Annotated in this window: 53 protein-coding genes and 1 riboswitch (2 of these 54 cut by a window edge); of the genes, 47 read left to right on the top strand and 6 right to left on the bottom strand. The window is 72.6% G+C overall.

Features of this window, described 5'->3' with window-relative positions; translation table 11 throughout:
* Window positions 1–467 carry the 3' portion of a 30S ribosomal protein S4 gene (gene rpsD / locus AB0E62_RS13665; protein ID WP_344350542.1) on the top strand. 148 nt of this gene lie to the left of the window's left edge, so the window shows 467 of its 615 coding nt (coding positions 149–615); the start codon falls outside the window, past its left edge; its stop codon occupies window positions 465–467.
* 19 nt (window positions 468–486) lie between these two features.
* Here rpsD and AB0E62_RS13660 read toward each other — a convergent pair whose 3' ends face one another.
* Entirely contained in the window at window positions 487–2,661 is a 2,175-nt protein-coding gene (locus tag AB0E62_RS13660) for a regulator (RefSeq protein ID WP_362191973.1), read from the bottom strand.
* A gap of 161 nt (window positions 2,662–2,822) precedes the next feature.
* On the opposite strand from AB0E62_RS13660, the gene AB0E62_RS13655 reads away from it, so the two are divergent.
* The 13 genes from AB0E62_RS13655 to nusB all read left to right on the top strand — a co-directional run bounded on the left by AB0E62_RS13655 (window position 2,823) and on the right by nusB (window position 15,731).
* A complete protein-coding gene (locus tag AB0E62_RS13655; protein WP_362191971.1) occupies window positions 2,823–3,251 on the top strand; it encodes a DUF948 domain-containing protein in 429 nt (142 codons plus the stop codon).
* Window positions 3,252–3,267: 16 nt separating this feature from the next.
* Entirely contained in the window at window positions 3,268–3,627 is a 360-nt protein-coding gene (locus AB0E62_RS13650) for a hypothetical protein (protein ID WP_362191969.1), read from the top strand.
* On the top strand, window positions 3,627–6,299 hold the full coding sequence (gene alaS, locus AB0E62_RS13645) for an alanine--tRNA ligase (protein WP_362191967.1): 2,673 nt from the start codon (window positions 3,627–3,629) through the stop codon (window positions 6,297–6,299). Before AB0E62_RS13650 ends, alaS begins: the two co-directional genes overlap by 1 nt.
* Window positions 6,300–6,314: 15 nt before the next feature.
* On the top strand, window positions 6,315–6,779 hold the full coding sequence (ruvX, locus tag AB0E62_RS13640; protein ID WP_362191965.1) for a Holliday junction resolvase RuvX: 465 nt from the start codon (window positions 6,315–6,317) through the stop codon (window positions 6,777–6,779).
* 122 nt (window positions 6,780–6,901) lie between these two features.
* A complete protein-coding gene (gene mltG / locus AB0E62_RS13635; RefSeq protein WP_362191963.1) occupies window positions 6,902–8,545 on the top strand; it encodes an endolytic transglycosylase MltG in 1,644 nt (547 codons plus the stop codon).
* Window positions 8,526–9,365 (top strand): shikimate dehydrogenase, encoded by an 840-nt coding sequence (locus AB0E62_RS13630; protein WP_362191961.1) that lies wholly within the window; start codon window positions 8,526–8,528, stop codon window positions 9,363–9,365. Before mltG ends, AB0E62_RS13630 begins: the two co-directional genes overlap by 20 nt.
* Window positions 9,366–9,523: 158 nt before the next feature.
* Entirely contained in the window at window positions 9,524–10,708 is a 1,185-nt protein-coding gene (gene aroC / locus AB0E62_RS13625) for a chorismate synthase (RefSeq protein ID WP_362191959.1), read from the top strand.
* The gene (locus AB0E62_RS13620) at window positions 10,705–11,223 is read left to right on the top strand and encodes a shikimate kinase (protein ID WP_362191957.1); all 519 of its coding nucleotides are present in this window, start codon (window positions 10,705–10,707) and stop codon (window positions 11,221–11,223) included. Before aroC ends, AB0E62_RS13620 begins: the two co-directional genes overlap by 4 nt.
* A complete protein-coding gene (gene aroB, locus AB0E62_RS13615) occupies window positions 11,220–12,311 on the top strand; it encodes a 3-dehydroquinate synthase (RefSeq protein ID WP_362191955.1) in 1,092 nt (363 codons plus the stop codon). Before AB0E62_RS13620 ends, aroB begins: the two co-directional genes overlap by 4 nt.
* Window positions 12,312–12,477: 166 nt before the next feature.
* Window positions 12,478–13,506 carry an AAA family ATPase gene (locus AB0E62_RS13610; RefSeq protein ID WP_362191953.1) on the top strand — a complete coding sequence of 343 codons (1,029 nt, stop codon included), beginning with the start codon at window positions 12,478–12,480 and terminating at the stop codon, window positions 13,504–13,506.
* A 70-nt stretch (window positions 13,507–13,576) separates the two neighbouring features.
* A complete protein-coding gene (locus tag AB0E62_RS13605) occupies window positions 13,577–14,683 on the top strand; it encodes an aminopeptidase P family protein (protein ID WP_362191952.1) in 1,107 nt (368 codons plus the stop codon).
* 44 nt (window positions 14,684–14,727) lie between these two features.
* Window positions 14,728–15,294, top strand: coding sequence for an elongation factor P (gene efp / locus AB0E62_RS13600; RefSeq protein ID WP_362191950.1), 567 nt, complete (start codon window positions 14,728–14,730; stop codon window positions 15,292–15,294).
* Between the two features lie 2 nt (window positions 15,295–15,296).
* Complete coding sequence (nusB, locus tag AB0E62_RS13595; RefSeq protein ID WP_362191948.1) at window positions 15,297–15,731, top strand: transcription antitermination factor NusB; 435 nt, start codon at window positions 15,297–15,299, stop codon at window positions 15,729–15,731.
* Between the two features lie 174 nt (window positions 15,732–15,905).
* Here nusB and bldD read toward each other — a convergent pair whose 3' ends face one another.
* Window positions 15,906–16,409, bottom strand: a complete 504-nt coding sequence (gene bldD, locus AB0E62_RS13590) for a transcriptional regulator BldD (protein WP_014671524.1) — start codon at window positions 16,407–16,409, stop codon at window positions 15,906–15,908.
* A gap of 253 nt (window positions 16,410–16,662) precedes the next feature.
* On the opposite strand from bldD, the gene pyrR reads away from it, so the two are divergent.
* The 14 genes from pyrR to AB0E62_RS13520 all read left to right on the top strand — a co-directional run bounded on the left by pyrR (window position 16,663) and on the right by AB0E62_RS13520 (window position 33,275).
* Complete coding sequence (gene pyrR, locus AB0E62_RS13585) at window positions 16,663–17,244, top strand: bifunctional pyr operon transcriptional regulator/uracil phosphoribosyltransferase PyrR (protein ID WP_362191946.1); 582 nt, start codon at window positions 16,663–16,665, stop codon at window positions 17,242–17,244.
* 90 nt (window positions 17,245–17,334) lie between these two features.
* Window positions 17,335–18,312, top strand: coding sequence for an aspartate carbamoyltransferase catalytic subunit (locus tag AB0E62_RS13580; RefSeq protein WP_362191944.1), 978 nt, complete (start codon window positions 17,335–17,337; stop codon window positions 18,310–18,312).
* A 4-nt stretch (window positions 18,313–18,316) separates the two neighbouring features.
* The gene (locus tag AB0E62_RS13575) at window positions 18,317–19,603 is read left to right on the top strand and encodes a dihydroorotase (protein ID WP_362191942.1); all 1,287 of its coding nucleotides are present in this window, start codon (window positions 18,317–18,319) and stop codon (window positions 19,601–19,603) included.
* On the top strand, window positions 19,600–20,160 hold the full coding sequence (locus AB0E62_RS13570) for a hypothetical protein (protein WP_362191940.1): 561 nt from the start codon (window positions 19,600–19,602) through the stop codon (window positions 20,158–20,160). The genes AB0E62_RS13575 and AB0E62_RS13570 overlap by 4 nt, the downstream gene beginning before the upstream one ends.
* Window positions 20,157–21,299: a glutamine-hydrolyzing carbamoyl-phosphate synthase small subunit gene (gene carA / locus AB0E62_RS13565; RefSeq protein WP_362191938.1), complete on the top strand. Its 1,143-nt coding sequence runs from the start codon at window positions 20,157–20,159 to the stop codon at window positions 21,297–21,299. The genes AB0E62_RS13570 and carA overlap by 4 nt, the downstream gene beginning before the upstream one ends.
* Complete coding sequence (gene carB / locus AB0E62_RS13560) at window positions 21,292–24,600, top strand: carbamoyl-phosphate synthase large subunit (protein WP_362191936.1); 3,309 nt, start codon at window positions 21,292–21,294, stop codon at window positions 24,598–24,600. Before carA ends, carB begins: the two co-directional genes overlap by 8 nt.
* 51 nt (window positions 24,601–24,651) lie before the next feature.
* Window positions 24,652–25,758, top strand: coding sequence for a quinone-dependent dihydroorotate dehydrogenase (locus AB0E62_RS13555; protein WP_362191934.1), 1,107 nt, complete (start codon window positions 24,652–24,654; stop codon window positions 25,756–25,758).
* Window positions 25,755–26,657: an orotidine-5'-phosphate decarboxylase gene (gene pyrF, locus AB0E62_RS13550; protein ID WP_362191932.1), complete on the top strand. Its 903-nt coding sequence runs from the start codon at window positions 25,755–25,757 to the stop codon at window positions 26,655–26,657. The genes AB0E62_RS13555 and pyrF overlap by 4 nt, the downstream gene beginning before the upstream one ends.
* Window positions 26,658–26,958: 301 nt before the next feature.
* Entirely contained in the window at window positions 26,959–27,282 is a 324-nt protein-coding gene (locus AB0E62_RS13545) for an integration host factor (RefSeq protein ID WP_003977346.1), read from the top strand.
* A 61-nt stretch (window positions 27,283–27,343) separates the two neighbouring features.
* Window positions 27,344–27,901 carry a guanylate kinase gene (gmk, locus tag AB0E62_RS13540; RefSeq protein WP_362191930.1) on the top strand — a complete coding sequence of 186 codons (558 nt, stop codon included), beginning with the start codon at window positions 27,344–27,346 and terminating at the stop codon, window positions 27,899–27,901.
* A 53-nt stretch (window positions 27,902–27,954) separates the two neighbouring features.
* Window positions 27,955–28,227, top strand: a complete 273-nt coding sequence (gene rpoZ, locus AB0E62_RS13535) for a DNA-directed RNA polymerase subunit omega (RefSeq protein WP_030620214.1) — start codon at window positions 27,955–27,957, stop codon at window positions 28,225–28,227.
* 99 nt (window positions 28,228–28,326) lie between these two features.
* Window positions 28,327–29,532, top strand: coding sequence for a bifunctional phosphopantothenoylcysteine decarboxylase/phosphopantothenate--cysteine ligase CoaBC (coaBC, locus tag AB0E62_RS13530; RefSeq protein ID WP_362191928.1), 1,206 nt, complete (start codon window positions 28,327–28,329; stop codon window positions 29,530–29,532).
* Window positions 29,533–29,780: 248 nt separating this feature from the next.
* Window positions 29,781–30,989: a methionine adenosyltransferase gene (metK, locus tag AB0E62_RS13525; protein WP_362191926.1), complete on the top strand. Its 1,209-nt coding sequence runs from the start codon at window positions 29,781–29,783 to the stop codon at window positions 30,987–30,989.
* A 126-nt stretch (window positions 30,990–31,115) separates the two neighbouring features.
* On the top strand, window positions 31,116–33,275 hold the full coding sequence (locus AB0E62_RS13520) for a primosomal protein N' (RefSeq protein ID WP_362191924.1): 2,160 nt from the start codon (window positions 31,116–31,118) through the stop codon (window positions 33,273–33,275).
* 86 nt (window positions 33,276–33,361) lie between these two features.
* On the opposite strand, the gene AB0E62_RS13515 is transcribed toward AB0E62_RS13520, so the two are convergent.
* A complete protein-coding gene (locus AB0E62_RS13515; protein ID WP_362191922.1) occupies window positions 33,362–33,904 on the bottom strand; it encodes a hypothetical protein in 543 nt (180 codons plus the stop codon).
* Window positions 33,905–34,118: 214 nt separating this feature from the next.
* Between AB0E62_RS13515 and fmt the strand changes: the two genes are divergently transcribed.
* The 11 genes from fmt to AB0E62_RS13460 all read left to right on the top strand — a co-directional run bounded on the left by fmt (window position 34,119) and on the right by AB0E62_RS13460 (window position 46,818).
* Window positions 34,119–35,051, top strand: coding sequence for a methionyl-tRNA formyltransferase (gene fmt / locus AB0E62_RS13510; protein WP_362191920.1), 933 nt, complete (start codon window positions 34,119–34,121; stop codon window positions 35,049–35,051).
* A 130-nt stretch (window positions 35,052–35,181) separates the two neighbouring features.
* Complete coding sequence (locus AB0E62_RS13505) at window positions 35,182–36,600, top strand: transcription antitermination factor NusB (protein WP_362191918.1); 1,419 nt, start codon at window positions 35,182–35,184, stop codon at window positions 36,598–36,600.
* Window positions 36,601–36,656: 56 nt separating this feature from the next.
* Complete coding sequence (rpe, locus tag AB0E62_RS13500) at window positions 36,657–37,343, top strand: ribulose-phosphate 3-epimerase (protein ID WP_362191916.1); 687 nt, start codon at window positions 36,657–36,659, stop codon at window positions 37,341–37,343.
* Between the two features lie 90 nt (window positions 37,344–37,433).
* The gene (locus AB0E62_RS13495; RefSeq protein WP_362191914.1) at window positions 37,434–38,477 is read left to right on the top strand and encodes a sugar-binding domain-containing protein; all 1,044 of its coding nucleotides are present in this window, start codon (window positions 37,434–37,436) and stop codon (window positions 38,475–38,477) included.
* 836 nt (window positions 38,478–39,313) lie between these two features.
* Window positions 39,314–39,727, top strand: coding sequence for a ribonuclease domain-containing protein (locus tag AB0E62_RS13490; protein ID WP_362191912.1), 414 nt, complete (start codon window positions 39,314–39,316; stop codon window positions 39,725–39,727).
* Window positions 39,724–40,053 carry a barstar family protein gene (locus tag AB0E62_RS13485; protein WP_362191910.1) on the top strand — a complete coding sequence of 110 codons (330 nt, stop codon included), beginning with the start codon at window positions 39,724–39,726 and terminating at the stop codon, window positions 40,051–40,053. Before AB0E62_RS13490 ends, AB0E62_RS13485 begins: the two co-directional genes overlap by 4 nt.
* Window positions 40,054–40,185: 132 nt before the next feature.
* Window positions 40,186–41,628: a GuaB1 family IMP dehydrogenase-related protein gene (locus AB0E62_RS13480; RefSeq protein ID WP_362191908.1), complete on the top strand. Its 1,443-nt coding sequence runs from the start codon at window positions 40,186–40,188 to the stop codon at window positions 41,626–41,628.
* Between the two features lie 362 nt (window positions 41,629–41,990).
* Window positions 41,991–43,478: an amino acid permease gene (locus AB0E62_RS13475; protein WP_362191906.1), complete on the top strand. Its 1,488-nt coding sequence runs from the start codon at window positions 41,991–41,993 to the stop codon at window positions 43,476–43,478.
* Between the two features lie 27 nt (window positions 43,479–43,505).
* A complete protein-coding gene (locus AB0E62_RS13470) occupies window positions 43,506–43,958 on the top strand; it encodes an Lrp/AsnC family transcriptional regulator (RefSeq protein WP_030620185.1) in 453 nt (150 codons plus the stop codon).
* A gap of 290 nt (window positions 43,959–44,248) precedes the next feature.
* Entirely contained in the window at window positions 44,249–45,037 is a 789-nt protein-coding gene (locus AB0E62_RS13465; RefSeq protein WP_362191904.1) for a carbon-nitrogen hydrolase family protein, read from the top strand.
* An 83-nt stretch (window positions 45,038–45,120) separates the two neighbouring features.
* Entirely contained in the window at window positions 45,121–46,818 is a 1,698-nt protein-coding gene (locus AB0E62_RS13460) for an NAD(P)/FAD-dependent oxidoreductase (RefSeq protein ID WP_362191902.1), read from the top strand.
* Between the two features lie 89 nt (window positions 46,819–46,907).
* Here the strand turns inward: AB0E62_RS13460 and AB0E62_RS13455 are convergent, their stop codons facing one another.
* From AB0E62_RS13455 to AB0E62_RS13445, 3 genes are all read right to left on the bottom strand, one after another.
* Window positions 46,908–47,606, bottom strand: coding sequence for a DUF5995 family protein (locus AB0E62_RS13455; protein ID WP_362191900.1), 699 nt, complete (start codon window positions 47,604–47,606; stop codon window positions 46,908–46,910).
* Window positions 47,607–47,689: 83 nt separating this feature from the next.
* On the bottom strand, window positions 47,690–49,105 hold the full coding sequence (locus AB0E62_RS13450; RefSeq protein ID WP_362191898.1) for a solute carrier family 23 protein: 1,416 nt from the start codon (window positions 49,103–49,105) through the stop codon (window positions 47,690–47,692).
* Window positions 49,106–49,219: 114 nt separating this feature from the next.
* Window positions 49,220–50,434 carry an MFS transporter gene (locus AB0E62_RS13445; protein WP_362191896.1) on the bottom strand — a complete coding sequence of 405 codons (1,215 nt, stop codon included), beginning with the start codon at window positions 50,432–50,434 and terminating at the stop codon, window positions 49,220–49,222.
* Window positions 50,435–50,566: 132 nt separating this feature from the next.
* Here AB0E62_RS13445 and AB0E62_RS13440 point away from each other — a divergent pair, with 132 nt between their 5' ends.
* The 8 genes from AB0E62_RS13440 to AB0E62_RS13405 all read left to right on the top strand — a co-directional run.
* Window positions 50,567–51,790: an ROK family transcriptional regulator gene (locus AB0E62_RS13440; RefSeq protein WP_362191894.1), complete on the top strand. Its 1,224-nt coding sequence runs from the start codon at window positions 50,567–50,569 to the stop codon at window positions 51,788–51,790.
* Between the two features lie 260 nt (window positions 51,791–52,050).
* Window positions 52,051–52,181: riboswitch (FMN riboswitch) on the top strand.
* A gap of 160 nt (window positions 52,182–52,341) precedes the next feature.
* The gene (locus tag AB0E62_RS13435) at window positions 52,342–52,947 is read left to right on the top strand and encodes a riboflavin synthase (protein WP_362191892.1); all 606 of its coding nucleotides are present in this window, start codon (window positions 52,342–52,344) and stop codon (window positions 52,945–52,947) included.
* Window positions 52,944–53,585: a nicotinamide mononucleotide transporter family protein gene (locus AB0E62_RS13430; protein WP_362191890.1), complete on the top strand. Its 642-nt coding sequence runs from the start codon at window positions 52,944–52,946 to the stop codon at window positions 53,583–53,585. Before AB0E62_RS13435 ends, AB0E62_RS13430 begins: the two co-directional genes overlap by 4 nt.
* A complete protein-coding gene (locus tag AB0E62_RS13425) occupies window positions 53,582–54,871 on the top strand; it encodes a bifunctional 3,4-dihydroxy-2-butanone-4-phosphate synthase/GTP cyclohydrolase II (protein WP_362191889.1) in 1,290 nt (429 codons plus the stop codon). The genes AB0E62_RS13430 and AB0E62_RS13425 overlap by 4 nt, the downstream gene beginning before the upstream one ends.
* Before the next feature lie 23 nt (window positions 54,872–54,894).
* Window positions 54,895–55,380 (top strand): 6,7-dimethyl-8-ribityllumazine synthase, encoded by a 486-nt coding sequence (gene ribH, locus AB0E62_RS13420; protein WP_362191888.1) that lies wholly within the window; start codon window positions 54,895–54,897, stop codon window positions 55,378–55,380.
* Window positions 55,381–55,414: 34 nt separating this feature from the next.
* Window positions 55,415–55,687, top strand: coding sequence for a phosphoribosyl-ATP diphosphatase (locus AB0E62_RS13415; protein WP_023552153.1), 273 nt, complete (start codon window positions 55,415–55,417; stop codon window positions 55,685–55,687).
* Window positions 55,688–55,737: 50 nt separating this feature from the next.
* Window positions 55,738–56,586 (top strand): ATP phosphoribosyltransferase, encoded by an 849-nt coding sequence (hisG, locus tag AB0E62_RS13410; RefSeq protein ID WP_362191887.1) that lies wholly within the window; start codon window positions 55,738–55,740, stop codon window positions 56,584–56,586.
* A gap of 11 nt (window positions 56,587–56,597) precedes the next feature.
* Window positions 56,598–56,696, top strand: partial view of a PH domain-containing protein gene (locus tag AB0E62_RS13405; RefSeq protein ID WP_362191885.1) — the 5' portion only. It continues 363 nt past the right edge of the window; 99 of the gene's 462 nt are visible here — the first part of the coding sequence; its start codon is at window positions 56,598–56,600; the stop codon falls past the right edge of the window.

Genomic DNA, 56,696 nt, shown 5'->3' with positions numbered 1-56,696 from the left:
GTCTGCTGGAGAAGCAGCGCCTGCGCGCTCAGTACGACATCTCCGAGCGCCAGCTGGTGCGCGCCTACGAGCGTGCCTCCAAGGTCCAGGGCAAGACCGGTGAGGCCCTGATCGTGGAGCTGGAGCGCCGCCTCGACGCGCTGGTCCTGCGTTCGGGCATCGCCCGCACGATCTACCAGGCCCGCCAGATGGTCGTCCACGGCCACATCCAGGTCAACGGCCAGAAGGTCGACAAGCCGTCCTTCCGTGTCCGTCCGGACGACGTCGTGCAGGTCCGCGACCGCTCCAAGGACAAGACGCTGTTCCAGATCGCCCGTGAGGGTGGCTTCGCCCCCGACGGCGAGACCCCGCGCTACCTCCAGGTGAACCTCCGGGCCCTGGCGTTCCGCCTGGACCGCGAGCCGAACCGCAAGGAGATCCCGGTGATCTGCGACGAGCAGCTCGTCGTCGAGTACTACGCCCGCTGACCCAGGTCACGGCACAGGCTCAGCCCGCCGTCTCCCCGCCCCTCCGGGTGGGCGAGGCGGCGGGTTCGCGCTGTCCGGGGCCGGTGTCCGGGACCGGGCCGCGCGGCGCCGGCAGGGCGTCCAGCGTTCCCGGCTCCCGGCGGCGCAGCGCACGGGCCACCGCCGCCTCCCGGTCCAGCCCGGCCCCCGCCCGCACGCACTCGGCGTACCGCGCGTCCCCGAGCGCCCGCCGCGCCGCGGCCTCGCACCGCTCGTGCGGCCCGTTGTAGTACGCCGAACCGAACAGCGGCAGCCCGACCGAGGGCCACAGCCGCCCGGCGGCGCCCTGGAGCACCGCCGCCTCCACCGGATCGCCCTGCGCCACCGTCACCAGCGCCAGCAGCTCGACGACGAGCACCGAGCCCAGCAGATCTCGGAAGGCGTGCGCGTCGGCCAGCGCGTCCGCCAGCAGCGCCCGCGCGCCCCCCGGGTCCCCGGCGGCCCAGGCCGCGTACGCCAGCACGTACAGCGCGTACGAGCGCGCCCACCGCTCCCCGCGCTCCTCGCACACCCGGCGCACCTCCTCGCACAGCCGCACCGCGCCCGGCAGGTCCCCCTGGAACGCCCGGGCCATCGCCAGCTCCACCCGCCCCATCAGGACGTTGCTGTTCAGCTCGCCCATCGCCCGGTAACGCTCCAGAGCCGAACGCAGCAGCGCCTCCGCACCGGCCATGTCGTCGGTGACCAGGGCCAGACAGCCCATGCGGTGCTCGGCGTAGGCCACCGCCACCGGATCGGCCGCCCGCTCCGCCCGCTCACGGCACGCGCGCAGCGTCCGCAGCGCCGGCCCGGTGTCGCCCTGGAGGACCGCCACGTAGCCGAGCACCCACAGCGCCTTCAGCCGGGCCCGCTCGTACCCGGACTCCGGCTCCAGGCTGCGCTCCAGCCAGCGCCGGCCCTCCGACAGCCGTCCGCAGCCCACCCAGCAGAACCACAGCGACCCCGCCAGCTGCTGGCCGAGGTGCGCCTCGTCCGGCCCGGTCAGGCAGCACTCCAGGGCGGCCCGCAGATTCGGCAGCTCCACGTCCACGCGCGCGGCCACCTCCCGCTGCCGGGGCGAGCACCACTCCAGCTCGCACCAGGCCGCAAGGCCCAGGTACCAGTCCCGGTGCCGCCTGCGCAGCCGGTCCGCGTCCCCGGCCGCCGCCAGCCACTGGGCGCCGTAGGCCCGTACGGTGTCCAGCATCCGGTAGCGCGGTCCGGCCGGGCTCTCCTCGCGGGCGACCACCGACTGGGCCAGCAGTTCCGACAGCACGTCCAGCACGTCCTCCGCGGGCAGCCCCGCCCCGCCGCACACGTACTCGGCCGCCTCCAGGTCGAAGGTGCCCGCGAACACCGACAGCCGTGCCCACAGCAGCCGTTCGGCCGGGGTGCACAGCTCGTGGCTCCAGCCGATCGCGGTGCGCAGCGTCCGGTGCCGGGGCAGGGTGTCCCGGGCGCCGCCGGTCAGCAGCCGGAACCGGTCGTCGAGGCGGTCGAGCAACTGCCCCGGGGACAACACCCGCAGCCGCCCGGCCGCCAGCTCCAGCGCCAGCGGGATCCCCTCCAGCCGGCGGCACAGCTCCCGCACCTCCGGGCCGTCGGCCACCGGCACGCCGTGCGCCCGGGCCCGGTCGGCGAACAGCTCCACCGCCTCCTCGGGGCCGAGCGGCGCCAGCGGGAACAGCACCTCGCCCGCGAGGCCCAGCGGACGCCGGCCCACCGCCAGCACCCGCAGCTCCGGCAGCCCGCGCAGCAGCCGGGCCACCAGTCCGGCACAGGCCCCCGCCAGATGCTCGAACCCGTCCAGCACCAGCAGCATCCGCCGTCCCGCGAGCTGCTCCAGCAGCGTCTCGCGGGGCAGCCGGGTGGTGTGGTCGGTCAGCCCCAGCGCCTCCACGACCGCGTACTCGACGAACTGCGGATCGCGCACCTCGGCCAGCTCCACCCGGCCCCAGTCCGCGCCGTCCGCCGGACCGCCGCGCGCCCACCGCGCCGCCGCGCGCACGGCCAGCCGGGACTTGCCGACCCCGCCGGCCCCGGTCACGGTCACCAGCCGGGCCCGGCCGAGGGCCGCCGCCAGGCCGGCCAGCTCCGCCGAGCGCCCGATGAAAGCGGTCAGTTCGAGGGGCGGGGCACCGCCCGTCCCGGAACCGGGATCGTGAGGATCTCGCATGGGACACGGAGCGTACTGAACCGTGTTCACTGCGTACAATCACCCGGCGCGAGTGCGCCCCTCCCGCCGGGGAATCCGGTACGGAGCCGCGGCCCCGGCGCGATAGGCTCGGGGCACGACTTTTCCGATGCTCAGGCACGTTTCAGGGAGCGGGTGCGCACGTGTCCGGTACAGAGGTGGCCGGGATCCTGGTGGCCGTCTTCTGGGCGATCCTGGTCTCCTTCCTCGCGGTCGCGCTGGCGAGGCTGGCCCAGACGCTCAAGGCGACCACCAAGCTCGTCGCGGACGTGACCGACCAGGCCGTCCCGCTGCTCGCCGACGCCTCCCAGGCGGTGCGCTCCGCGCAGACCCAGATCGACCGGGTCGACGCGATCGCCTCCGACGTCCAGGAGGTCACCTCCAACGCCTCCGCGCTGTCGACCACGGTCGCCTCCACCTTCGGCGGCCCGCTGGTCAAGGTCGCGGCCTTCGGCTACGGCGTCCGCCGCGCGCTCGGCGGCCGCAAGGGGGAGGACGTGCCCGGCAAGTCGGCCCGGCGTACCGTGATCGTGGGCCGGACGGTCCCCGCCGCACGACGCAAGCGGAAGTAAGGACTGAGACCGAGCGATGTTCCGCCGTACGTTCTGGTTCTCCACCGGTGTCGCCGCCGGTGTGTGGGCCACCACCAAGGTCAACCGCAAGATCAGGCAGCTGACCCCGGAGAGCCTGGCCGCCACCGCGGCGAACAAGGCCCTGGAGACCGGCCAGCGCCTGAAGGACCGTGCGGTCGGCTTCGCGTCCGACGTCCGCGACAACATGGCCCGGCGGGAGGCCGAGCTGGAGGACGCCCTCGGCATCCACGAGGACCCCGAGCTCCCCGCGCCCCGGCGGTACACCGCCATCGAGAACCACCACAGCGACAACCGCAGCACACCGAAGTACATCGAAGCCCCGATGTACTCGTACAACCGGAATGAGGACCACTGATGGAGTCGGCCGAGATTCGCCGCCGCTGGCTGAGCTTCTTCGAGGAGCGCGGGCACACCGTCGTCCCTTCGGCGTCGCTCATCGCGGACGACCCGACTCTGCTCCTCGTCCCCGCCGGCATGGTGCCCTTCAAGCCCTACTTCCTGGGTGAGGTCAAGCCGCCGTTCCCGCGCGCCACCAGCGTGCAGAAGTGCGTGCGCACGCCCGACATCGAAGAGGTCGGCAAGACCACGCGGCACGGCACGTTCTTCCAGATGTGCGGCAACTTCTCCTTCGGCGACTACTTCAAGGAAGGCGCCATCAAGCTCGCCTGGGAGCTGCTCACCACGCCCCAGGACAAGGGCGGTTACGGTCTCGACCCCGAGCGCCTGTGGATCACCGTCTACAAGGACGACGACGAGGCGGAGCGGATCTGGCACGAGGTCGTCGGCGTGCCGAAGGAGCGCATCCAGCGCCTGGGCATGAAGGACAACTACTGGTCCATGGGCGTGCCCGGCCCGTGCGGCCCCTGCTCCGAGATCAACTACGACCGCGGCCCCGAGTTCGGCGCCGAGGGCGGCCCCGCCGTCAACGACGAGCGGTACGTGGAGATCTGGAACCTCGTCTTCATGCAGTACGAGCGGGGCGAGGGCATCGGCAAGGACAACTTCGAGATCCTCGGGGACCTGCCGAGCAAGAACATCGACACGGGCCTCGGCCTGGAGCGGCTCGCCATGATTCTGCAGGGCGTGCAGAACATGTACGAGATCGACACCTCCATGGCCGTCATCGAGAAGGCCACCGAGCTGACCGGCGTGCGCTACGGCGACGCCCACGACTCGGACGTGTCCCTGCGCGTGGTCACCGACCACATGCGCACCGCCACCATGCTCATCGGCGACGGTGTCACCCCGGGCAACGAGGGCCGCGGGTACGTCCTGCGCCGCATCATGCGCCGCGCCATCCGCAACATGCGGCTGCTCGGCGCCGCCGGTCCGGTCGTCAAGGACCTGATCGACACCGTGATCGGCATGATGGGGCAGCAGTACCCGGAGCTGATCACCGACCGCGAGCGCATCGAGAAGGTCGCCCTCGCCGAGGAGAACGCCTTCCTCAAGACGCTGAAGGCCGGCACCAACATCCTGGACACCGCCGTCACCGAGACCAAGGCCTCCGGCGGCACCGTCCTCTCCGGCGACAAGGCGTTCCTGCTCCACGACACCTGGGGCTTCCCGATCGACCTCACCCTGGAGATGGCCGCCGAGCAGGGCCTGTCCGTGGACGAGGACGGCTTCCGCCGCCTGATGAAGGAGCAGCGGGAGCGCGCCAAGGCCGACGCCCAGGCCAAGAAGACCGGCCACGCCGACCTGGGCGCCTACCGCGAGATCGCCGACAGCGCCGGCGCCACCGACTTCATCGGCTACACCGACACCGAGACCGAGTCCACGATCGTCGGCATCCTGGTCGACGGCGCCTCCTCCCCGGCCGCCACCGAGGGCGACGAGGTCGAGGTCGTCCTGGACCGCACCCCGTTCTACGCCGAGGGCGGCGGCCAGATCGGCGACACCGGCCGCATCAAGGTGGACTCCGGCGCCGTCATCGAGGTCCGCGACTGCCAGAAGCCGGTCCCGGGCGTGTACGTCCACAAGGGCGTCGTCCAGGTCGGCGAGGTGACCGTCGGCGCCAAGGCCCACGCCTCGATCGACGCCCGCCGCCGCAAGGCCATCGCCCGCGCCCACTCGGCCACCCACCTGACCCACCAGGCCCTGCGCGACGCCCTCGGCCCCACGGCCGCCCAGGCCGGTTCGGAGAACCAGCCCGGCCGCTTCCGCTTCGACTTCGGCTCCCCGTCCGCCGTCCCGACGGCCGTGATGACCGACGTCGAGCAGAAGATCAACGAGGTGCTCGCCCGCGACCTGGACGTGCACGCCGAGGTCATGGGCATCGACGAGGCCAAGAAGCAGGGCGCCATCGCCGAGTTCGGCGAGAAGTACGGCGAGCGGGTGCGCGTCGTGACCATCGGCGACTTCTCCAAGGAGCTGTGCGGCGGCACGCACGTGCACAACACCGCCCAGCTGGGCCTGGTGAAGCTGCTCGGCGAGTCCTCCATCGGCTCCGGTGTGCGCCGTATCGAGGCCCTGGTCGGCGTGGACGCCTACAACTTCCTGGCCCGGGAGCACACGGTCGTCAACCAGCTGACCGAGCTGCTCAAGGGGCGCCCGGACGAGCTGCCCGAGAAGGTCTCCGCCATGCTCGGCAAGCTGAAGGACGCCGAGAAGGAGATCGAGCGGTTCCGCGCCGAGAAGGTCCTCCAGGCCGCGGCCGGCCTCGCCGAGTCCGCCAAGGACGTCCGCGGCGTCGCCGTCGTCACCGGGCAGGTCCCGGACGGCACCACGCCCGACGACCTGCGCAAGCTGGTCCTGGACGTGCGCGGCCGGATCCAGGGCGGCCGGGCCGCCGTGGTGGCGCTGTTCACCGTCAACAACGGCAAGCCGCTGACGGTCATCGCCACCAACGACGCCGCCCGCGACCGCGGCCTCAAGGCCGGTGACCTGGTCCGCACGGCCGCCAAGACCCTCGGCGGCGGCGGTGGCGGCAAGCCGGACGTGGCCCAGGGCGGCGGTCAGAACCCGGCCGCCGTCGGCGAGGCCGTCGAGGCCGTCGAGCGGCTCGTCGCCGAGACCGCCAAGTAGGAACGGCTCAAGCAGATGCGCAGAGGACGTCGGCTCGCGATCGACGTCGGGGACGCCCGGATCGGGGTCGCCTCGTGCGACCCCGACGGGATCCTCGCCACCCCGGTGGAGACCGTCCCCGGCCGGGACGTCCCCGCCGCCCACCGCCGCCTTCGTCAACTGGTGGAGGAGTACGAACCGGTCGAGGTCGTCGTCGGCCTGCCTCGCTCCCTCAAGGGGGGCGAGGGCCCGGCCGCGGTCAAGGTCCGCGCCTTCGCCCAGGAACTGGCCAGGGGCATCAAGCCGGTGCCGGTGCGCCTGGTGGACGAGCGGATGACGACCGTGACGGCCGGCCAGGGACTGCGCGCCTCGGGCGTGAAGTCCAAGAAGGGCCGGGCGGTCATCGACCAGGCGGCGGCCGTCATCATCCTGCAGCAGGCCCTGGAATCCGAACGGGTGTCAGGCAAACCACCCGGTGAGGGCGTCGAAGTGGTCATGTGATCGCGATACGGTAACGTTCCGCGCGATGCGCCGGTGTTCGAACAGCCGGGGCACAGCAAGAGGCGGAACGGGATCCGGCCCCTGGGCCGCGTGACCGCAGGCCTCGCGGCTCTAGGGGATCGATGACTGAGTATGGCCGGGGCCAAGGCTCCGAACCGTGGAATCCGGAGGACCCGTTGTCCGGGGACGGCGGATGGGGCGGACAGCAGGCCCAGGAGGGCTCGCCGTCCCCCTACGGCGGCCAGCCGCAGCACCATCCGCAGGCGCCGCACTACGGCGACTGGAGCCGGCAGCACCCCGGACACCAGGGGCAGCAGCACCCGCACCACGACGGCGGGCCGTACGACCAGCAGCTCGTCGGCCACACCCAGCACCAGTTCCACCAGGGCGGCTGGGACGCGACCGGCACCCACGGCCAGGTGCCCTACGCCGCCGACCCCGGCGACCCCTACGGCCAGCAGCCCGTGGCCTACGGCGCGGAGCAGCCCGACCTCTACGGCACCGAGGACGCCTACCCGCCGCCGGAGCCGCCCGGCCGCAGGCGCCCCGAGCCCGCCCCGGAGCCGGGCGACGACGAGGAACACGCCCCGGCGGTGGCCGGCGGCGGCGCGGGCGACGACGGTGCGCACGAGCTCCAGACCCGGCGCGAGCGGCGCGGCAAGGGCCGGGGGCCGGCCAAGAGCAGGAAGCGGCGCACCGGCTGCGCCTGCATGGTGGTCGTCCTGGTGTTCGGCGGCGGCCTCGGCGGAGTCGGGTATTTCGGGTACCAGTTCTACCAAAATCGTTTCGGCGCGGCTCCGGACTACGCGGGCGAGGGCAGCGGCCAGGCGGTCACCGTCGAGATCCCCAAGGGCGCGGGCGGCTGGGAGATCGGCCGCCGCCTGAAGGAGGCCGGGGTGGTCAAGAGCGCCGAGGCGTTCGTCCACGCCCAGACCAACACCCCGGGCGCCGACGGCATCCAGGCCGGCGCCTACCTCCTGAAGAAGGAGATGTCCGCCGCCAGCGCCGTCCGGCTGATGCTGGACCCGCGCAGCCAGAACAACGTCATCGTCACCCCCGGCGAGCGCAACGCCGGCGTCTACGCGGCCATCGACAAGAAGCTGGAACTGTCCTCGGGCACCACCGAGAAGATCGCCGAGAAGCAGTACAGGACCCTCGGCCTGCCCGCCTGGGCGCGCAACAGCGGCAATGTCAAGGACCCGCTGGAGGGCTTCCTCTTCCCGGGCACCTATCCGGCCGCCAAGGGCATGAAGCCCGACGCCGTCCTGAAGCAGATGGTCACCCAGGCCAAGCAGAAGTACGCCGCCTACGGCCTCGACGACAAGGCCAAGGCGCTCGGGGTGGAGAACGCCTTCGAACTCGTCACGGTCGCGAGCCTGGTCCAGGCCGAGGGCAAGACGCACGACGACTTCCGCAAGATGGCCGAGGTCGTCTACAACCGCCTCAAGCCCACCAACACCGAGACGAACCGCAAGCTGCAGTTCGACTCGACGTACAACTACGCCAAGGGCACGAGCAACATCCACATCTCCGAGAAGGAGATCAACAGCGACCCGAGCCCGTACAACACGTACCGGTACCCGGGACTTCCGCCCGGCCCGATCGGCAACCCCGGCGAGGACGCGCTGAAGGCGACGCTGAACCCGACGCACGACGGCTGGGTCTACTTCGTGGCGACCGACGGTATGAGCAATACCGAATTCGCCAAGACATACGCGGAATTCCTAGAGCTCAGGGACAAGTTCAATGCCAACACGGGCAACTGACGGCCGTCGTGCCGCCGTGCTCGGTTCTCCGATCACCCACTCCCTCTCCCCAGTGCTGCACCGGGCCGCGTACGAGGCGGCCGGGCTCACCGGCTGGTCGTACGACAGCTTCGACGTCGACGAGGCCGCGCTGCCCGGCTTCCTCGGCCGGCTCGGGCCGGAGTGGGCCGGGCTGTCGCTGACCATGCCGCTGAAGCGGGCGGTCATGCCGCTGCTGGACGAGGTCAGCGACACCGCGGCCGCGGTCGACGCGGTCAACACGCTGGTCTTCACCGAGGACGGCCGCCGGATCGGGGACAACACCGATATCCCGGGCATGGTGGTCGCGCTGCGCGAGCACGGCATCGAGGAGGTCGGCTCGGCCGCCATCCTGGGCGCCGGCGCCACCGCCTCCTCCGCGCTCGCCGCGCTGGCCCGGATCTGCACCGGGGAGGTCGTCGCCTACGTCCGCAGCGAGGCCCGCGCCGTCGAGATGCGGCAGTGGGGCGAACGGCTCGGCGTGGAGGTGCGCACGGCGGACTGGGCCGACGCCGCCCGGGCGCTGAGCGCCCCCCTGGTGATCGCCACCACGCCCGCGGGGACCACCGACGCGCTCGCCGCCGCCGTGCCCGAACGCCCCGCCACCCTCTTCGACGTGCTCTACGACCCCTGGCCGACCCGGCTGGCCGCCCGCTGGTCCATGGGGGGCGGCGCCGTGGTCGGCGGCCTCGACCTGCTGGTCCACCAGGCCGTCCTCCAGTTCGAGCAGATGACCGGCCAGGTCCCGGGCCCGGTGCACGCCATGCGGGAGGCCGGGGAGAAGGCGCTCGCCGCCCGCTGACGCCTCCCCGCGTCCGCCTGCTGGACCGGCGGCCGTCGGGCCCCGCGGACGTGGGAGGATCGGAGGTGGCGTACCGGGATCGCGCACCCGGTGTCGTCGTCGCCGTGCGCCGACCGCGCACGCCGGGCAGTACCGGGCGCGAGCACTGAGGAGCACCGTTGAGCAGGCTGCGTTGGCTGACCGCGGGGGAGTCCCACGGTCCCGCACTTGTCGCGACGCTGGAGGGTCTTCCCGCCGGCGTGCCGATCACCACCGACATGGTGGCGGACCACCTGGCGCGGCGGCGGCTCGGCTATGGCCGTGGTGCGCGGATGAAGTTCGAGCGGGACGAGGTCACCTTCCTGGGCGGCGTCCGGCACGGCCTGACCCTGGGCTCCCCGGTGGCGGTCATGGTGGGCAACACCGAGTGGCCGAAGTGGGAGCAGGTCATGGCCGCCGACCCGGTCGACCCGGAGGTGCTGGCCGGGCTCGCCCGCAACGCGCCGCTGACCCGCCCCCGCCCGGGCCACGCCGACCTGGCGGGCATGCAGAAGTACGGCTTCGACGAGGCCCGCCCGATCCTGGAGCGCGCCTCGGCCCGGGAGACCGCCGCCCGCGTGGCGCTGGGCGCGGTGGCCCGCTCGTACCTGAAGGAGACGGCCGGGATCGAGATCGTCTCCCATGTCGTCGAGCTGGCCTCGGCGAAGGCGCCGTACGGGGTCCACCCGACTCCGGCGGATGTGGAGAAGCTGGACGCGGACCCGGTGCGCTGCCTGGACGCCGATGCCTCGAAGGCGATGGTCGCGGAGATCGACCAGGCCCACAAGGACGGCGACACCCTCGGCGGTGTGGTCGAGGTCCTGGCCTACGGCGTCCCGGTCGGGCTCGGCTCCCATGTGCACTGGGACCGCCGGCTCGACGCGCGGCTGGCCGCCGCCCTCATGGGCATCCAGGCGATCAAGGGCGTGGAGGTCGGCGACGGCTTCGACCTCGCCCGGGTGCCCGGCTCGAAGGCGCACGACGAGATCGTCACCACCGACGAGGGCGTCAAGCGGGTCACGGGCCGGTCCGGCGGCACCGAGGGCGGTCTGACCACGGGTGAGCTGCTGCGGGTGCGCGCGGCGATGAAGCCGATCGCGACCGTGCCCCGGGCGCTGCGGACGATCGACGTGGCCACCGGCGAGGCGGCACAGGCCCACCACCAGCGCTCCGACGTGTGCGCGGTGCCCGCCGCCGGAATCGTCGCCGAGGCCATGGTCGCCCTCGTCCTCGCGGACGCCGTGGCGGAGAAGTTCGGCGGCGACAGCGTCACGGAGACCCGCCGCAACGTCCGCTCCTACCTCGACGCCCTGGCGATCAGGTGAGCGCCGTGCCGGCGGTCGTCCTGGTCGGCCCGATGGGCGTGGGCAAGTCCACGGTGGGCCGGATGCTCGCCGAGCACCTCGGCGTGGGCTACCGGGACACCGACGACGACATCGTGGCCGCCCAGGGCCGCACCATCGCCGAGATCTTCGTGGACGAGGGCGAGCCCGCCTTCCGCGCCCTGGAGAAGGCGGCCGTGCGGGCGGCCCTCGCCGAGCACGACGGCGTCCTGGCACTGGGCGGCGGCGCCGTCCTCGACGAGGACACGCGGGCCCTGCTCGCCGGGCACCGGGTGGTCTACCTGTCGATGGAGGTCGAGGAGGCCGTCAAGCGCACCGGCCTGAACGTGGCCCGCCCGCTGCTCGCGGTCAACCCGCGCAAGCAGTGGCGGGAGCTGATGGAGGCGCGTCGGCACCTGTACGAACAGGTCGCGGCCGTGGTCGTGGCGACGGACGGCCGTACCCCCGAAGAGGTCACGCAGAGCGTGCTGGAGGCACTGGAGTTGAAGCAGCGATGAGCGAGGCAGTCACCCGGATCGAGATCGGGGCCACAGCGGGCACGGACGCCTACGAGGTGCTGGTGGGCCGGCAGCTGCTGGGAGAGCTGGCCGGACTGATCGGCGAGCGGGCCAAGCGGGTGGCGGTGATCCACCCGGAGGCGCTCGCCGAGACCGGCGAGGCGCTGCGGGCCGATCTGGCCGGGCAGGGCTACGAGGCCGTGGCGATCCAGGTGCCGAACGCGGAGGAGGCCAAGACCGCCGAGGTCGCCGCCTACTGCTGGAAGGCGCTGGGCCAGTCCGGCTTCACCCGCACGGACGTCATCGTCGGCGTCGGCGGCGGCGCCACCACGGACCTCGCCGGGTTCGTCGCGGCGACCTGGCTGCGCGGGGTGCGCTGGGTGGCGATCCCGACCACCGTCCTGGCCATGGTGGACGCGGCGGTCGGCGGCAAGACCGGGATCAACACCGCCGAGGGCAAGAACCTCGTCGGCGCCTTCCACCCGCCCGCCGGGGTGCTGTGCGACCTGGCCGCGCTGGACTCGCTGCCGGTGCACGACTACGTCTCCGGTCTGGCCGAGGTCATCAAGGCCGGGTTCATCGCCGACCCGGTGATCCTCGACCTGATCGAGGCCGATCCCGAGGCCGCCCGCACCCCGGCCGGCCCGCACACCGCGGAGCTGATCGAGCGGTCGATCCGGGTCAAGGCCGAGGTGGTCTCCGCGGACCTGAAGGAGTCCGGGCTGCGGGAGATTCTCAACTACGGCCACACCCTCGGCCACGCGATCGAGAAGAACGAGCGGTACAAGTGGCGGCACGGCGCCGCGGTCGCGGTCGGCATGCACTTCGCCGCCGAGCTGGGCCGCCTGGCGGGCCGGCTGGACGACGCCACCGCCGACCGCCACCGCACCGTCCTGGAGTCCGTCGGCCTGCCGCTGCACTACCGCTACGACCAGTGGCCCAAGCTGCTGGAGACGATGAAGGTCGACAAGAAGTCCCGCGGCGACCTGCTCCGCTTCATCGTCCTGGACGGGCTGGCCAGGCCCACCGTCCTGGAGGGCCCCGACCCGGCCGTCCTCCTCGCCGCGTACGGTGAGGTCGGGCAGTAGGTCCCGGACTGTTCCCTCCGTCCGGTTCCCGCCCCCCACCGGGCACTACGGGCCGCCCCCGGCCGTTTCACCGAACGACGGCCGGGGACGGTACCGTTCGGTAGGCAGTGGGGGCGTGCCCCCGCCGCCGGCAGCACAGTGCCTGTACGAGACGGAGTGGCAACGGATGCAGCACGCAGTGGGTTCTCCGCTGCCGCCGCCCCAGCAGCCGGGGCAGGGGGCGCACGCCGGCTGGGCGCCGGCCCCCCACCGGTCGGCTCCCCATCAGCCGGTCCCTGACCTGCCGGCCGCGCACCGGCCGGTCCCCGATGTGCCGGCCGCGCACTCCCCGGGCCCGCGCCCGGGAGCCTCCCGGCCGGCCGCCCCCGCCGTGCCCCCGCCGCCCCCGGGCTTCCCGGCTCCGCCGGTCCCGCAACAGCCACCGGCGCCCCACCGGCCCCCCGCCTCCCCGCAGCCCCCAGCGGCCCAGCAGCCCCCGGCCCCGCAGCAGCCTCCGGCGCCCTCCGGCCGGCCGCCCGCGCGGCACCCCGTGGCCCCCTCGGCGCCCGACGCCACCGGCCATGTGCCCCTGCCGCCCGGCGGCCCGGCCGGCACGCCGGCGGCACCACCCGCCGCGGCCCCGGTCCCGGACCCGGCGGCCACCACCCTGGCCGTCCTCCTCATCGGCCCGGCCGGCGCCGGCAAGACCAGCGTCGCCAAGTACTGGGCGGACCACCGGCGCGTCCCCACGGCCCACATCAGCCTGGACGACGTGCGCGAATGGGTACGCTCCGGCTTCGCCGACCCCCGGTCCGGCTGGAACGAGAACTCGGAGGCCCAGTACCGCCTGGCCCGCCGCACCTGCGGCTTCGCTGCCCGCAACTTCCTGGCCAACGGCATCTCCTGCATCCTGGACGACGCCGTCTTCCCGGACCGCCCCGTCGTGGGCCTCGGCGGCTGGAAGCGGCACGTCGGCCCCGGCCTGCTCCCGGTGGTCCTGCTGCCGGGCCTGGACATCGTCCTGGAGCGCAACGCGGAACGCACCGGCACCCGCCGCCTCAGCGACGAGGAGGTGGCCCGCATCCACGGCCGGATGGCCGGCTGGTACGGCTCGGGCCTCCCGATCATCGACAACTCCCAGCTGGACATCCCCGGCACGGCCCGGGTGCTGGACGAGGTGCTGGCGCGGGCGATCGCGAGCCCACCGGCCTGGTAGGCGGCCGCCCCGATCCCCACTCGGCCCCTCCCAATCGGCACATTCCGGGCAGAACTCCTACGCTCATCTCATGTCAGAGGTGTACGCGAACCGCCGGTCCCGGCTGAGGGACCACGTCAACGCGGCCGGCGTCGCGACAGCGCTCGTCACCCGCCCGGCCAACGTCCGCTACCTCGCCGCCGCGGCCCCGCAGGCTTCCGTCCTGCTGCTCGGCAGGAGCGAGGACCTCCTGGTGTGCGCCGGCCCGCCGGACGACCGCCCAGGTGACGGCAGGCCGGACGAGAACCTGCGCCTGCACGTCCTGCCGGCGAACGGCGGCGACACCGCCGTGGCCGCGGCCGGCCTCGCCCTGGCCCAGGGCGCCGACTCCCTGGCGGTCGAGGAGCACCACCTCACCGTGGCCCGCCACCGCGCCCTCGCCTCCGTCGCCCCCCGGCTCCGCCTGGCCGACCTCGGCGGGGCCGTCGAACAGCTCAGGGTGGTCAAGGACGAGGAGGAGATCTCCTGCCTGCGCATCGGCGCCGAGATCACCGACCAGGCCCTCGGCGAGCTGCTGGAGTCCATCCTGGTCGGCCGCACCGAACGGCACCTCGCGCTGGAGCTGGAGCGGCGCCTGGTCGACCACGGCGCCGACGGCCCCGCCTTCCCGACCTCCGTGGCCACCGGGCCGCACGCCGGCCGCCGCGGTCACCGTCCCACCGACCGGCGCGTGGAGGAGGGCGACTTCCTCTCCGTCTGCCTGGGGGCCACCTACCGCGGCTACCGCTGCGAGATCGGCCGCACCTTCGTCATCGGCACCTCGCCCGCCGACTGGCAGATCGAGCTGTACGACCTCGTCTTCGCCGCCCAGCGCGCCGGACGGGAGTTCCTCACGCCGGGAGCCGCCTGCCGCGACGTCGACCGCGCCGCGCGCCAGGTGCTGGACTCGGCCGGCTATGCGGAAGCCCTGCCACCGCTGACCGGGCACGGCGTCGGGCTCGAAATCGAGGAGGACCCGCAGTTGGCGCCCTCGGCCATGGGTAAACTGGACGCTTGCGTGCCGGTCACCGTCGAACCGGGGGTCCACCTCCCGGGCCGGGGCGGTGTCCGGATCGATGACACGCTCGTCGTGCGCCCCGAGGCGGACGGCGGACCCGAGCTACTCACCATCACGACCAAGGAGCTGCTCGCGCTGTAGCGCGTGACCCGGGGTCGTACGTCAGTCCAGGAGATTCCGCAACCGTGGCTTCCACGAACGACCTCAAGAACGGCCTGGTGCTCAAGCTCGAAGGCGGCCAGCTCTGGTCCGTCGTCGAGTTCCAGCACGTCAAGCCCGGCAAGGGCCCGGCCTTCGTGCGCACCAAGCTCAAGAACGTGCTCTCCGGCAAGGTCGTCGACAAGACCTTCAACGCCGGCGTCAAGGTCGAGACGGCCACTGTCGACAAGCGCGACATGCAGTTCTCGTACATGGACGGCGACTACTTCGTCTTCATGGACCTGGAGACCTACGACCAGCTGATGATCGACCGCAAGGTCGTCGGCGACGCCGCCAACTTCCTCATCGAGGGCTTCGAGGCCACCGTCGCCCAGCACGAGGGCGAGGTGCTCTTCGTCGAGCTGCCGGCCGCCGTCGAGCTGACCGTCCAGGAGACCGAGCCGGGCGTCCAGGGCGACCGCTCCACCGGTGGCACCAAGCCCGCCACCCTGGAGACCGGCCACCAGATCCAGGTCCCGCTCTTCATCACCACCGGCGAGAAGATCAAGGTCGACACCCGCACCAGCGACTACCTCGGCCGGGTGAACAGCTAACCGTGGCTGCCCGCAACACGGCCCGCAAGCGCGCCTTCCAGATCCTCTTCGAGGGCGACCAGCGCGGCGCCGACGTCCTGACGGTCCTCGCGGACTGGATCCGGCACTCCCGGTCCGACACCCGGCAGCCCCCGGTCAGCGAGTACACGATGCAGCTGGTCGAGGGCTACGCGGAGCACACGCGGCGGATCGACGAGCTGATCTCCCAGTACGCGGTGGGATGGACGCTCGACCGGATGCCGGTCGTGGACCGCAACATCCTGCGGCTGGGCGCGTACGAGCTGATCTGGGTCGACGAGACCCCGGACGCCGTCGTCCTGGACGAGATGGTGCAGCTGGCGAAGGAGTTCTCCACCGACGAGTCGCCCGCGTTCGTCAACGGCCTGCTGGGCCGGCTGAAGGAACTCAAGCCGTCCCTGCGCCGGGACGAGGCGTAGCACCCGGTACGACACGCGGAAGGGCCCGTGGCACGGTGGTGCCACGGGCCCTTCCGCATGGGCGCCGGCAGGCGTGCGAAAAGCCGTCCCGGCGCGGAAAAGCCGTCGGGGTGGCCGGAACCGTACAGTTCCGGCCACCCCGACGGCACGTTTCTGCTTGGGTGGGGCCGCTGGTCAGGCCTCTTCGTGCGTGGCCACCGCGCGGCGCGCGTCCGCGTCCAGGACGCCCCAGCTGATCAGCTGTTCGGTGAGGACCGAGGGCGACTGGTCGTAGATGACGGCGAGTGTGCGCAGATCGTCCTGGCGGATGGAGAGCACCTTGCCGTTGTAGTCACCGCGCTGGGACTGGATCGTCGCCGCGTAGCGCTGCAGGGGGCCCGCCTTCTCGGCCGGCACGGTGGCCAGCCGCTCCAGGTCCAGGACCAGCTTCGGCGGCGGCTCGGCGGCGCCGCCCGGCGTGGTGCCCGGCAGGAGCTCCTGCACCGGGACGCCATAGAAATCGGCCAGCTCGGCGAGGCGCTGCACGGTCACGGCACGGTCGCCGCGCTCGTACGAACCCACCACCACGGCCTTCCAGCGACCCTGGGACTTCTCCTCGACACCGTGGAGGGAAAGGCCCTGCTGGGTGCGGATGGCCCGGAGCTTGGCCCCGAGCTGTTTGGCGTATTCGCTGGACATATAGCTCCCCGGACACTGTGTCGACGCGACCGGACTGTCTTCCCGCCGCGCGGCTGGTAACTCACTGTGAGGTTACGCAGCGTGACTCTCCTGCGTCAAGCCGAATGGTCCACACCGACTCTTCCGTGGCAGCGGCCACCCGTTGGGCCAACCGGGTGACAAGAGGCCGCCCGGCGACCTGCTAGGGTGGATGGCGCAATTCCGACGTCCTTTAAGGTCCGTCCCGTGAGGCGGAGAAGGAGGTCCGTTTCGTATGGACACGCACGACACATCCGTGCATCCGCAAGCGTCCGATGCGCGGCCCGTGCTCGAAGGCCCCGACATCGCGCGGGTGCTGACCCGTATCGCCCACGAGATCGTCGAACGCGCCAAGGGCGCCGACGACGTGGTGCTCCTCGGCATTCCGACCCGGGGCGTCTTCCTCGCCCGGCGGCTCGCCGCCAAGCTGGCGCAGATCACCGACCGCGCGATCCCGGTCGGCTCCCTCGACATCACCATGTACCGCGACGACCTGCGCATGCACCCGCCGCGTGCGCTGGCCCGCACCGAGATCCCCGGTGACGGCATCGACGGCAAGCTGGTCGTCCTCGTCGACGACGTGCTCTTCTCCGGCCGCACCATCCGTGCCGCCCTGGACGCCCTGAACGACATCGGGCGCCCGCGCGCGGTGCAGCTCGCCGTCCTGGTCGACCGCGGCCACCGCGAACTGCCGATCCGCGCCGACTACGTCGGCAAGAACCTCCCCACGTCGCTGCGGGAGACGGTCAAGGTCCAGCTCGCCGAGGAGGACGGTCGCGACACCGTGCTGCTCGGTGCGAAGCCGGCCGCTCAGTAGCACGACAGGCGCACGGCCGCCCCGGCGTGCCCCCGCACGCGCCTGCCTGCCCGAAATCTCCCGAATGAACTGCCCTACGGAGCCTGTCAGATGCAGCGCCATCTCATCTCGGCCGCCGACCTCACCCGCGACGACGCCGTCCTGATCCTCGACACCGCCGAGGAGATGGCCCGGGTCGCCGACCGGCCGATCAAGAAGCTGCCGACCCTGCGCGGCCGGACCGTCGTCAACCTCTTCTTCGAGGACTCCACGCGGACCCGCATCTCCTTCGAGGCCGCCGAGAAACGGCTGTCCGCGGACGTCATCAACTTCTCCGCCAAGGGCTCGTCGGTGTCCAAGGGCGAGTCCCTGAAGGACACCGCGCAGACCCTGGAGGCCATGGGCGTCGACGCCGTGGTCATCCGGCACGGCGCCTCCGGGGCCCCGTACCGGCTCGCCAACTCCGGCTGGATCGACGCGGCCGTCATCAACGCCGGCGACGGCACCCACCAGCACCCCACCCAGGCCCTGCTGGACGCCTTCACCCTGCGCCGCCGGCTGACCGGCCGCGACGCCGGGCTCGGCCAGGACCTGTCCGGCAAGCGGATCACCATCGTCGGCGACGTCCTGCACAGCCGGGTCGCCCGCTCCAACGTCGACCTGCTGCACACCCTCGGCGCCGAGGTCACCCTGGTCGCCCCGCCCACCCTGGTGCCGGTCGGCGTCGAGTCCTGGCCGTGCGCGGTCTCCTACGACCTGGACAGCACGCTGCCCAAGTGCGACGCCGTGATGATGCTCCGCGTCCAGCGCGAGCGCATGAACGCGGCCTTCTTCCCGACCGAGCGCGAGTACTCCCGGCGCTACGGCCTCGACGGCGAGCGCATGGCCAAGCTGCCCGAGCACGCCATCGTGATGCACCCCGGCCCGATGGTCCGCGGCATGGAGATCACCGCCGAGGTCGCCGACTCCGGCCGCTGCACCGCCGTCGAACAGGTCGCCAACGGCGTCTCCATCCGGATGGCCGTCCTGTACCTGCTGCTCGGTGGCAACGAGCCCGCCGTCACCCACTCTCGTACCGAGGAGAAGTAAGACCATGAGCAAGATCCTGATCCGTGGTGCGAAGGTGCTCGGCGGCGAGCCGCAGGACGTGCTGATCGACGGCGGGACCATCGCCGAGGTGGGCACCGGCCTCGCCGCCGAGGGCGCCGAGGTGGTCGAGGCCGGCGGCAAGGTGCTGCTGCCGGGCCTGGTCGACCTGCACACCCACCTGCGCGAGCCGGGCCGCGAGGACTCCGAGACCGTGCTCACCGGCACCCGTGCCGCGGCGAGCGGCGGCTACACGGCCGTGTTCGCCATGGCCAACACCTTCCCGGTCGCCGACACCGCCGGCGTCGTCGAGCAGGTCTGGCGGCTCGGCCAGGAGCACGGCTACTGCGACGTCCAGCCCATCGGCGCCGTCACCGTCGGCCTGGAGGGCAGGAAGCTCGCCGAGCTCGGCGCCATGCACGAGTCCGCCGCCGGGGTCACCGTCTTCTCCGACGACGGCAAGTGCGTGGACGACGCGGTGATCATGCGCCGCGCCCTGGAGTACGTGAAGGCCTTCGACGGCGTCGTCGCCCAGCACGCCCAGGAGCCGCGGCTGACCGAGGGCGCCCAGATGAACGAGGGCGTCGTCTCCGCCGAGCTGGGCCTCGGCGGCTGGCCCGCCGTCGCCGAGGAGTCGATCATCGCCCGGGACGTGCTGCTCGCCGAGCACGTCGGCTCCCGCGTCCACATCTGCCACCTGTCGACCGCGGGCAGCGTCGAGATCGTCCGCTGGGCCAAGTCCCGCGGCATCCGGGTCACCGCCGAGGTCACCCCGCACCACCTGCTGCTCACCGACGAGCTGGTGCGCACCTACAACCCCGTCTACAAGGTCAACCCGCCGCTGCGCACCGAGCGCGACGTGCTGGCCCTGCGCGAGGCGCTCGCCGACGGCACGATCGACATCGTCGCCACCGACCACGCCCCGCACCCGCACGAGGACAAGGACTGCGAGTGGGCCGCCGCCGCCATGGGCATGGTCGGCCTGGAGACCGCGTTGTCAGTGGTCCAGGAGACCATGGTCGACACGGGCCTGCTGGACTGGGCCGGCGTCGCCGACCGCATGTCCTTCAGGCCCGCGCAGATCGGACAGGCCACCGGCCACGGCCGCCCCGTCTCGGCTGGTGAGCCCGCCAACCTCACCCTCCTCGACACGGCATACCGTGGCCCGGTGGACCCCGCGGGCTTCGCCTCACGCAGCCGCAACACCCCCTACGAGGGCCGTGAGCTGCCGGGCCGTGTGACGCACACGTGGCTGCGGGGCAAGGCCACGCTCGTCGACGGGAAGCTCACGTGACACCTGTAATCCTGCTGGCCGAGGCCAAGAAGTCGGCCGAGGTCACCGACTGGGGAGCCCGGATCGGCTGGCTCGTCGGACTGGCCCTGTTCATCGCGCTGGTCTACTGGCTGATGCGCGAGGGCTGGAAGTGGCGCGGCACCCTCCAGGCGGGCCTGCCGCCGCTGCCCGCCGCGCCCGAGGAGACCGGCCCGGTCACCCTGAGCATGAGCGGCCGTTACCACGGCTCCACCACCGCCGGACAGTGGCTGGACCGCATCGTGGCCCACGGCCTGGGCACCCGCAGCCGGGCCGAGCTGACCCTGACCGACGCGGGCCTGGAGGTCGAGCGCCCCGGCGCCGCCGACTTCTTCGTCCCCCGGGCCGCCCTGCGGGGCGCCCGGCTGGACAAGGGCATCGCCGGCAAGGTCCTCACCGAGGGCGGACTGCTGGTGGTGACCTGGCAGCACGGCGACAAGCTGATCGACTCCGGCTTCCGCTCGGACCGCTCGGCCGAGCACGCCGAATGGGCCGACACCCTGAACAAGATGACCAACGACACGGAAGGCGCACGATGACGACCTCCACCAGGGGAACCGCGAAGGTTCCCGCCGTACTCGTCCTGGAGGACGGCCGCACCTTCCGCGGCCGCGCCTACGGGGCCGTGGGGGAGACCTTCGGCGAGGCCGTGTTCTCCACCGGCATGACCGGCTACCAGGAGACCCTCACCGACCCCTCCTACGACCGACAGATCGTCGTCGCGACCGCCCCGCAGATCGGCAACACCGGGTGGAACGACGAGGACGACGAGTCGGGCCGCATCTGGGTCTCCGGCTACGTCGTGCGCGACCCCGCGCGCGTGCCGTCCAACTGGCGGGCCAAGCGCTCCCTGGACGACGAGCTGGAGCGCCAGGGCGTGGTCGGCATCTCCGGCATCGACACCCGCGCCCTCACCCGCCACCTGCGCGAGCGCGGCTCGATGCGGGCCGGCATCTTCTCGGGCGAGGCGCTCGCCCCCGAGGCGGAGCTGGTGGCGCGCGTGCAGGCCCAGCCGCACATGAAGGGCGCGAGCCTCTACGAGGAGGTCGCGACCAAGGAGGCGTACGTCGTCCCGGCCGTCGGTGAGAAGCGCTTCACCGTCGCCGCGATCGACCTCGGCATCAAGGGCATGACCCCGCAGCGCATGGCGGAGCGCGGCATCGAGGTGCACGTCCTGCCCGCCACCGCCACCGCCGACGACGTCTACGCCGTCGGCCCGGACGGCGTGTTCTTCTCCAACGGCCCCGGCGACCCGGCGACCGCCGACGGCCCGGTCGCGCTGATGACCGCCGTCCTGGAGCGCCGGACGCCCCTGTTCGGCATCTGCTTCGGCAACCAGATCCTCGGCCGCGCCCTCGGCTTCGGCACCTACAAGCTGAAGTACGGCCACCGCGGCATCAACCAGCCGGTCCAGGACCGTACGACCGGCAAGGTCGAGGTCACCGCGCACAACCACGGCTTCGCCGTGGACGCGCCGCTCGACAAGGTCAGCGAGACGAAGTTCGGCCGCGCCGAGGTCTCGCACGTCTGCCTGAACGACAACGTCGTGGAGGGGCTCCAGCTGCTCGACCAGCCCGCCTTCTCCGTCCAGTACCACCCCGAAGCGGCGGCCGGTCCGCACGACGCCGCCTACCTGTTCGACCGCTTCGTTTCCCTGATGGAGGGCCAGCGTGCCTAAGCGCACCGATATCCAGTCCGTCCTGGTCATCGGCTCCGGCCCGATCGTCATCGGCCAGGCCGCCGAGTTCGACTACTCCGGCACCCAGGCGTGCCGCGTGCTCAAGGCCGAGGGCCTGCGCGTGATCCTCGTCAACTCCAACCCGGCGACGATCATGACCGACCCGGAGATCGCGGACGCCACCTACGTCGAGCCGATCACCCCGGAGTTCGTCGAGAAGATCATCGCCAAGGAGCGCCCGGACGCCCTGCTGCCCACCCTGGGCGGCCAGACGGCCCTGAACACCGCGATCTCCCTGCACGAGAACGGCGTCCTCGCCAAGTACGGCGTGGAGCTGATCGGTGCCAAGCCCGAGGCGATCCACAAGGGCGAGGACCGCGACCAGTTCAAGATGGTCGTGGAGGAGGTCCGCAAGAAGATCGGGTACGGCGAGTCCGCCCGCTCGGTCATCTGCCACACCATGGACGACGTCCTCGAGGGCGTCGAGACCCTCGGCGGCTACCCGGTGGTGGTCCGCCCCTCCTTCACCATGGGCGGCGCCGGCTCCGGCTTCGCGCACGACGAGGAGGAGCTGCGCCGCATCGCCGGCCAGGGCCTCACGCTCTCCCCGACCACCGAGGTGCTCCTGGAGGAGTCCATCCTCGGCTGGAAGGAGTACGAGCTGGAGCTGATGCGCGACAAGAACGACAACGTCGTGGTCGTCTGCTCCATCGAGAACTTCGACCCCATGGGCGTGCACACCGGTGACTCCATCACCGTGGCGCCCTCGATGACGCTGACCGACCGCGAGTACCAGGTCCTGCGGGACATCGGCATCGCCGTCATCCGCGAGGTCGGCGTCGACACGGGTGGCTGCAACATCCAGTTCGCGGTCAACCCCGAGGACGGCCGCGTGATCGTCATCGAGATGAACCCGCGCGTGTCGCGCTCCTCGGCGCTCGCCTCCAAGGCCACCGGCTTCCCGATCGCCAAGATCGCCGCCAAGCTGGCCGTCGGCTACACGCTGGACGAGATCCCCAACGACATCACCCAGGAGACCCCGGCCTCCTTCGAGCCGACCCTGGACTACGTGGTCGTCAAGGCCCCCCGGTTCGCCTTCGAGAAGTTCCCGCAGGCCGACTCCACGCTGACCACCACCATGAAGTCGGTCGGCGAGGCCATGGCCATCGGCCGCAACTTCCCCGAGGCCTTCCAGAAGGCGCTGCGCTCCCTGGAGAAGAAGGGCAGCCAGTTCACCTTCGTCGGCGACCCCGGCGACAAGGACACCCTGCTGCGCGAGGCCGTACGGCCCACCGACGGCCGGATCAACACCGTCATGCAGGCCATCCGCGCCGGCGCCACGCCCGAGGAGGTCTTCGAGTACACGAAGATCGACCCGTGGTTCGTGGACCAGCTGTTCCTCATCAAGGAGATCGCGGACGAGCTGGCCGGGGCCCCCGAGCTGACCGGCGACCTGCTCGCCGAGGCCAAGCGGCACGGCTTCTCCGACCAGCAGATCGGCGAGATCCGCGGCCTGCGCGAGGACGTCGTCCGCGAGGTCCGGCACGCCCTCGGCATCCGTCCGGTCTACAAGACGGTCGACACCTGCGCCGCCGAGTTCGCCGCGAGGACGCCGTACTTCTACTCCTCCTACGACGAGGAGAGCGAGGTCGCCTCGCGCGAGAAGCCGGCCGTCATCATCCTCGGCTCCGGCCCGAACCGCATCGGCCAGGGCATCGAGTTCGACTACTCCTGCGTCCACGCCTCCTTCGCGCTGGCCGACGCCGGGTACGAGACCGTGATGGTCAACTGCAACCCGGAGACCGTCTCCACGGACTACGACACCTCCGACCGCCTGTACTTCGAGCCGCTGACGCTGGAAGACGTGCTGGAGATCGTCCACGCGGAGCAGCAGGCCGGCCCGGTGGCGGGCGTCGTCGTCCAGCTGGGCGGCCAGACCCCGCTGGGTCTGTCGCAGGCCCTCAAGGACAACGGCGTGCCGATCGTGGGCACCTCCCCGGAGGCCATCCACGCCGCCGAGGACCGCGGTGCCTTCGGCCGGGTCCTCGCCGAGGCGGGCCTGCCGGCCCCCAAGCACGGCACGGCCACCACCTTCGCGGAGGCCAAGGCCATCGCCGACGAGATCGGCTACCCGGTCCTGGTCCGGCCGTCGTACGTGCTCGGCGGACGCGGCATGGAGATCGTCTACGACGAGACCCGCCTCGCCTCCTACATCGCCGAGTCGACCGAGATCAGCCCGTCCCGGCCGGTCCTCGTCGACCGCTTCCTGGACGACGCCATCGAGATCGACGTCGACGCGCTCTACGACGGCGAGGAGCTGTACCTCGGCGGTGTGATGGAGCACATCGAGGAGGCCGGCATCCACTCCGGCGACTCGGCGTGCGCCCTGCCCCCGATCACCCTCGGCGGCTTCGACATCAAGCGGCTGCGCGCCTCCACCGAGGCCATCGCCAAGGGCGTCGGCGTGCGCGGCCTGATCAACATCCAGTTCGCGATGGCCGGCGACATCCTCTACGTCCTGGAGGCCAACCCGCGCGCCTCGCGCACGGTGCCCTTCACCTCCAAGGCGACCGCGGTCCCGCTCGCCAAGGCCGCGGCCCGGATCTCGCTGGGCGCCACCATCGCCGAGCTGCGCGCCGAGGGCCTGCTGCCCAAGCACGGCGACGGCGGCGAGCTGCCGCTGGACGCGCCGATCTCCGTCAAGGAGGCCGTCATGCCGTGGTCGCGGTTCCGCGACATCCAGGGCCGGGGCGTGGACACCGTGCTCGGCCCGGAGATGCGCTCCACGGGCGAGGTCATGGGCATCGACTCCGTCTTCGGCACGGCGTACGCCAAGTCGCAGGCGGGCGCGTACGGCCCGCTGCCCACCAAGGGCCGCGCGTTCATCTCGGTCGCCAACCGCGACAAGCGCTCGATGATCTTCCCGGCGCGCGAGCTGGTCGCCCACGGCTTCGAGCTGCTCGCCACCTCCGGCACCGCCGAGGTCCTCAAGCGCAACGGCATCAACGCCACGGTCGTGCGCAAGCAGTCCGAGGGCACCGGCCCGAACGGCGAGCGGACCATCGTCCAGCTCATCCACGACGGCGAGGTCGACCTCATCGTCAACACCCCGTACGGCACCGGTGGCCGCCTCGACGGCTACGACATCCGCACGGCCGCGGTGGCCCGCTCCGTGCCGTGCCTGACGACCGTCCAGGCGCTCGCGGCGGCCGTCCAGGGCATCGACGCCCTCAACCACGGAGGCGTGGGCGTGCGTTCCCTCCAGGAACACGCGGAACACCTGACCGCCGCCCGCGACTAGCAGCCCCGAGGGGGACACCGGAAACGGTGTCCCCCTCTTCACGAGGACACCATGTACAAGATCTTTTTCCAGCTGGTCTTCCGGCGCATGGACCCGGAGCAGGCGCACCACCTGGCCTTCCGCTGGATCCGCCTGGCCGCCCGCATCCCCGTGCTGCGCACCTTCGCCGCCGCCGTCCTCGCGCCCCGCCACAAGGAGCTGCGCACCGAGGCGTTCGGGCTGCGGATGCACGGCCCGTTCGGGCTGGCCGCCGGCTTCGACAAGAACGCCGTCGCCATCGACGGGATGTCGATGCTGGGCTTCGACCACGTCGAGATCGGCACGGTGACGGGCGAGCCGCAGCCCGGCAACCCCAGGAAGCGGCTGTTCCGGCTCGTCGCCGACCGGGCGCTGATCAACCGCATGGGCTTCAACAACGACGGCTCGCTGACCGTGGCCGCCCGCCTGGCCTCCCGCGAACCGGTCTTCAGGACCGTCGTCGGCGTCAACATCGGCAAGACCAAGGCCGTCCCCGAGGAGGAGGCCGTCGCCGACTACGTGAAGTCGGCCGAGCGGCTCGCGCCGTACGCGGACTACCTGGTCGTCAACGTCTCCTCGCCCAACACCCCCGGCCTGCGCGACCTCCAGGCCGTGGACCACCTGCGCCCGCTGCTCACCGCCGTGCGCGGGGCCGCCGACCGCGCGGTCCCCGCCCGGCGCGTCCCGCTGCTGGTGAAGATCGCCCCCGACCTCGCCGACGAGGACATCGACGCGGTCGCCGACCTCGCCGTGGAACTGGGACTGGACGGCATCATCGCCACCAACACGACCATCGCCCGCGAGGGCCTCGGCCTGCGCTCCGCGCCCGCGCTGACGGGGGAGACCGGCGGCCTGTCCGGGGCCCCGCTCAAGGCGCGCTCCCTGGAGGTCCTGCGGCGCCTGTACGCGCGTGTGGGCGACCGGATCACGCTGGTCGGTGTCGGCGGCATCGAGAACGCCGAGGACGCCTGGCAGCGCATCCTGGCCGGTGCCACCCTGATCCAGGGCTACAGCGCCTTCATCTACGAGGGCCCCTTCTGGTGCCGGTCCCTCCACAAGGGCCTCGCCGCCCGCCTGCGCACCAGCCCGTACGCCACCCTCGCCGACGCGGTCGGCGCCGACGTGAGGAAGCCCGCATGACCGCCCGCCCGTCGCCCGACCACCACCCCTCAACGAGGCCCTCCGGGCCGCGGACATCTTCTGGAGAGCCCTTCGGCGCCCGGCTGCGCCGCGCCATGGACGAGCGCGGCCCGCTGTGCGTCGGCATCGACCCGCACGCCTCGCTGCTCGCCGAGTGGGGCCTGGACGACGACATCGCCGGCCTGGAGCGGTTCAGCCGTACGGTGGTCGAGGCGCTGGCCGACCGGGTGGCCGTGCTGAAGCCGCAGAGCGCCTTCTTCGAGCGGTTCGGCTCGCGCGGCCTGGCCGTGCTGGAGACGTCGGTCCAGGAGGCGCGCGCGGCCGGTGCCCTGGTCGTGATGGACGCCAAGCGCGGCGACATCGGCTCCACCATGGCCGCCTACGCCGAGGCGTTCCTGCGCCCCGACGCGCCGCTGTTCTCCGACGCGCTGACCGTCTCGCCGTACCTCGGCTACGGCTCGCTCTCGCCGGCCGTCGCGCTGGCCCGGGAGAGCGGCGCCGGCCTGTTCGTGCTGGCGCTCACCTCGAACCCGGAGGGCGGCGAGGTGCAGCACGCGGTGCGCGCCGACGGACGCACCGTCGGCGCGACGATGCTGGCCCACCTGGCGGCCGAGAACGCGGGGGAGGAGCCGCTGGGCTCCTTCGGCGCGGTGGTCGGCGCCACGCTCGGCGACCTGTCGTCGTACGACCTCGGCATGGGCGGCCCGCTGCTCGCCCCCGGCATCGGCGCCCAGGGCGCGACCCCGGCCGACCTGCCCCGGGTCTTCGGTGCGGCCGTCCGCAACGTGGTGCCCAACGTCAGCCGGGGTGTGCTGCGGCACGGTCCCGACGCCGGCGCGCTGCGCGGGGCGGCCGAGCGGTTCGCGGCGGAGATCCGGGACGCCGTCGGCGCGGGCTGATCCGCGGACCCGGTGGCCTGCGGAGCGGGATCGCGCCGTCCTGAGTGTGAATACATCCTCAAATCGGGGGCAAAATATCCAAAATGTCCGACCTGACGGAGGCTGACCAGGACTTTTCCGCTGTTCTCGCTGACTCCGGCGGACTTGCCCGCTAGTCTCCGAGGCAGTGGGGACACCTCCCGTGCCCGCCAGGGCAGTGGGGGAGGTCGGGCAGCGTGTTGCTCGTAGGCCCCCAGGTGTGGGGCGACTAGGTTCCTCACCGGTCCGTATCCGACAGTTCGACATCCGAGGTGACGTAGGCGTGGCTCTTCCGCCCCTTACCCCTGAACAGCGCGCAGCCGCGCTCGAAAAGGCCGCCGCGGCTCGCCGGGAGCGGGCCGAGGTCAAGAATCGACTCAAGCACTCCGGCGCCTCCCTGCACGAGGTCATCAAGCAGGGCCAGGAAAACGACGTCATCGGCAAGATGAAGGTCTCCGCGCTGCTGGAGTCCCTGCCGGGCGTGGGCAAGGTCCGCGCCAAGCAGATCATGGAGCGTCTGGGCATCTCCGAGAGCCGCCGCGTGCGCGGTCTCGGTTCGAACCAGATCGCCTCCCTGGAGCGTGAGTTCGGCAGCACCGGCTCCTGAGTCCGTCCTCCCGGCGGACCGGGAGTCCCGGGCACCCCGGGATTGCTGGAATAATCGCTGCATGAGTGAACGTCCGCGGCTGACCGTGCTCTCCGGCCCTTCGGGGGTCGGCAAGAGCACGGTCGTCGCCCATATGCGCAAGGAACACCCCGACGTCTGGCTCTCGGTGTCGGCGACCACCCGCAAGCCGCGCCCCGGCGAGCAGCACGGAGTCCACTACTTCTTCGTCAGCGACGAGGAGATGGACAAGCTCATCGCCAACGGCGAGCTGCTGGAGTGGGCCGAGTTCGCCGGCAACCGCTACGGCACGCCCCGCGCGGCCGTGCTGGAGCGGCTGGAGAACGGCGAGCCCGTCCTGCTGGAGATCGACCTCCAGGGCGCCCGGCAGGTCCGCGAGTCCCTGTCCGACGCCCAGCTGGTGTTCCTGGCCCCGCCCTCGTGGGAGGAGCTGGTGCGCAGGCTGACCGGCCGGGGGACCGAGTCGCCCGAGGTCATCGAGCGCCGCCTGGACGCGGCGCGGACCGAGCTGGCGGCCGAGCCGGAGTTCGACGTGACCCTGGTCAACACCTCCGTCGAGGACGTGGCCCGTGAGCTGCTAGCCTTGATGGACGTTGTGTGATCGTGACTGTGATCACGATGTCTGATCCTTTTCCATCCATCGGAAGGTAGAGCGTGTCCTCTTCCATCACCGCGCCCGAGGGCATCATCAACCCGCCGATCGACGAGCTTCTTGAGGCGACCGACTCGAAGTACAGCCTCGTGATCTACGCCGCCAAGCGCGCGCGCCAGATCAACGCGTACTACTCGCAGCTCGGTGAGGGTCTCCTCGAGTACGTCGGTCCGCTCGTGGACACCCACGTGCACGAGAAGCCGCTCTCGATCGCCCTGCGCGAGATCAACGCCGGTCTGCTGACCTCCGAGGCTGTTGACGGCCCGGCGCAGTAGTACTTCCAGATCGCGATTGACTTATCCACAGGCCCGGCAGTCCCGCTGCCGGGCCTGTGGTGTGTCATGGGTGGTGCAGATTCTCGAATGCGAGGAGCCATGGTGGACAAGCCGAAGGTCGTACTGGGGGTCAGCGGTGGCATCGCCGCGTACAAGGCCTGTGAGCTGCTGAGGAGGTTCACGGAGTCGGGCCATGACGTCCGCGTGGTGCCCACCGCCTCCGCGCTGCACTTCGTCGGCGCCGCCACCTGGTCCGCGCTGTCCGGCAACCCGGTCGCCACCGAGGTCTGGGACGACGTCCACGAGGTCCCGCACGTCCGCATCGGCCAGCACGCCGACCTGGTGGTGGTGGCCCCGGCCACCGCCGACATGCTCGCCAAGGCCGCCCACGGCCTCGCCGACGACCTGCTGACCAACACCCTGCTCACCGCCCGCTGCCCGGTCGTGTTCGCACCCGCGATGCACACCGAGATGTGGGAGCACCCGGCCACCCAGGAGAACGTGGCCACCCTGCGCCGCCGCGGAGCCGTCGTGATCGAGCCCGCCGTCGGCCGCCTCACCGGCGTCGACACCGGCAAGGGCCGGCTGCCCGACCCGGCCGAGATCTTCGAGGTCTGCCGCCGGGTGCTGGCCCGCGGCAGCGCCGCGCCCGACCTCGAGGGACGGCACGTCGTCGTCTCCGCCGGCGGCACCCGTGAACCCCTCGACCCGGTCCGCTTCCTCGGCAACCGCTCCTCCGGCAAGCAGGGGTACGCCCTCGCCCGCACCGCCGCGGCCCGCGGCGCCCGGGTCACGCTGGTCGCGGCCAACACCGGCCTGCCCGACCCGGCGGGCGTGGACGTCGTCCGGGTGGGCACCGCCGTGCAGCTGCGCGAGGCCGTCCTGAAGGCGGCCGCTGACGCCGACGCCGTGGTCATGGCCGCCGCGGTGGCGGATTTCCGGCCGGCCGCCTACGCGGCAGGGAAGATCAAGAAGAAGGACGGCCAGGACCCCGAGCCGGTCGTCCTGGTCCGCAACCCGGACGTCCTCGCGGAGATCTCCGCCGACCGGGCCCGGCCCGGACAGGTGATCGTCGGCTTCGCCGCCGAGACCGACGACGTCCTCGCCAACGGCCGTGCCAAGCTCGCCCGCAAGGGCTGTGACCTGCTCGTGGTCAACGAGGTGGGGGAGCGCAAGACCTTCGGCGCCGAAGAGAGCGAGGCCGTGGTGCTGGGCGCCGACGGCAGCGAGACCCCGGTGCCGTACGGCCCCAAGGAAGCCCTCGCCGACACCGTCTGGGACCTGGTCGTCCGGCGCCTGGGCTGACCGGCGCCGGCGGTCGGGCCGCCTCGAGTCGTGTTCACGCCACGCTCGAATTGGGCGTGGCGACCCTGGCCAAGGCCGCCGGGCATTGGGCAGAATGCCCGTGCCGCAGGTCACAGCGCTCCCGAGAGGCGAGACGGGTGGCCCGTCGGCGGAGTGCGACCGATAAACTGTTCACGGTCGACGCCGGGCGCAGCCCCGCGTCGACCGCAAATGATCAGCCAGCAGCCGCTGCAACCACAGGGAGCGTTGTGTCCCGTCGCCTGTTCACCTCGGAGTCCGTGACCGAGGGTCACCCCGACAAGATCGCTGACCAGATCAGCGACACCATTCTCGACGCGCTTCTGCGTGAGGACCCGACCTCCCGGGTCGCCGTGGAGACGCTCATCACCACCGGCCTGGTGCACGTGGCCGGCGAGGTGACGACCAAGGCCTACGCGGACATCGCGACCCTCGTCCGCAACAAGATCCTGGACATCGGCTACGACTCCTCCAAGAAGGGCTTCGACGGCGCCTCCTGCGGCGTGTCGGTGTCCATCGGCGCGCAGTCCCCGGACATTGCGCAGGGCGTCGACGCCGCGTACGAGGCCCGGGTCGAGGGCGACGAGGACGAGCTGGACCGGCAGGGCGCGGGCGACCAGGGCCTGATGTTCGGCTACGCGTCCGACGAGACGCCGACCCTCATGCCGCTGCCGATCTTCCTGGCGCACCGCCTGTCCAAGCGCCTGTCCGAGGTCCGCAAGAACGGCACCATCCCCTACCTGCGCCCGGACGGCAAGACCCAGGTCACCATCGAGTACGACGGCGACAAGGCCGTCCGGCTGGACACGGTGGTCGTCTCCTCCCAGCACGCCTCGGACATCGACCTGGAGTCGCTGCTCGCCCCCGACATCCGCGAGTTCGTCGTGGAGCCGGAGCTGAAGGCCCTGCTGGACGAGGGCATCAAGCTCGACACCGAGGGCTACCGCCTGCTGGTCAACCCGACCGGCCGCTTCGAGATCGGCGGCCCGATGGGCGACGCCGGTCTGACCGGCCGCAAGATCATCATCGACACGTACGGCGGCATGGCCCGCCACGGCGGCGGCGCCTTCTCCGGCAAGGACCCCTCCAAGGTGGACCGCTCGGCCGCGTACGCCATGCGGTGGGTCGCCAAGAACGTCGTGGCGGCCGGCCTGGCCTCCCGCTGCGAGGTCCAGGTCGCCTACGCCATCGGCAAGGCCGAGCCCGTCGGTCTGTTCGTGGAGACCTTCGGCACCCACAAGATCGACCCCGAGAAGATCGAGAAGGCGATCGACGAGGTCTTCGACCTCCGCCCGGCCGCGATCATCCGCGACCTCGACCTGCTTCGCCCGATCTACGGCCAGACCGCCGCGTACGGCCACTTCGGCCGCGAGCTGCCCGACTTCACCTGGGAGCGCACGGACCGCGTCGAGGCCCTGCGCGCGGCCGCGGGCGTGTGACCCACGCCTGACCGTCCGCCGAGGCCCGGCTTCCCGACTGGGGGAGCCGGGCCTCGGCGTGTCCGGGCCGGCCGGCGGGAGCCGGCCGGGCGGGCGTTGTCGGTGGCGTTTGGTAAGAATGCAGGCGTGAGCAGCGAGGACGGGGAGCCCCGGGGAGACGGGGCCGGCGGGGCCGAAGGGGCGCCGCCGGAGCAGCTCGCGCTGATCCGGGAGAGCGTGCGCAAGGCCAAGGTGCCGCGGGCCAAGCCGCGGACCTGGCGGGGGGCCGCGCTGGCGCCCCGGCTGCCCGTCGCGCGGGTGCTGGTCGACAAGGGAGTGCTCCACCTCGACCGGTACTTCGACTACGCGGTGCCCGCCGAGCTGGACGCCGAGGCCCAGCCCGGCGTGCGGGTGCGGGTGCGGTTCGGGGCCGGGCGGCACCGGGTGCGCGAGGGGCGCCGGGAGGGCGGCGGGCTCATCGACGGCTTCCTCGTCGAACGGCGGGCCGAGTCCGACTACTCCGGACCACTGGCCGCGCTCGCCCAGGTCGTCTCACCGGAGCCGGTACTGGGCGAGGAACTGCTCGGCCTCGCCCGGGCCGTCGCCGACCGCTACGCGGGCAGCCTCGCCGACGTCCTGCAACTGGCCGTACCGCCGCGCAACGCCCGCGCCGAACAGCGGCCGTCCCCCGCGCCGCTGCCCCCGCCGCCGGCGCCCGGTCCCGGTTCCTGGGCGCGGTACGAGCACGGGGGCGCCTTCCTCGACGCGCTGGCCTCGGGCGGGGCGCCCAGGGCCGTGTGGAACGCGCTGCCCGGACCCCTGTGGAGCGAGGAGCTGGCCCGGGCCGTCGCCGCCGCCCTCGCCTCCGGGCGGGGCGCCCTGGTCGTCGTGCCCGACGGGCGGGCCGCCGCGCGGGTCGACGCCGCGCTGACCGCGCTGCTCGGCCCCGGCCGGCACGCCCTGCTCACCGCCGACGCCGGCCCCGAGAAGCGGTACGCGCAGTGGCTCGCGGCGCGGCGCGGCTCGGTGCGCGCCGTCGTCGGGACGCGGGCGGCGATGTTCGCGCCCGTGCGGGACCTCGGACTCGTCGCCATCTGGGACGACGGCGACGACAGCCACAGCGAGCCGCACGCCCCGCAGCCGCACGCCCGCGATGTGCTGCTGCTGCGGGCCGCGCTGGACCGGTGCGCCTTCCTGCTGGGCAGCTGGGGCTGCACCGTGGAGGCCGCCCAGCTCGTGGAGAGCGGCTGGGCCCGGCCGCTGGTCGCCGGGCGCGAGCAGGTGCGCCGGACCGCGCCCCTGGTCCGGACCGTCGGGGACGAGGACCTCGCGCGCGACGAGGCCGCCCGTGCCGCCCGGCTGCCCACCCTCGCCTGGCAGGCGGCCCGGGAGGGGCTGCGGCACGGGCCGGTGCTGGTGCAGGTGCCCCGGCGCGGTTACACGCCCCGCATGGCCTGCGACCGGTGCCGGGAGCCCGCCCGCTGCCGGCACTGCTCCGGGCCGCTGGAGGGACAGGACGGGGGCGTGCTGCGGTGCGGCTGGTGCGGGCGCGAGGAACGCTCCTGGCACTGCCCGGAGTGCGGCGGTTTCCGGCTCCGCGCCCAGGTCGTGGGCGCGCGCCGCACCGCCGAGGAACTGGGGCGGGCCTTTCCCGCCGTACCGGTGCGCACTTCGGGGCGAGAGCATGTGCTGGACACCGTCCCGGACACGCCCGCGCTCGTGGTCAGCACGCCGGGCGCCGAACCGGTGGCCGAGGGCGGCTACGCGGCGGCCCTGCTCCTGGACGGCTGGGCCATGCTCGGCCGTCCCGACCTGCGGGCCGGCGAGGACGCGCTGCGCCGGTGGATCGCGGCGGGCGCGCTGGTGCGGCCGCAGACGGAGGGGGGCACCGTGGTCGTGGTGGCCGAGCCCACGCTGCGGCCCGTGCAGGCGCTGGTGCGCTGGGACCCGGTCGGGCATGCCGTGCGCGAACTGTCCGAGCGGGCCGAGCTGGGCTTCCCGCCGGTGTCCCGGATGGCGGCCGTGTCCGGACCGCCGGCGGCCGTCGCCGAGTTCCTGTCGGCCGCCGGACTGCCGCCGGACGCCGAGGTACTGGGCCCGGTACCGCTGCCGCCCGCGCCGCCCGGCCGGCCCCGCCGGCCCGGCGCGCCCCCGCCCGGCGAACACTGGGAACGGGCCCTCGTCCGCGTCCCGCCCGGCAGCGGCGCCGCCCTCGCCACGGCCCTGAAGACCGCCCAGGCAGCCCGCATGGCCCGCGGCAACGCCGACCAGGTGCGCGTCCGCATCGACCCACCGGACATCGGCTGAACCACCGGGCGCCGGCCGGCAGGGGACGCCCCCCGGTACGCGGCTGCCCTCCCGGATGGTCCGGGAGGGCAGGGCAGGGGAAGGGGTCAGCCGTTGCGGGGGCTGGGGAAAGGGGCGGGGCGGGGATCGTCGCGCAGGGCCGGGGCGGTCGCGGTCGGCTGGGTGGGCATGGAGCGGGCCGCGGGCACCGTCGGCACGGCGGGCAGCCCGGTGTTCACATTGATCGTGCGGGTGCCGGACGGCTCCGGTGTCCGCTCCGCCTCGGCCGCCGCCTGGGCCGCCGCGCGACGGGCGCCGTAACGGCGGTGCACCGCCTGTTTGGTGACCCCGAGCGCCGAACCCACCGCGTCCCACGAGAAACCGAGCGAGCGGTCGAAGTCCACCGCGGCCGTGACCAGCGTCTCGACACTGTCGCGGAGTTCCTGGGCGAGGCGGACGGTCGGGGCGGGGGCACGTCCGTAGACGACGAAGCCCGTGGAGGGGCCGGAGCGGCGCGGGCGGTAGACGTTGCCCAGCTGGGCGGTGAGCGTGCGCAGCGCGTCCACCTGCCGGCGGACCCGCTCGATGTCCCGCACCAGCAAGTGCAGGCTGGCCCGGGCCTGGGCGTCGTGGGTTGCGTGGTCGGCCATGAACAAGCCTCTCGAACCGGCGTTGAAAGGAATTCGGCCGCGCAAGCGGCCCGATGTGGTCAACTCTTTCTTGACCAACGCGCCGATCCCCCGCTGGTCACGGGGTGGGGGCGTACGGGCATATGCGTACGCCGGTCGCCCACCCGTGCGCCGTCCATGGTCATAGACTGGTGCGCTGCCCGACCGACCCCGCCCGAGAGGCCCGATCCCGCCCATGAAGCTCGTCTTCGCCGGTACCCCCGAGGTCGCCGTTCCCGCCCTGGACGCCCTGCTCGCCTCCGGGCGGCACGAGGTGGCCGCCGTCGTCACGCGGCCCGACGCGCCGGCCGGACGCGGGCGCAGGCTGGTCGCGTCCCCCGTGGCCGAGCGGGCCGAGGAGGCGGGGATCGAGGTGCTGAAGCCGCTCAAGCCCCGCGACCCGGAGTTCCTGGAGCGGCTCCGGCAGATCGCCCCGGACTGCTGCCCGGTCGTCGCCTACGGCGCCCTGCTGCCCCGGGTCGCCCTGGACGTCCCGGCCCACGGCTGGGTCAACCTGCACTTCTCGCTGCTGCCCGCCTGGCGCGGCGCCGCGCCCGTGCAGCACGCCGTCATGGCGGGCGACGAGATCACCGGGGCGTCCACCTTCCTCATCGAGGAGGGCCTGGACTCCGGGCCCGTCTACGGCACCGTCACCGAGGAGGTCCGCCCCACCGACACCAGCGGCGACCTGCTGACCCGGCTCGCCTTCGCGGGCGCCGGACTGCTCGCCGCCACCATGGACGGCATCGAGGACGGCACCCTGAAGGCCGTACCGCAGCCCGCCGAGGGCGTCTCCCTCGCACCCAAGATCACCGTCGAGGACGCCCGGGTGGACTGGGCGGCGCCCGCGCTGCGCGTCGACCGGGTGGTGCGCGGCTGCACCCCGGCGCCCGGCGCCTGGACCACCTTCCGCGGCGAGCGGCTCAAGCTCGTCCAGGTCACCCCGGTGCCCGAGCGGACCGACCTCGCGCCGGGCCGGCTCGCGGTGGGCAAGAACAGCGTGCACGTCGGCACCGGTTCCCACGCCGTCGAGCTGCTGTGGGTGCAGGCCCAGGGCAAGAAGCCGATGCGCGCCGCCGACTGGGCGCGCGGGGCGCGCATCGCGGAGGGCGAGACGCTCGGCGGCTGACGCCCCGGACGGCGGCGGTGGGGACGGCCGCGGACGGTGGCGGCGGGGACGGGCCCGGAGGGCGGCGGCGGGGACGCGCCGACGTAGGCTGGAGGCGCATCCCCTTCTCTATCCCCGGAGCACCTTTTTCGTGAGCGAGCAGTCCCGGCGGCCCCGCAGGCCCGCCAAGCCCTACCGCCGTCCCCAGAAGGACCCCGTCCGCATCCTCGCCTTCGAGGCGCTGCGCGCGGTGGACGAGCGGGACGCGTACGCCAACCTCGTGCTGCCCCCGCTGCTGCGCAAGGCCCGCGAGAAGGGCGACTTCGACGCCCGGGACGCCGCGCTCGCCACCGAGCTGGTGTACGGCACGCTGCGCCGGCAGGGCACCTACGACGCCGTCATCGCCGCCTGCGTCGACCGGCCGCTGCGCGAGGTCGACCCGCCGGTGCTGGACGTGCTCAGCCTCGGCGCGCACCAGTTGCTCGGCACCCGGATCCCGACGCACGCCGCCGTCTCCGCCTCGGTGGAGCTGGCCCGGGTGGTGCTCGGGGACGGCCGGGCCAAGTTCGTCAACGCCGTGCTCCGCAAGGTCGCCCAGGACGACCTCGCGGGCTGGACGGAGAAGGTCGCGCCGCCCTACGACGAGGATCCCGAGGACCACCTCGCCGTCGTGCACTCGCACCCGCGCTGGGTCGTCTCCGCGCTCTGGGACTCCCTCGGCGGCGGCCGGGCCGGCATCGAGGAACTGCTGGCGGCCGACAACGAACGGCCCGAGGTGACCCTGGTCGCCCGGCCCGGGCGGGCCACCGCCGAGGAACTGCTGCGCGAGGATGCCGCCGTCCCCGGCCGCTGGTCGCCGTACGCCGTACGGCTCGCGGAGGGCGGCGAGCCGGGTGCGGTGGAGGCCGTGCGCGAGGGACGGGCCGGCGTGCAGGACGAGGGCAGCCAGCTGGTCGCCCTCGCGCTCGCGAACGCCCCGCTCGACGGGCCCGACGAGAAGTGGCTCGACGGGTGCGCGGGCCCCGGTGGCAAGGCCGCGCTGCTCGGCGCCCTCGCCGCCGAGCGCGGTGCCGTGCTCCTCGCCTCCGAGAAGCAGCCGCACCGGGCCGGCCTGGTCGCCAGGGCGCTGCACGGCAACCCGGGCCCGTACCAGGTCATCGCCGCCGACGGCACCCGCCCGCCGTGGCGCCCCGGCACCTTCGACCGGGTGCTGGTGGACGTCCCGTGCACCGGCCTCGGCGCTCTGCGCCGCCGCCCCGAGGCCCGCTGGCGCCGCCGCCCGGAGGACCTGGACACCTTCGCGCCGCTCCAGCGCGCCCTGCTGCGCACCGCCCTGGAGTCCGTGCGCGTCGGCGGTGTCGTCGGCTACGCCACCTGCTCCCCGCACCTCGCAGAGACCCGGGCGGTGGTCGCCGACGTCCTCGGGCAGCACCCCGGCGCCGACCTGATCGACGCCCGCCCCCTGCTGCCCGGCGTCCCGCACCTCGGCGACGGCCCCGACCTCCAGCTCTGGCCCCACCTGCACGGCACGGACGCGATGTACCTGGCCCTGATCCGCAGAACCGCGTGACGCCGGCCGCCCCGGGCCCGGGCCCGGCCTTTCCGGCAGGGCATAGGCTTGGGGGCATGCCCGTGCAGATCAACCCCAGCATCCTGTCCGCCGACTTCGCCCGCCTCGCGGACGAGGCCGAGGCGGTCCGCGGCGCCGACTGGCTCCACGTCGACGTCATGGACAACCACTTCGTCCCGAACCTCACCCTCGGCGTGCCGGTGGTGGAGTCCCTGGCCCGGGCGACGGACACCCCGCTGGACTGCCACCTGATGATCGAGGACCCCGACCGGTGGGCCCCGCAGTACGTCGAGGCGGGGGCGTCGTCGGTCACCTTCCACGTGGAGGCCGCCGCCGCCCCGGTGCGGCTCGCCCGGGAGATCCGCGCGAAGGGCGCCCGTGCCTCGATGGCGCTGAAGCCCGCGACGCCGATCGAGCCGTTCGAGGACCTGCTGCCGGAACTCGACATGCTGCTGATCATGACCGTCGAGCCCGGCTTCGGCGGCCAGGCGTTCCTCGACATCATGCTGCCGAAGATCCGCCGCACCCGTGAGCTGATCAAGAAGCACGGTCTGGAGCTGTGGCTCCAGGTCGACGGCGGTGTCTCGGCCGCCACCATCGAGCAGTGCGCGGACGCGGGAGCGGACGTGTTCGTCGCCGGTTCCGCCGTGTACGGGGCCGAGGACCCGGCCGAGGCCGTGCGCGCGCTGCGCGCCCAGGCGGAGTCGGCCGCCGCCAAGGCGTCCTGGGCATGCGACCACTGAGCCACGGCGAAGTGAACGGTTGAATGAAGGCCGCCCATCAGGGCGGATCAGTCGCCCCGAATCTGCGAGGATGAACGGCGAATCCAGAGTGTGAACAGCAGTGAGGAGATCGCCGTGTCGGGTATGTCGGCGGGCCGGTCAGCCATGCGGATGGGACCCGCTGAGCTGGTGCAGGCGGCGGCCATGGCCCGCCGCTTCTACCTCGAGGGCAAGTCCAAGATCCAGATCGCGGAGGAGTTCGGCGTCAGCCGCTTCAAGGTGGCCCGGGTCCTGGAGACCGCCCTCGAACGGGACCTCGTACGCATCGAGATCCGCGTACCGGCCGAGCTGGACGCCGAGCGCTCCGACGCGCTGCGCGCCCGCTACGGCCTGAGGCACGCCGTCGTGGTCGAGTCCCCGGCCGAGGCGGAGGAGACCCCGGACCCCGAGAACCTCGGCGAGGTCGCCGCCGACCTGCTCGGCGAACTCGTCAACGAGGGCGACGTGCTCGGGCTGGCCTGGGGCCGGTCCACCATCCACATGGCGGCGGCGCTCGACCGGCTGCCGCCGTGCACGGTGGTGCAGCTGACGGGCGTGTACGACGCCGGGACCGCCGAGCGCGGCTCGGTCGAGGCCGTCCGCCGGGCCGCCCAGGTCTCGGGCGGCGACGCGCACCCCATCTACGCGCCGATGCTGCTGCCGGACGCGGCCACCGCGGCGGCGCTGCGCAACCAGACCGGGATCGCCCGGGCCTTCGAGTACTTCGACAAGGTCACGGTCGCCTGTGTCTCCATCGGCTCCTGGGAGCCGGGCATCTCGACCGTGCACGACATGCTCAGCGACGAGGAGCGTGCGCACTACGCCTCGCTCGGTGTCGCCGCCGAGATGTCGGCGCACCTCTTCGACGCCGAGGGGCGCCGGATCGGACGGGACCTGGGGGAGCGGTGCATCACGGTCAAGACCGACCAGCTGCGCCGTATCCCGGAGGTGGTGGCGATCGCGGGCGGGCAGCGCAAGGCCGCCGCGATCGACGCGGTGCTGCGCTCCGGGCTGGTCACCAGCCTGGTGACCGACACCTCGGCCGCCGACTACCTGCTGACGGCCGGCCAGTCTCCGAAGCCGGCCCTCAGCCGCCAGGACCCCGACGGCATCTGACACCGGCTGTCGGCGGTCCTCGAACGGTGTCCGCTGGCGGGTCGCGGCGGGCTTCCCAGAGTGTGTGACTCCGGGTGGCGGACGGGTTCCGCCGCGTGTCCGCCCACCGGGCCCCGGTGGGCGGAAGGGTCTCAGTCCGGATCCCGGCGGGGCCGGAGATTTCCGGCGGGCCGGGCCGGACGGATTCCGGGGCCCCGGCGGCATCTGACATCGGCTGTCGGCGGTCCTCGAACGGCGTCCGCTGGCGGGTCGCGGCGGGCTTCCCAGAGTGTGTGACTCCGGGTGGCGGAAGGGTTCCGCCGATGTGTCCGCCCACCGGGCCCCGGTGGGCGGAAGGGTCTCAGTCCGGATCCCGGCGGGGCCGGAGATTTCCGGCGCGCCGGGCCGGACGGATCCCGGGACCCCGACGGCGTCCGACACCGGCTGTCGGCGGGCCCGGCACCGGGTCCCGATGGCGTCCGGCACCGGGTCGGGACGGATCCGCGAGGGTGTCCGTCACCGGCGCAGACGGGCTCCGGCGGCGTCTGCCGTCGGGGCGGAGACGGGTTCCGAGGCGTCTGGCACAGGGTCCCGGTGGGCTCGGAAGGGGCCGGCTCCTGGCGGGTCCGAGGGGTGTCCGGCAGCGGGTGCCGGTGGGCAGAGGGGTCTTACTCCGGGCTCCGGTGGGTCAGAGAGTGTCCGGCGTGCCGCGTCGGGGCGGGTTCCGGCGGGCTCCTGAGGGTGCCAGGCACCGGGGCGGGGGCGGAGACGGGTTCCGGCGGCGTCCGGCACGGGGTGCCGGTGGGCAGAGGGGGTTCACCGAGCCCCGGCCGGACGGTCGTGGCAGCATCGTCGGCATGCTGCCACGGTTCGTCCCCCGCGTCCTCGCCGGGGTACTGGTCTGCCTCACCGTTCTCCTGGCCGGGTGCTCCGGCGGCTCCCCGCCGGCCTCCCCGGCCTCGCCGGGCGCGTCCGCTCCGGCCTGGGCGCACGGCATGGCCACCGTCCCCGCCTCCCGGCTGCCCGCCGAGGCCCGCCGGACCCTGGACCTCATCGACCGGGGCGGGCCCTTCCCCTACGCCCAGGACGGTTCCGTCTTCGGGAACTTCGAGCGGCACCTGCCCGGGCACCGGCGCGGCTACTACCACGAGTACACCGTGAAGACCCCCGGCTCCCGCGACCGCGGCGCCCGCCGCCTGGTCACCGGGCAGGGCGGGGAGGTCTACTACACCGATGACCACTACGACTCGTTCCGGGCGGTACTGAGATGAGCGAAGACCCGACCGGCCCCCTCGTGGTCGCCCTCGACCTCGACGGTGTCACCGGCAAGGCCGCCCTGATGGACCGCGCCGCCCGGGCCCTGGCGCTGCCCGACTGGTTCGGCCGCAACTGGGACGCGCTGGCCGACTCCCTGTCCGACCACACGGTCTGGCCGGAAGGCGCCGTGGAACGCGGACTGCTGATCGTCGTACGGGGCTGGCGACCGTACGCCGAGGCCCGGCCCGAGGAGTGGCGGACCGCCGAGGAGGTCCTCACCGAGGCCGCGGACCGCACGCCCGCCCTCACCGTCGCCCTCGCCCTTGGAGGAACCTCCTAGCCGCGAGGTGACGACCCTGGATGTTCTGTCAGGGCCTGACAGACGCCGTGCCGTGGGAGAATGAAGTACGTGCTCTTTCCCCCTGGCGCACCCGTCCGGGGGTCACCTCTGATCGACTGGGATGTGCAGCACGTGCGTTTCCTCAATGACATCCGGCCCGCGTACGACCTGACGTACGACGACGTGTTCATGGTGCCGAGCCGCTCCGCGGTGGGCTCGCGTCAGGGCGTGGACCTCGCCTCGCCGGACGGGACGGGCACCACCATCCCGCTCGTCGTGGCGAACATGACCGCCATCGCCGGCCGCCGCATGGCCGAGACGGTGGCCCGCCGCGGCGGGCTCGTGGTCATCCCGCAGGACATCCCGATCGATGTCGTCACCGAAGTGATCTCCTGGGTGAAGAGCCGGCACCTGGTGCTGGACACCCCGATCGTGCTGGCCCCGCACCAGACCGTCGCCGACGCCCTCGCGCTGCTGCCCAAGCGCGCGCACAACGCCGGCGTCGTCGTGGACGAGAACCAGCGGCCCGTCGGTGTCGTCACCGACGCCGATCTCACCGGTGTCGACCGCTTCACCCAGCTCGAAGTCGTCATGTCCAAGGACCTGCTCCTGCTGGACGCCGACATCGACCCGCGCGAGGCCTTCAACACCCTCGACCACCACAACCGCCGCTACGCCCCGGCCGTCGACAAGGACGGCAGGCTCGCCGGCATCCTCACCCGCAAGGGCGCCCTGCGCGCCACCCTGTACACCCCCGCCGTGGACGCCGACGGCAAGCTGCGGATCGCCGCCGCCGTCGGCATCAACGGCGATGTGGCGGGCAAGGCCAAGCAACTGCTCGACGCGGGCGTGGACACGCTCGTCATCGACACCGCGCACGGCCACCAGGAGTCGATGATCAGCGCCGTCCAGGTGGTGCGCGCCCTCGACCCGAAGGTGCCGATCGCGGCGGGCAACATCGTCTCCGCCGAGGGTGTCAAGGACCTCATCGACGCGGGCGCCGACATCATCAAGGTCGGTGTCGGCCCGGGCGCCATGTGCACCACCCGCATGATGACCGGCGTGGGCCGCCCGCAGTTCTCCGCCGTCCTGGAGTGCGCCGCCGAGGCGAAGAAGTACGGCAAGCACGTGTGGGCCGACGGCGGTGTCCGCCACCCGCGCGACGTCGCCATGGCCCTCGCGGCCGGCGCGTCCAACGTGATGATCGGCTCCTGGTTCGCCGGCACCTACGAGTCGCCGGGCGACCTCCAGCACGATGCCCAGGGCCGCGCCTACAAGGAGTCCTTCGGCATGGCCTCCGCGCGTGCCGTGCGCAACCGCACCTCGGAGGAGTCCGCCTACGACCGGGCCCGCAAGGCGCTGTTCGAGGAGGGCATCTCCACCTCCCGGATGTTCCTCGACCCGGCCCGCCCGGGCGTCGAGGACCTGATCGACTCGATCATCGCGGGCGTCCGTTCCTCCTGCACCTACGCCGGCGCCGGCTCGCTGGAGGAGTTCGCCGAGAAGGCGATCGTCGGCATCCAGAGCGCGGCCGGCTACGCCGAGGGCAAGCCGCTGCACGCCAGCTGGAACTGACCCGCGGCCCTCGCGTCCGCACCACGGCCCCCGCCGTTCCCCGCCCGGGAACGGCGGGGGCCGTCGGCATATCCGCCGACCTCGCAAAACGTACTCTTCAGGGCCCCGTGCAACGGTCGACAGCTCACGCGCAACGATTTGGCATTCCGGCCGGAGGAACGCAATGATTCTGCGGGGATGCGCAAGGTTGCTGCATTACGCCCGTGAAGGCCCGCCTCATAGGGTGCTGCGCTAGTACGTGCGTGGCGGGGACCCCGCTCGGTGGGTTCCTGCCCTCGCAGGCCCACCGGTCCCCGTCCACGAGGACCGGCTCCCTGCCGGTCCGCGTCCGCACCACACCGGCAGCGATAAGGAGCCAGCGCGTGCTCGACCAAGGCGCACCCCCGCACAACCCCATACCGGCCGCCCCCGCGTCCCCGGGCGTCGCCGCGCGCCTGATGCGTCGCAAGCCCGTGGAACGCCTGGTCGCGGAGGGCGGCCAGGGTGAGGGAGGGCAGCTTCGGCGCTCCCTCGGGCTGTGGCAGCTGACCATGATCAGCATCGGTGCCACCCTCGGCACCGGCATCTTCGTCGTCCTCGGCGACGCCGTGCCGGAGGCCGGTCCCGCGATCACCCTGTCCTTCGTGATCGCCGGCCTCACCGCGCTGTTCTCGGCCCTGTCCTACGCCGAACTGGCGGGCAGCATCCCGGTCGCCGGCTCCTCCTACTCGTACGCATACGCAACGATGGGCGAGCTGGTCGCCTGGGTCTGCGGCTGGTGCCTGATCCTGGAGTACGGCGTCTCGGTGGCCGCGGTCGCCGTCGGCTGGGGCGAGTACCTGAACCAGCTGCTGGACGGCACCATCGGCGTCACCATCCCGGACGTGCTGTCCTCGGCCCCCGGCGAGGGCGGTGTCATCAACCTGCCCGCGCTGATCGTCGTCCTGCTGGCGATGGTGTTCCTGCTCGGCGGCGCCCGCGAGTCCGCCCGCGCCAACACGATCATGGTCTGTGTGAAGATCGTCGCCCTGGTGCTGTTCTGCGCGGTCGGCATCATGGGCTTCAAGTCCGGCAACTACGCGGACTTCATGCCGCTCGGCATGAGCGGGGTCAGCGCCGCCGGTGCCACGCTGTTCTTCTCGTACATCGGCTTCGACGCCGCCTCCACCGCCGGCGAGGAGGCGAAGGACCCCAAGCGGGACCTGCCGCGGGCCATCATGCTGTCGCTGATCATCGTCACGGCGCTGTACGTGCTCGTCGCCGGTGTCGCCGTCGGCGCCTGGAACTGGAAGAAGTTCGACGGCTCGGAGGCCTCCCTCGCCGCGATCATGAACGATGTCAGCGGCCAGACGTTCTGGGGCACGATGCTGGCGCTGGGCGCGGTCATCTCCATCGCGAGCGTGGTGCTCACCGTGCTCTACGGCCAGACCCGCATCCTCTTCGCGATGTCCCGCGACGGCCTGGTGCCCAAGGCGCTCGGCAAGGTCCACCGCAAGACCGGCACCCCGCGCCTCAACACGGTGCTCGTCTCCCTCTTCTGCGGTGCGCTCGCCGCCCTGATCCCGCTGGGCAAGCTCGTCGACGCCACCAGCATCGGCACGCTGTTCGCCTTCGGCCTGGTCAACATCGCGGTCATCGTGCTGCGGTACAAGCGGCCGAACCTGGAGCGGACGTTCAAGGTGCCGTTCGGGCCGCTGCTGCCGGTGCTGGGCTTCCTGTTCTGCGCGTACAACATGTTCAGTCTCGACACCGTGACCTGGGTCGTCTTCGGATGCTGGATGGCCGCCGGGCTCGTGTTCTACTTCCTGTACGGCTATCGCCGTTCCCGTCTCGCGACCGACGACGACCTCGCGGTGACGGCAGTGAAGTGACCGAACCGAAGAAGTGAACGACCCCCTGTGCTGAACGATCTCGACGAACGCATCGTGCACGCCCTCGCCGAGGACGCCCGCCGCTCCTACGCGGACATCGGGCAGCTGATCGGCCTGTCCGCGCCCGCGGTGAAGCGGCGCGTGGACCGGCTGCGGGCCACCGGAGCCATCACCGGCTTCACCGTCCGGGTGGACCCGGCGGCCCTCGGCTGGGAGACCGAGGGGTACATCGAGATCTACTGCCGGAGCAACACCTCTCCGGAGACCATCCAGCGGGGACTGGAGCGGTACCAGGAGGTCGTGGCCGCGTCGACCGTCACCGGCGACGCGGACGCGATCGCCCAGGTCTTCGCCTCCGACATGCGGCACTTCGAGCGGGTCCTGGAGCGGATCGCGGGCGAGCCGTTCGTGGAACGCACGAAGTCCGTCCTGGTCCTGTCACCGCTCCTGCGCCGCTTCTCCTCCGGGGCACCGGGGTAGGAGCGGCCGAGCGCACCCGGGGCGCCTTGTCGTCGCCGGCTGCGGGCAGCGCCCCTCCAGGGGCGCGGGGAACCGCGCGAGCACCCCCACGACCCGCGGCCGGCGCACGGCAAGGCGCCCCGCATGCTTTTCCGGGGCCCACGGCCGGCCCGCGCAACGAATCGCCGCCCGGCCCCGTTCCCGCGCAACGAACCTCGCACCGGCGCGCAACGGCTGCTTCTTGTCCGGCCGAGCACGCCGCCCGTACCGTCTTTCTGACCCCAGACCCCCCGTTCCGGTGAGGATCACGCATGCGCACCGCCCTGCTCCAGAGCTCCGGCCGTCCCGGCTCGGTCGCCGAGAACCTGAAGGTCCTCGACGAGGCCGCGGGCCGCGCCGCGGCCGCGGGCGCCGCGCTGCTGGCCGCGCCGGAGATGTTCCTCACCGGGTACGCCATCGGCGACGACATCGCCCGCCTCGCCGAGCCCGCCGACGGCGACTCGGCCGACGCGGTCGCCGAGATCGCCACCCGGCACGGCCTGGCCCTCGTCTACGGCTACCCGGAGCGCGACGGCGACACCGTCTTCAACTCCGCCCAGCTGATATCCGCCGACGGCACCCGGCTCGCCAACTACCGCAAGACGCACCTCTTCGGCTGCTTCGAGCGCGACCACTTCACGCCCGGCGAGCGCCAGATCGTCCAGGCCGAGCTGAACGGCCTCACCGTGGGCCTGCTGATCTGCTACGACGTGGAGTTCCCGGAGAACGTCCGGGCCCACGCCCTGGCCGGCACCGACCTCCTCGTCGTACCGACCGCGCAGATGCACCCCTTCCAGTTCGTCGCCGAGTCGATGATCCCGGTGCGCGCATTCGAGAACCAGATGTACGTCGCGTACGTCAACCGGGCCGGTGCGGAAGGGGAGTTCGAGTTCGTCGGCCTCTCCGTGCTCGCCGGTCCCGACGGCGTCGCCCGCACCCGGGCCGGCCGCGCCGAGCAGCTGGTGCTCGCCGACGCCGACCCCGCCTTCCTGGCCGCCTCCCGGGAGAACAACCCGTACCTCGCGGACCGCCGCCCCGGTCTGTACGGGTCCCTGGTCTGAGCCGCGGCACCGCGGAGGCGAGCCGCGCGAGAGCGGCCGCAGCAGCATCACCCCGTTCCACCACGCAAGGAGTCCGTACCCCCATGACGTCCACGGTGCCCAACGCCGTCGAGCACACCGACGAGCAGCAGCCGCCGATCACCATGTTCGGCCCGGACTTCCCCTACGCCTACGACGACTTCCTCGCCCACCCGGCGGGCCTCGGCCAGATCCCGGCGACCGAGCACGGGACCGAGGTCGCGGTCATCGGCGGCGGCCTGTCCGGCATCGTCGCCGCCTACGAGCTGATGAAGATGGGCCTCAAGCCCGTCGTCTACGAGGCCGACCAGCTCGGCGGCCGGCTGCGCACCGTCGGCTTCGAGGGCTGCGACGAGTCGCTCAACTGCGAGCTGGGCGCGATGCGCTTCCCGCCGTCCTCCACCGCCCTGCAGCACTACATCGACCTGGTCGGCCTGGAGACGCGGCCGTTCCCGAACCCGCTCGCCGAGGCCACCCCCTCCACCGTGGTCGACCTCAAGGGCGAGACGCACTACGCCGAGACCATCGACGACCTGCCCCAGGTGTACCGGGACGTCGCCGAGGCCTGGAACAAGTGCCTCGAAGAGGGCGCCGACTTCTCCGACATGAACCGCGCGATGCGCGAGCGGGACGTGCCGCGCATCCGGGAGATCTGGGCGAAGCTGGTCGAGAAGCTCGACAACCAGACCTTCTACGGCTTCCTGTGCGACTCCGAGGCGTTCAGGTCCTTCCGGCACCGGGAGATCTTCGGCCAGGTCGGCTTCGGCACCGGCGGCTGGGACACGGACTTCCCGAACTCCATCCTGGAGATCCTGCGCGTCGTCTACACCGAGGCCGACGACCACCACCGCGGCATCGTCGGCGGCTCCCAGCAGCTGCCGGTGCGCCTGTGGGAGCGCGAGCCGGAGAAGATCGTGCACTGGCCGCACGGCACCGCCCTGAAGACCCTGCACGTGGACGGCGAGCCGCGCCCGGCCGTGACCCGGCTGCACCGCACCGCGGGCAACCAGATCACCGTGACGGACGCGAACGGCGACATCCGCACCTACAAGGCGGCGATCTTCACCGCCCAGTCCTGGATGCTGCTGTCCAAGATCGCCTGCGACGACTCGCTCTTCCCGATCGACCACTGGACCGCGATCGAGCGCACCCACTACATGGAGTCCAGCAAGCTGTTCGTGCCGGTGGACCGGCCGTTCTGGCTGGACAAGGACGAGGAGACCGGCCGGGACGTCATGTCGATGACGCTCACCGACCGCATGACCCGCGGCACCTACCTGCTCGACAACGGCCCCGACAGGCCCGCCGTGATCTGCCTGTCGTACACCTGGTGCGACGACAGCCTGAAGTGGCTGCCGCTGTCCGCGAACGAGCGGATGGAGGTCATGCTGAAGTCGCTCGGCGAGATCTACCCGAAGGTCGACATCCGCAAGCACATCATCGGCAACCCGGTGACGGTCTCCTGGGAGAACGAGCCCTACTTCATGGGCGCGTTCAAGGCCAACCTGCCCGGCCACTACCGTTACCAGCGGCGCCTGTTCACCCACTTCATGCAGGACCGGCTGCCCGAGGACAAGCGGGGCATCTTCCTCGCCGGCGACGACATCTCCTGGACGGCCGGCTGGGCCGAGGGTGCCGTGCAGACCGCGCTGAACGCGGTGTGGGGCGTGATGCGTCACTTCGGCGGCACGACCGACCCGTCGAACCCGGGCCCGGGTGACGTCTACGACGAGATCGCCCCGGTGGAGCTTCCCGAGGACTGACCCGGGAGACGGACCGAGGCGCGGGCGGCCGGACCCGGATTCCTGCCGCCCGCGCCTTTTCCATCCCCCTTCGCGGTTCCGCTGTCCGCTCAGCCGGGCAGCGGGGTCAGCAGCATCCGGCCGGCGAACCCCACCGCCGCGTCCAGCCGCTCGGTGAACTCCTCGACGATCCCGCCGCAGTGCCGCAGCGCCCACAGGGCGCGGGCCGCCGCCCAGGCCGCGTCCCGGGCCCGCTCCAGGCTCCACGAGCCCAGCAGATGGGTGAGCGGGTCGGCGAGCTGGAGCAGATCCGGGCCCGGCATCAGGTCCTCGCGGACGCGTTCCTCCAGCGCCACGAGCAACTCGCCCACCCGGTCGAACTCGTCCTCCAGGTCGGCCGGCGCACACCCCAGCGACCGGCAGGTGTCGACCACGGCCAGGGCCAGGTCGTGCCCGATGTGCGCGTTCACACCGGCCAGCGCGAACTGGAGCGGCCGTACTCCGGGATGGCGGCGGAGCTGGAACAGCGGCCGCCAGCAGGCGGGCGGGCGGCGGTCGTCGTCGGCCCTGTCGACCGCCGCCAGATAGCGCTCCGCGAACCGCACGTCCAGCGTGCTCGCCGCCCGTGGATCCGGGAACTCGCCCACGGTCAGCCGCCGGCCGACGTCCTCGGTGACGGTGAGGTAGACGCGGTTGAACACGGCGACGCCGTCCCGCGCGGGCAGGGCCGCGTCCAGCGCGCGCATCCGCGCCAGGACGGCGTCGACGGGGGTGGTGCGTGCCGCGGGCCGCGCCAGGGGGGAAGCCATGCGGGAAGCGTCCCAGCCCGGGGCCGGCCGGCGCGCCGACCGGCCCGGTGCTTCGCCGGAACGGGGGAACGGAGGAGCGCCGGCTAGGACTTGGCGTGCGGCGCCCGCGGGCCGGTCTCCGCGTCCGCCTCCGTGTCGTACGTCGACGTGCCCTCGTCCAGCAGCGGCTCCTGCGCCTTCAGGTGGGGCGGGGCGAAGGCGCGCAGCGCGTGGTAGCCGGTGATGACGACCAGGGTGCCGAGGGCGATGCCGCTGAGCGAGAAGGTGTCGGTGAACTTCATCGAGACGTTGCCGACGCCGATGATGATGCCCGCGGCGGCCGGGACCAGGTTCAGCGGGTTGCGCAGGTCCACCTTGGCGTTGATCCAGATCTGGGCGCCGAGCAGGCCGATCATGCCGTACAGGATGACGGTGATGCCGCCGAGCACCCCGCCCGGGATGGCCGCCACGACCGCGCCGAACTTCGGGCAGACGCCGAAGAGGAGCGCGAAGCCGGCGGCGGCCCAGTAGGCGGCGGTGGAGTAGACGCGGGTCGCGGCCATCACGCCGATGTTCTCGGAGTACGTGGTGTTCGGCGGGCCGCCGACGGCGGTGGAGAGCACCGAGGCGACGCCGTCCGCGGAGATCGCCGTGCCGAGCTTGTCGTCCAGCGGGTCGCCGGTCATCTCGCCGACCGCCTTGACGTGGCCCGCGTTCTCCGCGACCAGGGCGATGACCACGGGCAGGGCGACCAGGACCGCCGACCACTGGAAGGACGGCCCGTGCAGGTGCGGCAGCCCGATCCAGTCGGCGTGGGAGACCGCGGAGAGGTCCAGGCGCCAGTGGTCGGTGACCTTGCCGCTCGCGCTCACGGAGTGGATCCTGCCGAAGACCCGGTCGAAGACCCAGGAGATGCCGTAGCCGAAGACCAGGCCCAGGAAGATGGCGATGCGCGACCAGAAACCGCGCAGGCAGACGACCGCCAGCCCGGTGAAGAGCATCACCAGCAGGGCGGTCCACTGGTCCTGCGGCCAGTAGGTGGACGCGGTCACCGGGGCCAGGTTGAAGCCGATCAGCATGACGACGGCGCCGGTCACGATCGGCGGCATGGCGGCGTGGATGATCCGCGCGCCGAACCGCTGCACGGCCAGGCCCACCAGGAACAGCACAGCGCCGACGACGAGCACCGCGCCGGTCACGGTCGCGCTGGTGCCGCCCTGGGCGCGGATGACGGCGGCCACGCCCACGAACGACAGGGAGCAGCCGAGGTAGCTCGGGACGCGGCCGCGGGTGGCGAGCAGGAAGATCACGGTCGCCACGCCCGACATCATGATCGCCAGGTTCGGGTCCAGGCCCATGAGCACGGGGGCCACGAAGGAGGCGCCGAACATCGCGACCACGTGCTGGGCGCCCAGGCCCACGGTGCGGGGCCAGGACAGCCGTTCGTCGGGGCGTACCACCGCTCCGGGAGCGGGCGTGCGCCCGTCACCGTGCAGTTTCCAGCGCACGCCGAGGTCCATGGTGGGGTTTCGCTTTCTTGCGTACATGAGGACGGTCCGAACCATTGTGCGGGTAAGCGGAGGTTCTTCGCGCCCGCGGCCGCCCTTGTGAACCGCGTTCACATGGCCGATCGCTCAGGCGCGCGGGTCGGGCACCGCGGCGCTCCGCGGGCCGGCCTCGGCGCGGCCCCGGCGTTCGGCGGTGCGCAGGACGCCCGCGAAGGCCGCGAGTCCGCAGCCCAGCGCCGTGACCACGCAGAACGACACCATGAGGCTGGTCGCCTGGGCCACCCCGCCGATCAGGCTCGGCGCGATCAGCCCGGACGTGTACGTGATGGTCGCCACGCCCGCGATGGCCTGGCTCGGGTTGGGGCCCGCGTGGCCGGCCGCCGCGAAGCACAGCGGGACGACCACCGCGATGCCGAGCCCCATCAGCGCGAACCCGGCCATGGCCTGCGCCGGGTGGTGCGCGAGCACGATCAGGAGCCCGCCCAGCACGGCCAGCACACCGCCGGCCCGTACGGTGCGCACCGCGCCGAAGCGGTTCACCACCGCGTCCCCGGCGATCCGGGCCACGGCCATGGTCAGCATGGAGCCGGTCGTGGCGGACGCCGCGAGCCCGGCCGAGCTGTCCAGCCGGTCCCGCAGGAACACCGCCGACCAGTCCAGGGTCGCGCCCTCGGCGAACACCGCGCAGAACCCGACCGCGCCGATCAGCAGCGCCGAACGCGGCGGCAGCGCGAACCGCGGGGGCGGCTCCTCGTCCTCGGCGGGCTGGACGTCCAGCACCCAGCCGCAGACCGTGGCCCCGAGCACGGTGAGGACGGCGGAGGCCAGCGCGAAGTGCAGCCGCGCGTCCGCGCCGAGATGCGCTGCGAGGGTGCCGGCCGCCGAGCCGGTCAGGGCACCCGCGCTCCACATGCCGTGCAGCCCGGACATCACCGACCTGCCCAGCAGCCGCTCGACCTCCACGCCGAGCGCGTTCATCGTGACGTCGGACATGCCCGAGGAGGCCCCGTAGGCGAACAGCGCCAGGCAGAGGGTGACCAGGTTCGGCGCGAGGGACGGCAGCACCAGGGCCAGCGTCCACAGCGCCAGCAGGCCGCGCAGGGCCGCACGGCTGCCGAAACGGTGTGTGATCCGGCCCGCCAGCGGCATCGCGCAGGCGGCCCCGAACGCCGTGAAGGCGAGCGCGAACCCCAGCTGGCCGGCGCTCAGCCCGGCGTGCTCCCGGATCCAGGGCACCCGCGTGGCGAACGAACCGGTCACCGAGCCGTGCACGGCGAACACGGCCGCCACGGCGTACCGGGCGCGCCGGACCTCGTCGCCCGTGCGGCTCATGTCACCCATGGTCCTGTCCCTCCCCGGCCGGCCCGCCCGGCAACCCGGCCGTAAACTATCAGGAACCCTGCCTGATAGATAGGGCGTCCAGCGCGGCCCGTACGACGGTCCGGGCCGCTGCGATCTGGGAGGATTCCCGACATGCCCGCATCACCCAGCACCGCCCGGGCCCTCAACGACCGGCTGGCCCTGCGGCTGTTGCAGCAGGAAGGCCCGCTGACGGCAGGGCAGTTGAAGCAGCTGACCGGCCTGTCCCGGCCCACGGTCGCCGACCTGGTGGACCGGCTCACGGCCGCCGGGCTGATCACGGTGGTCGGCGAGTCCGGCGAGCAGCGCCGGGGCCCGAACGCCCGGCTCTACGGCATCGTGGCCGGCCGCGCCCACCTCGCCGCGCTCGACGTGCGCACCGAAGGCGTCCTCGTCCTGGTCTCCGACCTGCTCGGGCGGGTGCTCGCCGAGGAGTCCGCGCCGATCGGGGGGGACACCGGGACCGGGCTCGCCGTGGAGCGGGCGGTGGCCGCGGTGGAGCGCGCCGTGAAGGAGGCCGCCGCCGTGGGGGAGCCGCCGCGCGAGGGGGTTCCGGCGTGGGGGAGGCTGCACACCGTCGGCATCGGCGCGCCCGGCCTGATCGACCCGGCCACCGGCGACCTCAGGGACTCCGCCGGCCTGCCGGCCTGGCACCGCAGCCTGGTCGCCGCCCTCCAGGACCGGCTGCCCGGCGCCCGGGTGACCGTCGAGAACGAGACCAACCTGGCCGCCCTGGCCGAGCAGCGCGAGGGCGCCGCCCGCGACCGGGACACCTTCGTCCTGCTCTGGCTGGGGCACGGCGTCGGCGCCGCGGTCGTCCTGGACGGCACCCTGCGCCGCGGCGCCTCCGGCGGCACTGGGGAGATCGGCTTCCTGCCGGTGCCGGGCACGAGCGTGCTGCCCTCGGCGACCGACTGCGACGGCGGCTTCCACTCGCTGGCCGGGGCGGCGGCGGTCGTCGCGCTGGCCGCCGAGTGCGGACTGCCGGTGCCCGGCGCGCCGGACGGGCCGGGCGCGGCGCGGGTGGTGGAGGCCGCGGCGGCGCGGGCGTCCGCGGCCGACGAGCGCTTCCTGGGCGCCCTGGCCGACCGGATCGCCGTCGGCGCGGCCTCGGTCGCGGCCGTCCTGGACCCCGGCTGCGTGGTGCTCGGCGGCGAGGTCGGCCGGGCCGGGGGAGCGGCGCTGGCCGGGCTGGTGGGGGAGCGGCTGCGCCGGATGTCGCCGCTGGCCACCGAGGTGCGGGCGAGCGGTCTCGGCGGGGCGGCCGTGCTGCGCGGGGCGCTGCTGACCGCGCGGGATCGGGCGCAGGACGACCTGTTCGCGCCGGCGGAGCGGTAGCCGGCCCCGCCTGGCCGGCCCGACTTGGCGGCCCGGCGGCGGGCAAGGGCCGTCGTCACCGCCGCCGGGCCCGTCCGCACCCTAAGAGGACTAGACCAGTAGGGTCAATGGTCCGGACCACTTCAACTCCCCAGGCCCATCGGCCGGTTGCCGGGGGCGGTCGCGTGGCGCGAAAGCACCGGCACCCACTGTGAGGGAGGCCACACGGTCCACCCGTATGGACGAGTGACGGGCATGGCACACTGGCCCTGTACCAGAAGCAGCGCACTCCGGGGTCGGTGAAAGTCCGAACCGGCGGTTACAGTCCGCGACCCGGTCGCTTCCAGCGGCCGGTTGACCAGGTGGAATTCCTGGACCGACGGTTAAAGTCCGGATGGGAGGCAGTGCGCGGCGGGCGGGCATACGTGTCTCCGTGTGCGCGCCGCCGTACCGATGCTCGTCCCTGTGGGGACGCGTCCGTCCGGCGACGCCTCCGGTGTGTGCTCGACCCGTGTTCTGTCGTCATCGACAGCCCCGGAGTCCGTGCCCGAAGAGGCAGGAGGACCCGGGAAGTGTTCACCGGAATCGTCGAAGAGCTGGGTGAGGTCACCGCCGTCGAGAACCTCGGCGACGCCTCCCGCTTCCGGCTGCGCGGCCCCGTCGTGACCGAGGGCGCGCGGCACGGCGACTCCATCGCCGTGAACGGGGTCTGTCTCACCGTCGTCGAGCACGAGGGTGACGAGTTCACCGCCGACGTCATGGCCGAGACCCTGAACCGCTCCAGCCTGGGCGCGCTCACCGTCGGCTCCCGCGTCAACCTGGAGCGCCCCACCGCCGTCGGTGCCCGCCTCGGCGGGCACATCGTGCAGGGACACGTCGACGGCACCGGCGAGATCCTGGCCCGCACGCCCTCCGAGCACTGGGAGATCGTCAAGATCTCCCTCCCCGCGCACCTCTCCCGCTACGTCGTGGAGAAGGGCTCCATCACGGTCGACGGCATCAGCCTGACCGTCGTGGAGGCGGCCCCGGCCCACTTCACGGTCAGCCTCATCCCGACCACCCTCGCCCTGACCACGCTCGGCGTGAAGCAGCCCGGCGACCCGGTCAACCTGGAGGTGGACGTGATCGCCAAGTACGTCGAGCGGCTGCTCGCGGCCGGACAGGAGGCCGGCCGGTGAACTGGCTGAACTCCGAGGCGTTCACCCTCTTCGGCCAGCACATCATCTGGTCGGACATGACCGGCAACATCCTGGGCCTGATCACCCTCGCCCTCGGCTGGCGCCGCTCCCTGTGGACCTGGCCCGTGCAGTTCCTGTCCGGCCTCGTCCTCTTCGCGGCCTTCTACGGCCATCTGACCGGCAGCGCCGGCAAGCAGGTCGTCGTCATGGCCGTCGCGCTGTACGGCTGGTGGCAGTGGCAGCGCACCCGCAACCGGTCCGGTGACGGCGAGATCACCCCCCGGTTCGCCACCTGGCGCGAGCGAGTGGCCATGATCGCCGCCGCCGGCGCCGGCACGGTCGCCGTCGCCCTGCTGTTCCAGGCATACCCGTCCCTGTCCTGGGACCCCTGGCCCGACGCGTACATCTTCGTCGGCACCGTCGTCGCGATGTACGCCCAGGCCAAGGGCATGGTCGAGTTCTGGTTCGCCTGGCTGCTCGTCGACCTCGTCGGCGTCCCCCTGAACTTCGCCAACGGCTACGCCTTCTCCGGCTTCGTCTACGTCATCTACGGCGCACTCGTCCTGTGGGGCATGCGCGACTGGTGGCTGCGTTCCCGCAAGGCCGCGCGGCCCACACTGGAAGGAGCGCCGGCATGACCTCGGCACCCGTCCTCCACGACACCCACGGCCTGGAGGACTTCGCGCTCGACCCGGTCGAGCAGGCCATCGCCGACATCGCCGCCGGCCGCCCGGTCGTCGTCGTCGACGACGAGAACCGGGAGAACGAGGGAGACCTCGTCGTCGCCGCGGAGAAGATCACCCCCGAGATCGTCGCCTTCATGATGAGCGAGTGCCGGGGACTGATCTGCGCCCCCATGGAGGGCGAGGAACTGGACCGGCTGCGGCTGCCGCAGATGGTCGAGGGCAACACCGAGTCGATGAAGACCGCGTTCACCGTCTCCGTGGACGCCACCGCCGCGCACGGCGTGAGCACCGGGATCTCCGCCGCCGACCGCGCCACCACGCTCCGGCTGCTGGCGAGCGGCACGGCCGGACCCAGCGACTTCGTCCGCCCCGGCCACGTCTTCCCGCTGCGCGCCAGGGCCGGCGGCGTCCTCGCCCGCAACGGCCACACCGAGGCCGCCGTCGACCTCGCCCGGCTCGCGGGCCTGCGCCCGGCCGGCGCCATCGTGGAGATCGCCGGCGAGGACGGCCGGATGCTCCGCCTGCCCGAGCTGATCCCGTTCGCCCGCAAGCACGGCCTGACGATCATCTCCATCGAGGACCTCATCGCCTACCGCCGCGGCAGCGAGCCCACCGTCCGCCGCGAGGCCGCCACCCGGCTGCCCACCCGGCACGGCACCTTCACCGCCTGCGGCTACCGGTCCACCGTCGACGGCGTCGAGCACGTCGCCCTCGTCCACGGCGACCTCGGCGACGGCCGGGACGTCCTGGTCCGCGTCCACTCCGAATGCCTCACCGGCGACGTCTTCGGCTCCCTGCGCTGCGACTGCGGGCCCCAGCTGGACACCGCGCTCGGCCGCATCCAGGAGGAGGGCCGCGGAGTCGTCGTCTACCTGCGCGGACACGAGGGACGCGGCATCGGCCTGCTGTCCAAGCTGCGCGCCTACGAACTCCAGGAACAGGGGCACGACACCCTGGACGCCAACCTGGAACTCGGCCTGCCCGCCGACGCCCGCGACTACGGCGCCGGCGCGCGGATCCTCGCCGACCTCGGCGTGCGCGAGGTCCGGCTGATGACCAACAACCCCGACAAGACCGACGCCCTGCGGCGCCACGGCATCGAGGTCACCGGCCGCGAGCCGATGCCCGTCCAGGCCGGCGAGCACAATCTCCGCTACCTGCGCACCAAGCGGGACCGGATGGGGCACGACCTGCCCTGGCTCGACACACCCGCCGTGTCGGCCTGCGGCAACCAGTAAGCGAAAGAGCACGGAGGTAAGACGTGAGCGGCAAGGGCGCACCGGACGTGTCCGTACGCAAGGTGGACGACCTCAGGGTCGCCGTCATCGCGGCGCAGTGGCACGAGAAGGTGATGGACGGCCTGGTGGACGGCGCCCTGCGCGCCCTGCACGACCTGGGCATCGACGAGCCGACCCTGATCCGGGTCCCCGGAAGCTTCGAGCTGCCGGTCGCCGCCAAGGTCCTCGCGGGCCGCGGTTACGACGCGGTCGTCGCCCTCGGCGTCGTCATCCGGGGCGGTACCCCCCACTTCGACTACGTGTGCCAGGGCGTCACCCAGGGCCTCACCCAGGTCTCCGTCGACACCGGCGTCCCCGTCGGCTTCGGCGTGCTCACCTGCGACACCGAGGAGCAGGCGCTCGACCGGGCCGGCCTCGAGGGATCGAGCGAGGACAAGGGCCACGAGGCGGTGACGGCGGCCGTGGCGACGGCGGCCACGCTCCGCTCAGTATCCGAACCCTGGCACTAGGCCGCCCGCCACAACGGCTAGGGTGGGGCTCACCATGTCCAAGAAGACGTTCGAGGAGCTGTTCACCGAGCTCCAGCAGAAGGCCGCCCACGGCGATCCCGCCACCTCCCGCACCGCCGAGCTGGTCGGCAAGGGCGTCCATGCCATCGGCAAGAAGGTCGTCGAGGAGGCCGCCGAGGTCTGGATGGCCGCCGAGTACGAGGGCAAGGAGGCGGCCGCCGAGGAGATCTCGCAGCTGCTCTACCACGTCCAGGTGATGATGGTCGCCCGCGGCATCTCGCTGGACGACGTCTACGCCCACCTGTAAGCCGCACCCCGCACCCCTCCCACAGAGAACGAACGAAGGAAGCCGACCTCATGCTGCGCATCGCCGTCCCCAACAAGGGTTCCCTGTCCGGCCCTGCGGCGGAGATGCTGCATGAGGCCGGCTACCAGCAGCGCCGGGAGTCCAAGGAGCTGCGCACCGTCGACCTGGAGAACGAGGTCGAGTTCTTCTACCTCCGCCCCCGCGACATCGCGATCTACGTCTCCTCCGGCCGCCTCGACATCGGCATCACCGGCCGTGACCTGCTGATCGACTCCGGCGCCGACGCCGAGGAGATCCTGCCGCTCGGCTTCGGCCGCTCCACCTTCCGCTTCGCCGCCAAGCCCGGCACCGCCGCAGGCATCGAGGACCTCAAGGGCCGCACGGTCGCCACCTCCTACGAGGGGATCGTCGCGGGGCACCTCGCGGACAGCGGCATCGACGCCTCCGTGGTCCACCTGGACGGCGCCGTCGAGACCGCCGTCGAACTGGGCGTCGCCGAGGTCATCGCCGACGTCGTGGAGACCGGGACCAGCCTGCGCAACGCGGGCCTGGAGGTCTTCGGCGAGCCGATCATGAAGTCCGAGGCCATCGTCGTCCGCCGCGCCGGCGCCGACATCGAGGAGCCCAAGGTCCAGCAGTTCCTGCGCCGCCTCCAGGGCGTCCTGGTCGCCCGGACCTACGTGATGATGGACTACGACTGCCGGGTGGAGCAGCTGGAGAAGGCCGTCGCGCTCACCCCCGGCCTGGAGTCCCCGACCGTCTCCCCGCTGCACAACGAGGGCTGGGTCGCCGTCCGCGCCATGGTCCCCGCCAAGGAGGCCCAGCGGATCATGGACGACCTCTACGGCATCGGCGCCCGCGCCATCCTGACCACGGCCATCCACGCCTGCCGCCTCTGAGGGGTACGGAGATGTCCGACCTGCCCACCCTGCCCGTCACCTTCCGGCCCGGCCGCACCCGGGCGATCCTGCTCACCGCCGGAGTCCTGATCTTCGTGGTGATCTCCGGG

This window comes from Streptomyces sp. NPDC038707, from assembly GCF_040636485.1.
Taxonomy (GTDB): domain Bacteria; phylum Actinomycetota; class Actinomycetes; order Streptomycetales; family Streptomycetaceae; genus Streptomyces.
The sequence above is the reverse complement of the archived record's forward strand: the minus strand, read 5'-3'. Positions and strand labels throughout refer to the sequence as shown.

Excerpts from the sequence above, each read along its gene's own strand:
- AB0E62_RS13660 (WP_362191973.1), bottom strand. The coding sequence starts at position 2,661 with ATGCGAGATCCTCACGATCCCGGTTCCGGGACGGGCGGTGCCCCGCCC.
- AB0E62_RS13650 (WP_362191969.1), top strand. The coding sequence starts at position 3,268 with ATGTTCCGCCGTACGTTCTGGTTCTCCACCGGTGTCGCCGCCGGTGTG.
- alaS (WP_362191967.1), top strand. The coding sequence starts at position 3,627 with ATGGAGTCGGCCGAGATTCGCCGCCGCTGGCTGAGCTTCTTCGAGGAG.
- ruvX (WP_362191965.1), top strand. The coding sequence starts at position 6,315 with ATGCGCAGAGGACGTCGGCTCGCGATCGACGTCGGGGACGCCCGGATC.
- mltG (WP_362191963.1), top strand. The coding sequence starts at position 6,902 with ATGACTGAGTATGGCCGGGGCCAAGGCTCCGAACCGTGGAATCCGGAG.
- AB0E62_RS13630 (WP_362191961.1), top strand. The coding sequence starts at position 8,526 with ATGCCAACACGGGCAACTGACGGCCGTCGTGCCGCCGTGCTCGGTTCT.
- aroB (WP_362191955.1), top strand. The coding sequence starts at position 11,220 with ATGAGCGAGGCAGTCACCCGGATCGAGATCGGGGCCACAGCGGGCACG.
- AB0E62_RS13610 (WP_362191953.1), top strand. The coding sequence starts at position 12,478 with ATGCAGCACGCAGTGGGTTCTCCGCTGCCGCCGCCCCAGCAGCCGGGG.
- AB0E62_RS13605 (WP_362191952.1), top strand. The coding sequence starts at position 13,577 with ATGTCAGAGGTGTACGCGAACCGCCGGTCCCGGCTGAGGGACCACGTC.
- bldD (WP_014671524.1), bottom strand. The coding sequence starts at position 16,409 with ATGTCCAGCGAATACGCCAAACAGCTCGGGGCCAAGCTCCGGGCCATC.
- pyrR (WP_362191946.1), top strand. The coding sequence starts at position 16,663 with ATGGACACGCACGACACATCCGTGCATCCGCAAGCGTCCGATGCGCGG.
- AB0E62_RS13580 (WP_362191944.1), top strand. The coding sequence starts at position 17,335 with ATGCAGCGCCATCTCATCTCGGCCGCCGACCTCACCCGCGACGACGCC.
- AB0E62_RS13575 (WP_362191942.1), top strand. The coding sequence starts at position 18,317 with ATGAGCAAGATCCTGATCCGTGGTGCGAAGGTGCTCGGCGGCGAGCCG.
- carA (WP_362191938.1), top strand. The coding sequence starts at position 20,157 with ATGACGACCTCCACCAGGGGAACCGCGAAGGTTCCCGCCGTACTCGTC.
- AB0E62_RS13555 (WP_362191934.1), top strand. The coding sequence starts at position 24,652 with ATGTACAAGATCTTTTTCCAGCTGGTCTTCCGGCGCATGGACCCGGAG.
- pyrF (WP_362191932.1), top strand. The coding sequence starts at position 25,755 with ATGACCGCCCGCCCGTCGCCCGACCACCACCCCTCAACGAGGCCCTCC.
- gmk (WP_362191930.1), top strand. The coding sequence starts at position 27,344 with ATGAGTGAACGTCCGCGGCTGACCGTGCTCTCCGGCCCTTCGGGGGTC.
- coaBC (WP_362191928.1), top strand. The coding sequence starts at position 28,327 with ATGGTGGACAAGCCGAAGGTCGTACTGGGGGTCAGCGGTGGCATCGCC.
- AB0E62_RS13515 (WP_362191922.1), bottom strand. The coding sequence starts at position 33,904 with ATGGCCGACCACGCAACCCACGACGCCCAGGCCCGGGCCAGCCTGCAC.
- fmt (WP_362191920.1), top strand. The coding sequence starts at position 34,119 with ATGAAGCTCGTCTTCGCCGGTACCCCCGAGGTCGCCGTTCCCGCCCTG.
- rpe (WP_362191916.1), top strand. The coding sequence starts at position 36,657 with ATGCCCGTGCAGATCAACCCCAGCATCCTGTCCGCCGACTTCGCCCGC.
- AB0E62_RS13490 (WP_362191912.1), top strand. The coding sequence starts at position 39,314 with ATGCTGCCACGGTTCGTCCCCCGCGTCCTCGCCGGGGTACTGGTCTGC.
- AB0E62_RS13485 (WP_362191910.1), top strand. The coding sequence starts at position 39,724 with ATGAGCGAAGACCCGACCGGCCCCCTCGTGGTCGCCCTCGACCTCGAC.
- AB0E62_RS13465 (WP_362191904.1), top strand. The coding sequence starts at position 44,249 with ATGCGCACCGCCCTGCTCCAGAGCTCCGGCCGTCCCGGCTCGGTCGCC.
- AB0E62_RS13460 (WP_362191902.1), top strand. The coding sequence starts at position 45,121 with ATGACGTCCACGGTGCCCAACGCCGTCGAGCACACCGACGAGCAGCAG.
- AB0E62_RS13455 (WP_362191900.1), bottom strand. The coding sequence starts at position 47,606 with ATGGCTTCCCCCCTGGCGCGGCCCGCGGCACGCACCACCCCCGTCGAC.
- AB0E62_RS13450 (WP_362191898.1), bottom strand. The coding sequence starts at position 49,105 with ATGGACCTCGGCGTGCGCTGGAAACTGCACGGTGACGGGCGCACGCCC.
- AB0E62_RS13445 (WP_362191896.1), bottom strand. The coding sequence starts at position 50,434 with ATGGGTGACATGAGCCGCACGGGCGACGAGGTCCGGCGCGCCCGGTAC.
- AB0E62_RS13440 (WP_362191894.1), top strand. The coding sequence starts at position 50,567 with ATGCCCGCATCACCCAGCACCGCCCGGGCCCTCAACGACCGGCTGGCC.
- AB0E62_RS13425 (WP_362191889.1), top strand. The coding sequence starts at position 53,582 with ATGACCTCGGCACCCGTCCTCCACGACACCCACGGCCTGGAGGACTTC.
- AB0E62_RS13415 (WP_023552153.1), top strand. The coding sequence starts at position 55,415 with ATGTCCAAGAAGACGTTCGAGGAGCTGTTCACCGAGCTCCAGCAGAAG.
- hisG (WP_362191887.1), top strand. The coding sequence starts at position 55,738 with ATGCTGCGCATCGCCGTCCCCAACAAGGGTTCCCTGTCCGGCCCTGCG.